Annotated in this window: 51 protein-coding genes and 2 tRNA genes (1 of these 53 running past the window's edge); 16 read left to right on the forward strand and 37 right to left on the reverse strand. The window is 62.9% G+C overall.

Features of this window, described 5'->3' with window-relative positions:
- Positions 1-51 precede the first annotated feature (51 nt).
- Together ACN9MW_RS00500 and ACN9MW_RS00505 are read left to right on the forward strand one after the other, a co-directional pair.
- The gene (locus tag ACN9MW_RS00500) at positions 52-876 is read left to right on the forward strand and encodes a substrate-binding periplasmic protein (protein WP_426166537.1); all 825 of its coding nucleotides are present in this window, start codon (positions 52-54) and stop codon (positions 874-876) included.
- Between the two features lie 83 nt (positions 877-959).
- Positions 960-2,837, forward strand: coding sequence for a methyl-accepting chemotaxis protein (locus ACN9MW_RS00505; protein WP_426166539.1), 1,878 nt, complete (start codon positions 960-962; stop codon positions 2,835-2,837).
- Here the strand turns inward: ACN9MW_RS00505 and ACN9MW_RS00510 are convergent.
- The 3 genes from ACN9MW_RS00510 to ACN9MW_RS00520 are packed head-to-tail and all read right to left on the reverse strand — an operon-like array spanning position 2,834 to position 4,868.
- Positions 2,834-3,643 (reverse strand): helix-turn-helix domain-containing protein, encoded by an 810-nt coding sequence (locus ACN9MW_RS00510; RefSeq protein ID WP_426166541.1) that lies wholly within the window; start codon positions 3,641-3,643, stop codon positions 2,834-2,836. The genes ACN9MW_RS00505 and ACN9MW_RS00510 overlap by 4 nt on opposite strands.
- A gap of 10 nt (positions 3,644-3,653) precedes the next feature.
- The gene (locus ACN9MW_RS00515; RefSeq protein WP_426166543.1) at positions 3,654-4,502 is read right to left on the reverse strand and encodes an alpha/beta fold hydrolase; all 849 of its coding nucleotides are present in this window, start codon (positions 4,500-4,502) and stop codon (positions 3,654-3,656) included.
- A 15-nt stretch (positions 4,503-4,517) separates the two neighbouring features.
- The gene (locus tag ACN9MW_RS00520; RefSeq protein WP_426166545.1) at positions 4,518-4,868 is read right to left on the reverse strand and encodes a nuclear transport factor 2 family protein; all 351 of its coding nucleotides are present in this window, start codon (positions 4,866-4,868) and stop codon (positions 4,518-4,520) included.
- Positions 4,869-4,959: 91 nt separating this feature from the next.
- Between ACN9MW_RS00520 and ACN9MW_RS00525 the strand changes: the two genes are divergently transcribed.
- Both ACN9MW_RS00525 and ACN9MW_RS00530 read left to right on the forward strand, forming a co-directional pair.
- Positions 4,960-5,784 (forward strand): hypothetical protein, encoded by an 825-nt coding sequence (locus ACN9MW_RS00525; protein WP_426166547.1) that lies wholly within the window; start codon positions 4,960-4,962, stop codon positions 5,782-5,784.
- 81 nt (positions 5,785-5,865) lie between these two features.
- Complete coding sequence (locus ACN9MW_RS00530; protein WP_426166549.1) at positions 5,866-6,501, forward strand: hypothetical protein; 636 nt, start codon at positions 5,866-5,868, stop codon at positions 6,499-6,501.
- Here the strand turns inward: ACN9MW_RS00530 and ACN9MW_RS00535 are convergent.
- Positions 6,494-7,780, reverse strand: a complete 1,287-nt coding sequence (locus ACN9MW_RS00535; protein WP_426166551.1) for a glycerate kinase type-2 family protein — start codon at positions 7,778-7,780, stop codon at positions 6,494-6,496. The genes ACN9MW_RS00530 and ACN9MW_RS00535 overlap by 8 nt on opposite strands.
- Complete coding sequence (locus tag ACN9MW_RS00540) at positions 7,750-9,021, reverse strand: MFS transporter (RefSeq protein ID WP_426166553.1); 1,272 nt, start codon at positions 9,019-9,021, stop codon at positions 7,750-7,752. Before ACN9MW_RS00540 ends, ACN9MW_RS00535 begins: the two co-directional genes overlap by 31 nt.
- Positions 9,022-9,088: 67 nt before the next feature.
- Here ACN9MW_RS00540 and ACN9MW_RS00545 point away from each other — a divergent pair, with 67 nt between their 5' ends.
- The 3 genes from ACN9MW_RS00545 (at position 9,089) to ACN9MW_RS00555 (ending at position 11,475) form a co-directional block, all read left to right on the forward strand.
- On the forward strand, positions 9,089-11,203 hold the full coding sequence (locus ACN9MW_RS00545) for a S9 family peptidase (RefSeq protein WP_426166555.1): 2,115 nt from the start codon (positions 9,089-9,091) through the stop codon (positions 11,201-11,203).
- 100 nt (positions 11,204-11,303) lie between these two features.
- A tRNA-Val gene (locus ACN9MW_RS00550) sits at positions 11,304-11,379 on the forward strand.
- A 19-nt stretch (positions 11,380-11,398) separates the two neighbouring features.
- Positions 11,399-11,475 (forward strand) — tRNA-Asp (locus ACN9MW_RS00555).
- 247 nt (positions 11,476-11,722) lie between these two features.
- Here the strand turns inward: ACN9MW_RS00555 and ahpF are convergent.
- The 10 genes from ahpF to ACN9MW_RS00605 all read right to left on the reverse strand — a co-directional run bounded on the left by ahpF (position 11,723) and on the right by ACN9MW_RS00605 (position 25,365).
- Positions 11,723-13,303, reverse strand: a complete 1,581-nt coding sequence (gene ahpF, locus ACN9MW_RS00560) for an alkyl hydroperoxide reductase subunit F (RefSeq protein ID WP_426166557.1) — start codon at positions 13,301-13,303, stop codon at positions 11,723-11,725.
- Between the two features lie 100 nt (positions 13,304-13,403).
- Entirely contained in the window at positions 13,404-13,967 is a 564-nt protein-coding gene (gene ahpC, locus ACN9MW_RS00565; RefSeq protein ID WP_057265746.1) for an alkyl hydroperoxide reductase subunit C, read from the reverse strand.
- Positions 13,968-14,131: 164 nt separating this feature from the next.
- The gene (locus ACN9MW_RS00570) at positions 14,132-14,500 is read right to left on the reverse strand and encodes a putative zinc-binding protein (protein ID WP_426166559.1); all 369 of its coding nucleotides are present in this window, start codon (positions 14,498-14,500) and stop codon (positions 14,132-14,134) included.
- Positions 14,493-14,957, reverse strand: a complete 465-nt coding sequence (ubiT, locus tag ACN9MW_RS00575) for a ubiquinone anaerobic biosynthesis accessory factor UbiT (protein WP_426166561.1) — start codon at positions 14,955-14,957, stop codon at positions 14,493-14,495. Before ubiT ends, ACN9MW_RS00570 begins: the two co-directional genes overlap by 8 nt.
- Positions 14,954-15,841 (reverse strand): U32 family peptidase, encoded by an 888-nt coding sequence (locus tag ACN9MW_RS00580; protein ID WP_426166563.1) that lies wholly within the window; start codon positions 15,839-15,841, stop codon positions 14,954-14,956. Before ACN9MW_RS00580 ends, ubiT begins: the two co-directional genes overlap by 4 nt.
- A gap of 2 nt (positions 15,842-15,843) precedes the next feature.
- Positions 15,844-16,842, reverse strand: a complete 999-nt coding sequence (gene ubiU, locus ACN9MW_RS00585; protein WP_426166565.1) for a ubiquinone anaerobic biosynthesis protein UbiU — start codon at positions 16,840-16,842, stop codon at positions 15,844-15,846.
- On the reverse strand, positions 16,839-18,473 hold the full coding sequence (ipdC, locus tag ACN9MW_RS00590; RefSeq protein ID WP_426166567.1) for an indolepyruvate/phenylpyruvate decarboxylase: 1,635 nt from the start codon (positions 18,471-18,473) through the stop codon (positions 16,839-16,841). Before ipdC ends, ubiU begins: the two co-directional genes overlap by 4 nt.
- Before the next feature lie 81 nt (positions 18,474-18,554).
- Positions 18,555-20,123, reverse strand: coding sequence for an oleate hydratase (locus tag ACN9MW_RS00595; protein WP_426166569.1), 1,569 nt, complete (start codon positions 20,121-20,123; stop codon positions 18,555-18,557).
- An 83-nt stretch (positions 20,124-20,206) separates the two neighbouring features.
- Positions 20,207-22,996, reverse strand: a complete 2,790-nt coding sequence (locus tag ACN9MW_RS00600) for an EAL domain-containing protein (RefSeq protein ID WP_426166571.1) — start codon at positions 22,994-22,996, stop codon at positions 20,207-20,209.
- Positions 22,997-23,130: 134 nt separating this feature from the next.
- On the reverse strand, positions 23,131-25,365 hold the full coding sequence (locus ACN9MW_RS00605) for a YgiQ family radical SAM protein (protein WP_426166573.1): 2,235 nt from the start codon (positions 25,363-25,365) through the stop codon (positions 23,131-23,133).
- Positions 25,366-25,607: 242 nt separating this feature from the next.
- Between ACN9MW_RS00605 and ACN9MW_RS00610 the strand changes: the two genes are divergently transcribed.
- Positions 25,608-26,120 carry a DUF1269 domain-containing protein gene (locus ACN9MW_RS00610; RefSeq protein WP_426166575.1) on the forward strand — a complete coding sequence of 171 codons (513 nt, stop codon included), beginning with the start codon at positions 25,608-25,610 and terminating at the stop codon, positions 26,118-26,120.
- 157 nt (positions 26,121-26,277) lie between these two features.
- Here ACN9MW_RS00610 and ACN9MW_RS00615 read toward each other — a convergent pair whose 3' ends face one another.
- From ACN9MW_RS00615 to ACN9MW_RS00640, 6 genes are all read right to left on the reverse strand, one after another.
- Complete coding sequence (locus ACN9MW_RS00615; RefSeq protein WP_130316465.1) at positions 26,278-26,550, reverse strand: DUF4404 family protein; 273 nt, start codon at positions 26,548-26,550, stop codon at positions 26,278-26,280.
- 167 nt (positions 26,551-26,717) lie between these two features.
- Positions 26,718-28,826: a M3 family metallopeptidase gene (locus ACN9MW_RS00620; RefSeq protein ID WP_426166577.1), complete on the reverse strand. Its 2,109-nt coding sequence runs from the start codon at positions 28,824-28,826 to the stop codon at positions 26,718-26,720.
- Between the two features lie 94 nt (positions 28,827-28,920).
- Positions 28,921-29,124, reverse strand: coding sequence for a SlyX family protein (locus ACN9MW_RS00625; protein ID WP_426166579.1), 204 nt, complete (start codon positions 29,122-29,124; stop codon positions 28,921-28,923).
- Positions 29,125-29,170: 46 nt separating this feature from the next.
- Entirely contained in the window at positions 29,171-29,590 is a 420-nt protein-coding gene (locus tag ACN9MW_RS00630; protein ID WP_426166581.1) for a hypothetical protein, read from the reverse strand.
- Positions 29,591-29,665: 75 nt separating this feature from the next.
- A complete protein-coding gene (locus ACN9MW_RS00635; RefSeq protein WP_426166583.1) occupies positions 29,666-30,118 on the reverse strand; it encodes a cache domain-containing protein in 453 nt (150 codons plus the stop codon).
- Positions 30,119-30,161: 43 nt separating this feature from the next.
- Positions 30,162-32,234 (reverse strand): UvrD-helicase domain-containing protein, encoded by a 2,073-nt coding sequence (locus ACN9MW_RS00640; protein WP_426166585.1) that lies wholly within the window; start codon positions 32,232-32,234, stop codon positions 30,162-30,164.
- Between the two features lie 58 nt (positions 32,235-32,292).
- Between ACN9MW_RS00640 and ACN9MW_RS00645 the strand changes: the two genes are divergently transcribed.
- Entirely contained in the window at positions 32,293-32,775 is a 483-nt protein-coding gene (locus ACN9MW_RS00645) for an AtaL-like protein (protein WP_426166587.1), read from the forward strand.
- 1 nt (position 32,776) lies between these two features.
- Here ACN9MW_RS00645 and ACN9MW_RS00650 read toward each other — a convergent pair whose 3' ends face one another.
- Positions 32,777-34,219 carry a dihydrolipoyl dehydrogenase gene (locus tag ACN9MW_RS00650; protein ID WP_426166589.1) on the reverse strand — a complete coding sequence of 481 codons (1,443 nt, stop codon included), beginning with the start codon at positions 34,217-34,219 and terminating at the stop codon, positions 32,777-32,779.
- Positions 34,220-34,285: 66 nt separating this feature from the next.
- Here ACN9MW_RS00650 and ACN9MW_RS00655 point away from each other — a divergent pair, with 66 nt between their 5' ends.
- Entirely contained in the window at positions 34,286-35,182 is an 897-nt protein-coding gene (locus ACN9MW_RS00655; RefSeq protein WP_426166591.1) for an ArgP/LysG family DNA-binding transcriptional regulator, read from the forward strand.
- A gap of 169 nt (positions 35,183-35,351) precedes the next feature.
- Here ACN9MW_RS00655 and ACN9MW_RS00660 read toward each other — a convergent pair whose 3' ends face one another.
- Positions 35,352-37,361 (reverse strand): primosomal protein N', encoded by a 2,010-nt coding sequence (locus tag ACN9MW_RS00660; RefSeq protein ID WP_426166593.1) that lies wholly within the window; start codon positions 37,359-37,361, stop codon positions 35,352-35,354.
- A 725-nt stretch (positions 37,362-38,086) separates the two neighbouring features.
- Positions 38,087-39,163, reverse strand: a complete 1,077-nt coding sequence (gene hemE, locus ACN9MW_RS00665) for a uroporphyrinogen decarboxylase (protein ID WP_426166595.1) — start codon at positions 39,161-39,163, stop codon at positions 38,087-38,089.
- 74 nt (positions 39,164-39,237) lie between these two features.
- Here hemE and ACN9MW_RS00670 point away from each other — a divergent pair, with 74 nt between their 5' ends.
- The 6 genes from ACN9MW_RS00670 (at position 39,238) to ACN9MW_RS00695 (ending at position 48,983) form a co-directional block, all read left to right on the forward strand.
- Positions 39,238-41,154: a prolyl oligopeptidase family serine peptidase gene (locus ACN9MW_RS00670; protein WP_426166597.1), complete on the forward strand. Its 1,917-nt coding sequence runs from the start codon at positions 39,238-39,240 to the stop codon at positions 41,152-41,154.
- Positions 41,151-45,314, forward strand: a complete 4,164-nt coding sequence (locus tag ACN9MW_RS00675; protein WP_426166599.1) for an SNF2-related protein — start codon at positions 41,151-41,153, stop codon at positions 45,312-45,314. The genes ACN9MW_RS00670 and ACN9MW_RS00675 overlap by 4 nt, the downstream gene beginning before the upstream one ends.
- Positions 45,315-45,325: 11 nt before the next feature.
- Positions 45,326-46,249 carry a DUF2785 domain-containing protein gene (locus ACN9MW_RS00680; protein WP_426166601.1) on the forward strand — a complete coding sequence of 308 codons (924 nt, stop codon included), beginning with the start codon at positions 45,326-45,328 and terminating at the stop codon, positions 46,247-46,249.
- Positions 46,246-46,671 carry a hypothetical protein gene (locus tag ACN9MW_RS00685; RefSeq protein WP_426166602.1) on the forward strand — a complete coding sequence of 142 codons (426 nt, stop codon included), beginning with the start codon at positions 46,246-46,248 and terminating at the stop codon, positions 46,669-46,671. The genes ACN9MW_RS00680 and ACN9MW_RS00685 overlap by 4 nt, the downstream gene beginning before the upstream one ends.
- 35 nt (positions 46,672-46,706) lie before the next feature.
- Positions 46,707-48,632: a DUF885 domain-containing protein gene (locus tag ACN9MW_RS00690; RefSeq protein ID WP_426166604.1), complete on the forward strand. Its 1,926-nt coding sequence runs from the start codon at positions 46,707-46,709 to the stop codon at positions 48,630-48,632.
- A gap of 72 nt (positions 48,633-48,704) precedes the next feature.
- Positions 48,705-48,983 (forward strand): hypothetical protein, encoded by a 279-nt coding sequence (locus ACN9MW_RS00695; RefSeq protein ID WP_426166606.1) that lies wholly within the window; start codon positions 48,705-48,707, stop codon positions 48,981-48,983.
- A gap of 3 nt (positions 48,984-48,986) precedes the next feature.
- Here the strand turns inward: ACN9MW_RS00695 and tatC are convergent, their stop codons facing one another.
- The 13 genes from tatC to hisD all read right to left on the reverse strand — a co-directional run.
- Positions 48,987-49,745: a twin-arginine translocase subunit TatC gene (tatC, locus tag ACN9MW_RS00700; protein WP_426166608.1), complete on the reverse strand. Its 759-nt coding sequence runs from the start codon at positions 49,743-49,745 to the stop codon at positions 48,987-48,989.
- Complete coding sequence (gene tatB / locus ACN9MW_RS00705; protein ID WP_426166609.1) at positions 49,746-50,246, reverse strand: Sec-independent protein translocase protein TatB; 501 nt, start codon at positions 50,244-50,246, stop codon at positions 49,746-49,748.
- Between the two features lie 6 nt (positions 50,247-50,252).
- Complete coding sequence (gene tatA / locus ACN9MW_RS00710; protein WP_426166610.1) at positions 50,253-50,486, reverse strand: Sec-independent protein translocase subunit TatA; 234 nt, start codon at positions 50,484-50,486, stop codon at positions 50,253-50,255.
- Between the two features lie 74 nt (positions 50,487-50,560).
- Positions 50,561-50,935, reverse strand: a complete 375-nt coding sequence (locus ACN9MW_RS00715) for a histidine triad nucleotide-binding protein (RefSeq protein ID WP_130316485.1) — start codon at positions 50,933-50,935, stop codon at positions 50,561-50,563.
- 2 nt (positions 50,936-50,937) lie between these two features.
- On the reverse strand, positions 50,938-51,267 hold the full coding sequence (locus ACN9MW_RS00720) for a phosphoribosyl-ATP diphosphatase (RefSeq protein WP_057265682.1): 330 nt from the start codon (positions 51,265-51,267) through the stop codon (positions 50,938-50,940).
- Entirely contained in the window at positions 51,264-51,689 is a 426-nt protein-coding gene (hisI, locus tag ACN9MW_RS00725) for a phosphoribosyl-AMP cyclohydrolase (RefSeq protein WP_426166611.1), read from the reverse strand. The genes ACN9MW_RS00720 and hisI overlap by 4 nt, the downstream gene beginning before the upstream one ends.
- A gap of 17 nt (positions 51,690-51,706) precedes the next feature.
- On the reverse strand, positions 51,707-52,468 hold the full coding sequence (gene hisF / locus ACN9MW_RS00730; protein WP_426166612.1) for an imidazole glycerol phosphate synthase subunit HisF: 762 nt from the start codon (positions 52,466-52,468) through the stop codon (positions 51,707-51,709).
- 5 nt (positions 52,469-52,473) lie between these two features.
- Entirely contained in the window at positions 52,474-53,238 is a 765-nt protein-coding gene (gene hisA / locus ACN9MW_RS00735; protein ID WP_426166613.1) for a 1-(5-phosphoribosyl)-5-[(5-phosphoribosylamino)methylideneamino]imidazole-4-carboxamide isomerase, read from the reverse strand.
- A gap of 16 nt (positions 53,239-53,254) precedes the next feature.
- Positions 53,255-53,896, reverse strand: a complete 642-nt coding sequence (hisH, locus tag ACN9MW_RS00740) for an imidazole glycerol phosphate synthase subunit HisH (protein WP_426166614.1) — start codon at positions 53,894-53,896, stop codon at positions 53,255-53,257.
- 21 nt (positions 53,897-53,917) lie between these two features.
- Positions 53,918-54,508, reverse strand: coding sequence for an imidazoleglycerol-phosphate dehydratase HisB (gene hisB / locus ACN9MW_RS00745; RefSeq protein WP_426166615.1), 591 nt, complete (start codon positions 54,506-54,508; stop codon positions 53,918-53,920).
- A gap of 21 nt (positions 54,509-54,529) precedes the next feature.
- Positions 54,530-55,630 carry a histidinol-phosphate transaminase gene (hisC, locus tag ACN9MW_RS00750; RefSeq protein WP_426166616.1) on the reverse strand — a complete coding sequence of 367 codons (1,101 nt, stop codon included), beginning with the start codon at positions 55,628-55,630 and terminating at the stop codon, positions 54,530-54,532.
- Positions 55,631-55,636: 6 nt separating this feature from the next.
- Entirely contained in the window at positions 55,637-56,497 is an 861-nt protein-coding gene (locus ACN9MW_RS00755; protein ID WP_426166617.1) for a DNA-methyltransferase, read from the reverse strand.
- A protein-coding gene (hisD, locus tag ACN9MW_RS00760) for a histidinol dehydrogenase (RefSeq protein ID WP_426166618.1) crosses the window boundary here: on the reverse strand, positions 56,494-57,040 show its 3' end. It continues 758 nt past the right edge of the window; only the last 547 of its 1,305 coding nucleotides appear in the window; its start codon lies beyond the right edge, outside the window; its stop codon occupies positions 56,494-56,496. Before hisD ends, ACN9MW_RS00755 begins: the two co-directional genes overlap by 4 nt.

Genomic DNA, 57,040 nt, shown 5'->3' on the forward strand with positions numbered 1-57,040 from the left:
TAATTATATACAGCATTTTGAGCAAGGTGCCCGGCGGATATACTGCTGGGCATGTACATCCTGCCCCTGCTGTTCGCCTTTGCCGCCACCCCAGCAATTGCCGCCCCTGCCTGCCCAGCACCACTGCATGCCGGCGCCAGCGACCTTGGCCAGGCCTCCTTTCGCGAGGACGACAGGGTTGGCGGGGCCGCCATCGACGTCGTGCGGGAACTGGCGCGCCGCACCAACTGTCCGCTCGATATCAGCTGGTACCCGCGGGCGCGGCTCTGGGCGGAATATGCCGGCGGCCGCATCAACGTAACCGCCAGCTCGGCCCGCAGCGCAGAGCGCGACCGCCTCGGCCAGTTCGTGCCCTTTGTCACCACGCGCTTCGACCTGGTGTTATCGCACCGCGTGACGGGCAGTTACAAATCGCTGGCCGAATTCGTGGAACATAGCAGCGCGCGCCTGAACCTGGTGCGTGGCATCCTGTACACGCCCGACGCCGAGGCCCAGGTCGCCCGCTTGCGCGAACAGGGCCGGGTCGAAGTGGTCAACGACTTTGATATCGCCTTCCGAAAAATAGCCTCGAAACGCGCCGAGGCGACACTGGCGCCGATGACGATCTATGCGCGCTACCTGCAAAGCGCCGGCCTGCAGGGGCACGTCAGCGTGATGCCGGTCACGGAATCGTTCCCCGTGCTGGCCGGCGCTTATCTCTCTCGCAGCGACCTCTCCCCGGCCGCGCGCAAGGTGTTTGCCGATGCCTTGCTCGGCATGGTGGCCGATGGCACTGTGGCGCGCATCTACGGCAAATATGTCGGCGAAGCGAACGGCCGCGCCCTGGTGCCGGACCATGGGCGTGGCATCATTTCAGCGTACCAGCAACTTCCCTGACTTTGCTGTGGCATTGAGCGCTGCGCCGCGTTACCATGCCTGTGCGATCATCGAAAAAAAACCACTTTCTGGCGAGGCTTGGCATGAGCTTTTCGAACATGAATATCGGTGTGAAGCTGGCGATCGGTTTTGCGCTGGCCATTGCGATCCAGCTGGCAATGTCGCTGACAGGGATCAGCCGCCTGAGCCACAACTCGACCCTGACCGAGCGCCTGATCAGCGATCGCTACCTGAAGGTGCAGCTGACCAACGAGATGCGCAGCTATTCCAACCGCTCGGCGCAAGCCTTGCGCAATGCCATGCTGGCGCCGGACAAGATCAGCAGCGACGCTTTCCTGGCCAGCATGGCGGAAGCTGATACGGCAGGCGCCGCGGCGGCGCAAAAGCTGCAGAAGATCCTGGTACTGGAAGAGGCCAAGAAACTGTTTGCCGAAGAAACGCAGGCGTTCGAAGCTTTCCGAGCCAAGCGCGATGAGGTGGTCAAGCTGTTCAAGGAAGGCGACCAGGACAGCGCGGTGCAAACGCTGTTCAAGCAGGCCATCCCGCTGCAAAACACCTATTTCGGCAAACTCGACGCCATCCTTGCCCTGCAAAACAAGCTGATGGGGCAGGATAGCGCGGAAGCAACCGAGTCCGCATCGAATGCAACCATGCTGATGATCGGCCTGCTGGTGCTGGCAACCGCGCTGTCGGTGGCGGCAGGCTACCTGATCACCCGTTCCGTGACCGGGCCCTTGCTGCAGGCGGTGGAGGTGGCCGAAACCGTGGCCCACGGCGACCTGACTGCCGACATCGACACCAGCCGCAAGGATGAAACCGGGCGCTTGCTGAATGCCCTGCAAGAAATGGTGGCCTCGCTGAAGCGCACCGTCGGCTCGGTACGCACGTCCACCGATACCATCAATACCGCCGCGGCGGAAATCGCGGCCGGCAATCTCGACCTGTCGCGCCGCACCGAGCAGCAGGCGGCCAGCCTGGAGGAAACCGCCTCCTCGATGGAGGAGTTGACCTCGACGGTCCGGCAGAACGCCGACAACGCGCGCCAGGCCAACCAGCTTGTGGTGTCGGCTGCCGGCCATGCCAGCGAAGGCGGGCAAGTGGTGGGCGAGGTGGTCGATACCATGGGCGGGATCAAGGCCAGTTCGGCGCGCATGGCGGACATCATCAGCGTGATTGACGGCATCGCCTTCCAGACCAATATCCTGGCCCTGAATGCCGCGGTGGAGGCGGCGCGCGCCGGCGAGCAGGGCCGCGGTTTCGCCGTCGTGGCGTCGGAGGTGCGCAACCTTGCGCAGCGCAGCGCGGCAGCGGCCAAGGAAATCAAGGAACTGATTGACGATTCGATCGCCAAGGTTGACGCGGGCGGTGCGCTGGTGGATCGCGCCGGTGCGACCATGAAGCAGATCGTGGCGTCGGTGCAGCAGGTGGCGGACATCATGAATGAGATCACCTCGGCCAGCCAGGAGCAGTCTTCCGGAATTGAACAGGTGAACACTGCCATCGCGGAAATGGATAACGCAACGCAGCAGAATGCGGCGCTGGTGGAACAGGCGGCCGCAGCGGCGCGTAGCATGCAGGAGCAATCCGAGCGGCTGGTGGAGGCAGTGGCGGTATTCCGGATGGAAGGCTCGGCAGGGCAATATTCGGCGCCGGTTGCGCGCGCCTCCACTGCGACCAGCGTCCCGGCGCAGGCCATAGTGCCTGCGCTGAGGGCGGCCCGCGCCCCTGCCGGCAGTGGTGCGGCCGGCAATGCGGTGAAAGGCGGGGCGGCAAGGCGCACGGCGCAGGCTGCAAAAGCAAATGGCGTCGGCGCTTCCGTGCCGGCAGTGAATGCTGTGGAGGATGAAGCTCCGGCCGCCCCTGCTGCACCGGCCAAGGCGGCGCGCGCTGGCGCGGCGGGCAAGCAGTCAGCGGCGCCGGCGCGCGCCACGCCGCCCGGCGACGACTGGGAAGAGTTTTAGGCCGGCAGCTTGCGGAACCACTGCGCCGTCGCTTCGTCGGCGGGGAAGAATGCCTCCACGCGCAACTCATGCACCGTGACGTCGTGCGGCGTGCCGAGCGTGGCGATGGTGGTGAACAGGTTGAGCTCCACGCCATCCTTTCGCACCGTGAACGGCAGGAAGGGCAGCGCGCGGCGGTCCAGGTTGGCAGTCTTCGACGCCGCACGGATGCCTGGAATCGCCAGCAGCTCCTCCAGCAACATGGTCGCTTCACTGCCCGGCCCGTCGCCCATGGCCTCCCGTTGAATCCATTGCAGCAGGTCGACGCTGACATCCTCCCAATTGACGATGTACTTGCGCAGGCCATTCGGCTCCAGGGTCAGCTTGATCACGTTGGAGGTAGTAGGCGGGCCATCGAGCAGCCACTCGATCATCTTGGCTGCCGGGCCGTTGCTCATGACCAGGTTCCACAAGCGGTCCACCACCAGTGCAGGATAGGGCGCCTGCTGTCGCAGCATGAAGTCCAGCGCCTGCTTCACCGCCTTCATTTCGGGATCGGACAAGTTGCGCTCCTGGTAGGCCGGCGCGTATCCGGCTGCCAGCAGCATCACATTGCGCTCCCGTAGCGGGATGTCGAGGACAATGCCCAGTTTCAGGATCATTTCGCGGCTGGGCTGCGAGCGTCCGCTTTCCAGGAAACTGATATGCCGCTGCGAGATGCCGCTCTCGGTCGACAGCCGCAACTGGCTGAAACCGCGCTTGCCGCGCCAATAGCGCATCGCCGCTGCGTAGTCGCTGAAATACTGCCCTGGTGCCGCCGCTCCCATATCGCTCCCCTCAAGACCGTATGAAGTCCAGCAAGTCGCTGTTCACTCTTGCCATGTGGGTGAGGAACATACCATGCGGCGCGCCTTCGTACACTTGAAGTTTCGCATTGGGTAGCAGTGCGGCGCTCGGCCTGGCGGTCAGCTCGAACGGCGCGCTGGCGTCATTGGTGCCGGCAAACAGCAGAACCGGCAGCGTAACGTTCGGCAGCTCGGCACGGAAATCTTCGCGCTGCAGCGAGCGGTTGCATTCGTACAATGCCTGCAGCGAGGCTTGCAGCGGCATGGCGCGCAGCCAGTCACGCATGCCTGGTGGCGTATGTTCGGCCACGAACGGCGGCAGGTTTTCATCGATCCATTTCGGCAGGTCCTTCATCAGCTGCTCCTTGCGGAAGTATTCCAGCAGCGCCGGATCGATGCCGTCCGGGTTGTCGGCAGACCTGGCGATGCAAGGCGTCATGGTCCCCAGCAAGGCGACGCGCCTGATGCGGCGCTGCCCGTGGCGGGTCAGGTAGCGCACCACTTCATTGCAGCCCATCGAATGGGCCACCAGGGTGACTTCATCCAGGTCAAGCGCTTCCAGCACGGCACCCAGGTCGTCGGCCAGGGTGTTGAAGTCATAGCCGCGGCCAGGATCGCTGGAGCGGCCGTGGCCGCGCCGGTCGAAGGCAATCACGCGCATGCCCTGCTCCGCCAGCGCCAGCATCTGGTAGCACCAGGAATCGGCACCCAGCGACCAGCCACCCACGAACAGAACCGGTTCGCCATCGCCCCAGTCGCGGTAGAACAGGTTGACGCCGTCGGCAGTACGCACGGTGTTCGGTTCGATCACGCGGGCGCCCGAGATCTTGTATGCGGTCATGATTGCCTCCCTTCCTTACTGTGCGAAGTAGTCGATAAAGCCGGTCACGCTGGCCAGGCGCCCGTCCGCCGCGAGAACTGCGAAGTCGGTGCCTTTGGCAACCGGATCGCTGCCAGGCGCGCCCAGCGTCCACGAGAAGCGCAGCACGTCGCCATGGCTGTCCGGGGTGCCGGCCAGTTCAAAACGGTGGCCGGGGAAGTGCCCCTGCGCGCCGGCGATCATGGCGTCGATCGCACCATGGCCGGCGCCCTGCATCAGCGGGTCCTTGTAGTTGGCTTCCGGAGTGAAAGCCGCTGCCACACGGGCACGGCGCTCATCGGCGCTGCGCTCGTTCCAGGCTGCCAGGTATTTGTCGACGATTTGCATGGTGTTTCTCCTTTCGTTGGTTGGTGAAGCCATTGTCAACAAATCCATGCCATGCGACGATTACCTCCCAGGTAATCAAACAGGAATCCATGTGACACTCCATCACCGATTTGCCCTCATTTCCCTGCTGGCTGGCTGCGCCGTTGCGCAAGCAGGCTGCCCAACGACACTGCCGCTGAAAGGCGTGCTCAATATCGATAACTGCTATCCGATGCGCGAGGAATGCGTGCCCGCATCGGATGCCTTGTATCAGTACGCGGAGGCCGTACCGGACGGCGGGGATGAGGGGATGACCATCGCCCTCCATGGCAGCCCCTGGCACTTGTATGGTCCCGACTCCCGCATCATGACGATCGACAAACTGGCGGAGGTCCTCCGGCAGGAAAGCAAAAAGAAGAAGAAGCTCAGCCATGTCGTGCTGATGTCTTCGTGGAGCGGCACAGCGCCCGACAAGCATCATCTTCCGCTGGCGCGGCAACTGTCCAACAAGCTGGGCGACGTCAAGGTAAGCGGTGCCGACGGCTTCCTGTGGTACAGCAAGGACGGCAAGCTCACCACCACGCAGCAAGCTTTTACAGCTTTCGTTACTGGCCCGTATGCCGTCAAAAAAGGGGAGCCGGTCATGGCATCGCTGGTGACAGGCTGGCCAGCACAGTTTGAAGAGACGTTTGCCAGGCAAGGCGACGCCGATGGCTTGCTGCGCGCCGGCGTCGGTCATGAAACGTTCAGCCTTTGCCCCGAGCGCGCATGGAAGGCGTTTGATGCCGCTGCGGCGCTGGGCAATCCAGTCGCCGCCTACAACGCTGCCGTCCTGAGACTGGAGCGGGGCGCTCGTGGCGACCGGGAAGCAGCGCAGGACCTGCTCAGGAAAGCCGTAGCGGCCGGCGACCAGCCAGCCAGCCGCTGCCCTGCTTGAACAAACAACATTGCACCGCAAAGGGAAGCCGTGAGAGGATTAGCCTTCCCCGAAAGCAGAGATGAAAAACAGGAGTTCCAGTTGAAATCGATTTTATTTGTGGCCGGCCTGGCCATCAGCACCACGGCTGCAGTGGCGAATGCCGCACCGGCGGCATCGGCATCGGCGAAGGCGTCCAAGCCTGCGGCTTCTGCTGCGGCCCCGGCGCCAGTGGCTGTGCAGACGCGCGACGTTCCCGTCAATGACTTCATGCAGGGCCGCCTGCCGTACCAGATCGCCCTGAACGTGCCGGTACCGGCGGAATTCCAGCAGTCCAAGGTCAAGAAAATCGGCTATTCGTACTGGATGCGCCCGGAAGATGCCGCGACGGCGACCGCCGCCAGCCTGCCGACCCGCAATGGCTATATGTACGGTTCAACCGCCACCAACGTCACTTACGACGCGGCCCACCATGTGTTCTACGGGATCAGTGATCCCGGTTCGCTGAACAAACTGCGCGGTGCAGCCACCAATATCCAGGTCCAGGAATTCAAAGATGCCAGGCACCCGGCCGTGATGGTTTCCATGATCAGCGGCACCACTGGACAGCCGGCCTACTTCATGTACATGGCAACCGGAAAAAAAAACGAGACGTTCTTCCTGTCCTACCGCGCGCCGGACGGCCGCAAGGACATTGGCGATGCGGTGTGGGCCAAGCTGGCCGCCGCCATCAAATAAGCAGGATCGCCCGGAAGTCGTTCACATTGGTGCGGGTGGGGCCGGTGACCACCAGGTCGCCCAGCGCTGAGAAGAAGCTGTAGCCGTCGTTGTTGTCGAGCAGGGCGCGGGCGTCCAGGCCCTGGGCGGCGGCGCGCTGCAGCGTGTCCGGCCCCAGCACGGCGCCGGCATTGTCCTCGGTGCCGTCGATGCCGTCGGTGTCGCAGGCGATGGCGTGCACGCCGGGCGCTCCCTGCAGCGCGACAGCCAGCGCCAGCAGGTATTCCGCATTGCGCCCGCCGCGGCCCGTGCCGCGCACCGTGACGCTGGTTTCCCCGCCTGACAGGATGACGCAGGGCGGCCGCAATGGGCTGCCATGCTCGATCACGCCTTGCGCCAGGGCGGCATGCGACACGGCCACCGTGCGCGATTCGCCTTCCAGCCTGTCGCTCAATATCAGCGGGCGCAGGCCTTCGGCGCGGGCCATGTCGGCCGCCGCCTGCAAGGCGTGCCTGGCGGAGGCAATCACCGCCACGCTATTGCGCTCCAGGCGTGAATCGCCGGGCTTTGGCGTCTCCTGCGCCGGGTCTTCCAGCACTGCGCGCACGGCGGGCGCCAGCTCGATGCCATATTGCTGCAGGATGCGCAGGGCGTCCTGCGCGGTCGACGGATCGGCCAGGGTCGGGCCGCTGGCCACCACGGCCGGATCGTCGCCCGGCACGTCCGACAGCACTAGCGTGACCACGCGCGCCTGGCCGCAAGCCAGCGCCAGGCGGCCCCCCTTGATCGCCGACAGGTGCTTGCGCACGATATTGATGTCGCCAATCGGCGCGCCGCTGCGCAGCAAAGCCTTGTTGATGTCGCGCTTCTGCTCCAGCGTGATGCCGGGCGCCGGCAGCGACATCAGCGCCGAGCCGCCGCCGGACATCAGGCACAGCACCATATCGTCCGGCCCCAGGCCCCGCACTGCCGCCAGCATGCGGCGCGCTGCGGCCTGGCTGGCGTCGTCCGGCACCGGGTGGCCGGCCTCGATCACTTCCACCTGCTGCGTGGGCGCGCCATGTCCGTAGCGCGTCACCACGACGCCGCTCAGGGGGCCCTGCCAGCGCCGCTCCACGCCCTGCGCCATGCGCGCGGACGCCTTGCCGGCGCCGATGATGACGGTACGGCCTTTCGGCGGCGGCGGCAGGTGGGCCGCAATGGTTTCCAGCGGGTCGGCCGCGCGCAGGGCGGCGTTGAACAGTTCGGACAGCAGTTCGCGGCCAGTCTTCACAGCATTTCTCCTTTGCTGCCGACGCATAGCAGCACCAGGGCGCCGCCCGCCGCCAGGCAGGCCGCCACCAGCAGCATGCCGTTGGCTGTACTGTGCGTGGCGTCCTTGATCGCGCCGACCAGGTAGGGGCTGACAAAACCGGCCAGGTTGCCGAGCGAATTGATCATGGCGATGCCTGCCGCTGCCGCAGAGCCGCCCAGCATGGCGGTCGGAATGCTCCAGAACACCGGGAAGGTGCTGAGGATGCCGGCCGTCGCCACGCTCAAGGCCGCCAGCGCCAGCACCGGGTTGTTTGCATAATGCGTCGACGCCAGCAAGGCTGCTGCGCCAATGAAGGCAGCCAGCGCAACGTGCCAGCGCCGTTCGCCGCTGCGGTCGGAATGGCGCGCAATCAGGATCATCGCCACTGCTGCGATGCCATACGGGATGGCGGTCAGCAGCCCGATGTCGAGCACGTCCTGCACGCCGCTGTTGCGTATCAGTTGCGGCAGCCAGAAGCCGACGCCGTACAGCCCCATCACCAGCAGGAAGTACACCAGCGCCAGGATCCACACCCGGCTGCTGCCGAACACGTGGCGCAGGCCCCATTGCGCGCGCGGTGCGCCGTCGCGCGCCAGCTCGTGCTTCAACAGCGCCTTTTCCTCGTCGTTAAGCCAGTTGGCATCGTCGATGCCATCGTCCAGCAGCGCCAGCGTCAGCACGCCCAGCGCCACTGCCGGCAAGCCCTCCAGCAGGAACAGCCACTGCCAGCCGGCCAGCCCGCCGCTGCCGCCAAAGTGCGACATGATCCAGCCCGACAGCGGGCCGCCCACCACGCCCGCCACCGCGACGCCGCTCATGAAAACGGCGACGATGCGGGCGCGCCGCTGCGCCGGATACCAGTAGGTGAGGTACAGGATCACGCCGGGGAAGAAGCCCGCCTCCGCCACGCCAAGCAGGAAGCGCATCACATAGAAGCTCACCGGGCTGCTGGTGAACAGCATGGCCGCCGACAGCAGGCCCCAGCTGGCCATGATGCGCGCAATCCAGCGCCGCGCGCCGACGCGCAGCATCAGCAGGTTGGAAGGCACCTCGCACAGGAAGTAGCCTACGAAGAAGATCCCGGCGCCCAGCCCATACACGGTGTCGGAAAACTGCAGGTCCGCCTGCATCTGCAGCTTGGCAAAACCGACGTTCACCCGGTCCAGGTATGCCACCACGTAGCACAGGAAGAGGAAGGGCAGCAGGCGCCAGGTGACGCGCGCATACAGCGTTTCGGTAGTGATCATTCTTGTTGTATTTCTAAGTATCGCACCCTAGAATCATTGCACATTTTCCCCCCTTGGAGCTGAAGAAGTGAGCAAACGACTGATCACCAGCCTGTTGCTGCCCCTGCTGGCTGCACAGGCTCTTGCTGCGGACCTGCCGCAGCCGCCTGTCGCCGAAAAAACGCAGTGGATGGAAACCCGCCATGGCGAGCAGGTCACCGACGATTACCGCTGGCTGCAGGACAAGACCAATCCGGCCGTCATCGAATACCTGAACGCGGAAAACAGCTACACCGCCGCCATGACCGAGAGTATCAAGCCGTTCGCCGACACGCTGTACAAGGAGTTCAAGGACCGCACCCAACCGGTCGACCTGTCGGTGCCGGCGCGCCGCGGCGGTTACTACTATTACACCCGCATTGAAGCGGGCAAGCAGTACCAGCTCAATTGCCGCCGCAAGGCTGCGGCAGACGGCAGCTACGACGCCGCCGCGCCGGAAGAAATCATGCTGGACCAGAATGCCATGGCCGAAGGCCTGAAATACTTCGCCCTCGGCATGGTGCTGCCCAGCCCGGACGGCAAGCTGCTGGCCTACACCACCGACAACAACGGCTTCCGTCAGTACGAGCTGCATGTGAAAGACCTTGGCACCGGCAAGGTGCTGTCGACCACCATGTCGCGCACGACCACGATCGCGTGGGCCGCCGACAACAAGACCCTGTTCGTGGTGCAGGAAGACCCGACCACCAAGCGTTCCGACCGCTTGTTCCGCCTTGCGCTGGACGGCCAGCCGGAGCAGGTATTCCACGAGCCGGTCGAGCAATTCGCCCTGCAGGTTTTTGCCGGTTCGGACAACAAGCATGTTTTCCTGCTGTCGGGTGCGACCGATACCACCGAAGTTTTCATGCTGCCGGCCGACCAGCCAAAGGGCAGTTTCAAGACTGTGCTGGGGCGCAGCAAGGGCCATCGCTATTACGTCATGGGCCATCGCGAAGGCAAGCTATACATCCGCACCAATAGGGCGGCCAAGAATTTCCGCCTGGTGGCTGCGCCCGTATCCGATCCGAAGAAGTGGACCGAGATCGTCCCGCACGACAAGGACACCCTGCTGCAAGGCGTCACCGTGTTCAAGGGCTTCCTGGCCGTGCAGGAAAAGTCGCGGGCGTTGGGCCACACCCGCATCTACGACTTCGCCAGCAAGAAGTGGCTGATTGTGAAGTTTGACGACGAAGTATATGTGTCGATGCCGTCCACCAACCTGGAATACGGCTTGACCAAGTACCGCATCAGCTACCAGTCGCCCTTGTCGCCGCCGACCATCATCGACGTCGACATGAAGACCGGCGAGCGCACCGTGCTGAAAAAGCAGGAGGTGGCGGGTGGTTTCGATTTCAGCCAATATGAGACCAGGCGCCTGTGGGCGACCGCGCGCGACGGCGTGAAGGTGCCCCTGTGGGTGGCCTACAAGAAGGGCGTGAAGCTGGATGGCTCGGCGCCGCTGGTGCTGTATTCCTATGGCTCCTACGGCGTTCCGCAGGAAGCGACGTTCTCGCTGACCCGCCTGAGCATGCTGGAGCGCGGCGTGATCTACGCGGCGGCGCATATCCGGGGCGGCAATGACATGGGTGAGAAATGGCATGACGACGGTATGCTGATGAAGAAGATGAACACCTTCACCGACTTCATCGACAGCGCGGAATACCTGGTCAAGGAGAAATGGACCTCGCGCGACCGCCTGGCGATCCAGGGCGGCAGCGCCGGCGGCCTGCTGATGGGGGCCGTGGTGAATATGCGTTCGGACCTGTTCAAGGCGGTGCACGCGGCGGTGCCGTTTGTGGACGTCATGAACACCATGATGGACGCCAGCCTGCCGCTGACCACCGGCGAGTACCTGGAGTGGGGCAATCCGAACGAGAAGGCGGCCTACGACTACATGCGCAGCTATTCCCCGTACGACAACATCTTGTTGAAAGATTATCCGGCCATGCTGGTTACCACCAGCCTGAATGACAGCCAGGTGATGTACTGGGAGCCGGCCAAGTACGTGGCCAAGCTGCGCCGCAACAAGACCGACAGCAACCCGCTGCTGTTGAAGGTGAACATGGGCGCCGGCCATGGCGGCTCGTCCGGGCGCTATAACGCGTTGGGCGAGAGGGCATTCGAGATGGCCTGGCTGCTGTCGCAAATCGGGGTTTCCAAATAATTTTGAGGTTTTTTGGAAAAAGGCTTGCGCGGCTTTCAAAATCCATCCTATAATGCGGCCTCTTCTGAACGTTGTGACAAACGTTCGACAGTGAAGGCAGGGGCGTTTAGCTCAGTTGGTAGAGCGGATCCCTTACAAGGATTAGGTCGGGAGTTCGACCCTCTCAACGCCCACCAGTCACGCTGATGAAGAATTGGAGCGGTAGTTCAGTTGGTTAGAATACCGGCCTGTCACGCCGGGGGTCGCGGGTTCGAGCCCCGTCCGCTCCGCCAATATTCAGAGAAAAGCCCCGTCAGCCAGAACGCGCTCTAGATCGCGCTCTGTGCAGACGGGGCTTTTTTCATTTCTGAAACCGGTAAACCTGTGTCTGACCCACAGGGTCAGACACAGTCAGATCATCTGACTCGGGTTAGGTTGTGCGATGTTGATCTTCGTCGAAAGTCAAAGGCCTAGAACCAACACCAACAGCTGTTGCGCAGAATGGGTCAGGCACTTGTGCCTGACCCGGATTTACCGGTTTTAGGCTGCAATCGCCGCCGGCTCATCATCCGCCGAAGAGCGGATCAAATAGTCGAAGGACCCCAGCGCCGCCTTTGCGCCTTCGCCCACCGCAATCACGATCTGCTTGTACGGCACAGTGGTCACGTCGCCCGCGGCGAACACGCCGGTCTCCGAAGTCTGCCCCTTGGCATCCACCTCGATCTCGCCATGCTTGGACAGCTCGATGGTGCCCTTCAGCCATTCGGTGTTAGGCACCAGGCCGATCTGGACGAACACGCCTTCCAGGTCGACACGATGCGACTGCCCGGTCTCGCGGTCGGTGTAGCTCAAACCGTTCACTTTCTTGCCATCGCCATGGATCTCGGAAGTCTGGGCCGACTTGATCACCTTCACATTGCGCAGGGTGGCCAGCTTGCGCTGCAACACCGCATCCGCGCGCAGTTCGGCGCCGAATTCGATCAGGGTCACATGCTCCACGATGCCGGCCAGGTCGATCGCCGCTTCCACGCCGGAATTGCCTCCACCGATCACCGCTACGCGCTTGCCCTTGAACAGCGGGCCATCGCAGTGCGGGCAGTAGGCCACGCCGTGGTTACGGTATTCCTTCTCGCCCGGCACGTTGATCTCGCGCCAGCGGGCGCCGGTCGAAATGATCACGGACCTGGCTTTCAGCACAGCGCCGCTCTCGGTATGGACTTCCTTGATCTTGCCCGGCACGATCTTCGATGCGCGCTGGGTGTTCATGATGTCCACGTCGTATTCCTTGACGTGCTGCTCCAGGGCGACCGCGAACTTCTGGCCGTCGGTTTCCTTCACCGAGATGAAGTTCTCGATCGACAGGGTATCCAGCACCTGGCCGCCGAAACGGTCGGCGATCACGCCGGTGCGGATGCCTTTGCGCGCCGTGTAGATGGCCGCAGCAGCGCCTGCAGGGCCGCCGCCGACGATCAGCACGTCGAACACGTCTTTCTTGCTCAGTTCAGCCGCAGCGCGGGCCGAGGCGCCGGTATCCAGCTTGGCGAGGATCTCCTCGACGTTGGTGCGGCCCTGGCCGAAGTGCTGGCCATTCAGGTACATCATCGGCACGGCCATCACCTGGCGTTCCTCGACTTCTTTCGGGAACACGCCGCCGTCCACCGCCACCACCTTGATGCGCGGGTTGATCACGGACATGGCGTTGAGCGCCTGCACCACTTCCGGGCAGTTATGGCAGCTCAGGGAGATGAAGGTTTCGAAGACGTAATCGCCGTCCAGGTTGCGGATCTGCTCGACGACTTTTTCGTCCAGCTTGATCGGGTGGCCGCCCACTTGCAGCAGCGCCAGCACCAGGGAGGTGAATTCGTGGCCCATCGGGATGCCGGCGAAACTCACGCCGATATCGGTGCCTTTGCGGTTGATGTCGAAGGAAGGCTTGCGGGCCTTGTCGTCAGTGCCTGCGACGACGGTGATCTTGCCGTGGCCGGCCGATACGATGTCCTGCAGCAGGGCCGACATTTCCTGCGATTTGGCGGAGGCGTCGGTGTGCGCCACGATTTCGATCGGGTGGACAACGCGCTCCAGGTAGGAGGAGAGTTGGGCTTTCAGGTCTGCGTCCAGCATGGCTATTCCTTTCTGATTAGTCGCTTGCGGTAGGTACCGCTTCAACGCCCCAAGGCGACCCCGTGGGGTCGCCTGTTCAAGCCATTAGCAGACTAGATGCTTAGATCTTGCCGACCAGGTCCAGCGATGGCTTCAGGGTTGCTGCGCCTTCGGTCCACTTGGCTGGGCACACTTCGCCTGGGTGGGAAGCCACGTACTGGGCTGCCTTCACTTTGCGCAGCAGTTCAGCAGCGTCGCGGCCGATGCCGTTGTCGTGCACTTCCATCACTTTGATGAAGCCTTCCGGATTGATCACGAAGGTGCCGCGCAGTGCCAGGCCTTCTTCTTCGATCATCACTTCGAAGTTGCGGGACAGGGTGCCGGTTGGGTCGCCGATCAGCGCGTACTGCACTTTCTTGATGGCGTCGGAAGTGTCGTGCCATGCCTTGTGGGCGAAGTGGGTGTCGGTCGAGATGCCGTACACGTCCACGCCCAGCTTGGCGAATTCTGCGTGGTGGTCTGCCAGGTCTTCCAGCTCGGTTGGGCACACGAAGGTGAAGTCGGCTGGGTAGAACACGAATACGGACCACTTGCCTTTCAGGGATTCTTCGCTCAGGTCAACGAATTTGCCGTTGTGGTATGCGGTGGCCTTGAATGGTTTTACTTGGGTGTTAATCAGGGACATTGTGGTTTCCTCGTGGGTTTGTGAATCAATGAGACGCCAGTTTAAGGCCTTCCCGGAGATTTGGAAATTTGATTGTTCAAATAGACTCAATAGTCTTTGCCTATTAGAACCGCGAAACGCGATCGTTATTATCGCCTTTTGGCGGGAAAACGGTTGTCGCCCCGTCAGGGTTGTGATTTCGACAGGAGGCGGGTAACGTGGCCGGACAGATAGCCGACATCGGCAGGATCGAAGTCGGCGTGCATTTTCTTGCGCACGCCTAGTTCGTTGAGGAGGAGGTGGTGGCCGGGAGTAACGCCCTGCTTCGCCAGGCATTCGCGGGCGCAGGCCAAGGGGCAGCCGTCGATGGCGATGATGGTGCGGCCGGACTGGGCCAGCTTGACCAGCGGGGCGACGCCGCCGCCAACCCCGGCGATACAGGACATCTCCGCGGTGCCGTCGCGGTCAAGCTTGAGTGCGACGGCGTTGGCCAGTTGGGCCGCGCTGCTGCAGCCGGAGCATGAATACACCAGCGGCAGCGTCCTGTCAGCCATGGCGGGCGCCGGGCGGCGTCGGGATTTTCGGCAGCAGCTTGCGCCAGTCGAAGGCGCTGGCGTCCAGGCCGTCCAGCGTGTTCTTGAACAGCAGGCCCAGTTCCGTGTCGCCTTCCAGGATCAGGCGGCGGCAGAAGAACAGCGTGTCCGGATCTTCCTGGCGGCGCGCCATCAGCACCAGATCGTGCGCGCAGGCGCCGATGGTGAGGTCGGGCTGCTCGCCATGGCGGGCCATTTCAAAGCCCTTGCCCTGCCAGCTGAAGTCGATCGCGAGGCCGGCGTCTTCCACCCGCAGGCGCAGGCGGCGGGCAAATAGGGCCTGGCGCACGTCTTCAGGCAATTGCGGCGCCAGGATTCGGTTCAGCCCTTGCACGAACAGCCAGGCGGGCGGCTGCGGCGGCAGGCGGCCCAGCAGGCGGCCGATGGCGGGCGGGATGCGGAACGGTGCTGTCGTCATGCCACGCGCTCCATGCCGGGTTGGCCGTACCAGAAACCATCGCAACTGCCACCGGGGGCCAGCGGCTCCAGCACGACGGCGGCATGCGGCGCCTGCCATTCGCCGCGGCGCACCTTGTCGAAGGCTGCCAACACTTCCAGTGTGTCACGCGACTGCGGCGAGATGCGCAGCACATTGATGCCCATGTCGGCCATCTCCGGCATGACGCGCACCAGGTTGCAGCACAATGCGGATTGGGTCTGTATGCCGTTCAGCACCAGGAAGGCTTTCTGCTCGCGTGTGTCCATGATCAGGCCGTCCGGGTAATCGATGCAGCTGAACTGGCAATCGTCCTTCGGCAGGTTGCGGTTGCGGGCGGTCATGCAGCGGGCGGAGAAGGCCAGCGGCATGCGGCCCCACGCGAAGACCTCACTCTCCATGCCGGCCGGTTGCGTCTTCAGCAGGGTGGCGATGGCGGTTCGGTCCATTTCCAGCGGCGCCACCCAGCGGCGCGCGCCCTGGCGAGCCAGCACGGCCAGCGTCGGCTCGCTGTAGATATTCAGGTGCGGGCCGGCGATAAAGCCAGCGCCTTCCAGGTTGCGCACGGCGCCGAAGTCGTTGGCCTCCACCAGGAAGTCGCGGTGTTCGCACAACTTGCGCATGGTGGTCAGTTCGGCGCCCGATTCGATCAGCGCCTGGGTGGACAACACCGCTTCCTTGCCCGCATCGCGCAGCAGGGCGGCGATATCAAGCCAGTCCGGCAGGCGCAGTTCATGGCGGCGCGAACATACGACTTCGCCGAGGTAGACGATATCGACCGGACTTTCGGCTACCTGCTGGTAGAACTCGAACATGGTCAGGCGCGGCCAGTAATACAGCACCGGGCCGAGGGCTAGTTTCAACATACTCATTTCCATTTGCGGTGATAGGCGCCCAGGGTGTGCTGCTGGCCTTCCGCCACGCGGTCCAGCGCGGCACTCCAGCTCGGGTGGATGGCGAAGCGCCGCTTGCCGTCGCCGCAGGCATCGATCGCCGAGCGCCAGGCTTGCGTCACTTGCGCCACGTAGGCGGGACTGCGCTGGCGGCCTTCGATCTTGATCGCCTTGACGCCCATCTGCACCAGTTGCGGCAGCAGCTCCATGGTATTCAGGCTGGCCGGTTCCTCGATCGCGTAATAGGTTTCGCCTTCCACTTCGAAGCGTCCCTTGCACAGCGTGGGGTAGCTGGCGTTTTCGTCCGGCTGGTAGCGGTCGATCAGGACGCCGTTCAGGCGCGATTCCAGGCCTTTCGGTGTCTGCTGCCAGCGTACTGCCTTGGCGGGCGAGCAAACGCCGGCCGTATTGGGCGATTCGCCGGTGGCGTAGGACGACAAGGCGCAGCGGCCTTCCACCATCACACACAGGCTGCCGAAACCGAAGACCTCGATCTCGGTTTTCACGTGGCGGATCAGGTGCTCGACCTGCTGCATCGACAGCACGCGCGGCAGCACGGCGCGCGAAATGCCGAACTGCTCGTGGTAGAAGTTGATCGCCTCGTAGTTGGTGGCGGAGCCTTGCACTGACAAGTGCAGGCGCAAGCCAGGATGCTTGTTGCGGGCGTATTCCATCAAGCCCGGGTCGGCCAGGATGATGGCGTCGATCCCGGCGCCGGCGGCGCGGTCGACTGCTTCGCGCCACAGCTGCCAGTTGGCCGCTTGCGGATAAGTGTTCAGCGCCAGCAGTACTTTGCGGCCACGCTGGTGCGCATAACGGATGCCTTCAGCAATCGCGGCTTCATCGAAATTCAAGCCGGCGAAATTGCGGGCATTGGTGGCGTCGCGGAAGCCGAGGTAGACGCTATCGGCGCCGTTATCGACAGCAGCTTTCAATGCCGGCAAGCTGCCGGCGGGACAAACGAGTTCGATCATGCTTTGTTTCCCTGCAGGCGGCGTACGCCGTTGACGAAGCGGGCCAGGGTGTCGGACTGGCCGCCGCGCGGCAGCATCACTTCCACCAGCTGGAAGCGTCCGCGCTGCTGCACGGCGCTTTCCAGTGCCGCCGCCAGTTCGGCGCGCGTGGTGACGCGGTAACCGTCGCCGCCCAAGGCTTGCGCCATGTCGGCAAAGCGCCAGTCGCTCAAGTCGCAGAAGCCGGATTGCGGCTGGAAGGCGCGCAGCATCTCCCAGCTGCAGTTGTTGAAGATAACCACGATCGGGTCCAGGCCGTAGCGCTGGCAGTTGCCCAGCTCCCAGCCGGTCATCTGGAAGGCGCCGTCGCCGACCAGCACCAGCGGGCGCTCACCACCGGCTGCCTGCAAGCCAAAGGCGGCCGGCACGCCGTAACCCATGGTGGCGTAGTAGCCGGGCGCCAGCAGGTCGGTGTTCTCGATATCCAGCGCGGTGAACAGGCAATCGCCGATGTCGGAGGCGATTGTCATGCGGCCGTGCTTGCGCATCATGTCGTTGATGGCGCTCGCCACGTCGCGCGGCACCAGCGGGTTGTCGTCCGCAGGCAGGTCGCATGGATAGGCGGTGCGCTCACCGCGCAGGGCAGCATCGGCGCGCAAGGGCTTGGCATGGGCCAGCAGGCCGTCCACCAGTGCTTCCAGCGGGATGTCGTGGTAGGTGTGATAGCCGAGGGTGACGTCGCCGTCCAGCGCCAGCATGCACTTGCGCAGGTCGATGCGTTCGCGCTGCACGCCGAAATTGGTGTCGGAGAGGATCACGCCCAGCATCAACAGGGCGTCCGAACCTTCCACGGCTTCGGTGACTTCCGGTGCGCCGGCGACGCCGAGGTAGGTGCCGAGCAGCGGTGCTTCCGGCTCGCTGGCCAGCAGTCCTCGGCCCATGAAGCAGGTCACGACCGGCACCTGCAGCTTGGCAGCCAGCTGCGCGACCTTGCTCTCCAGGCCGAAGCGGCGGATCTCGATGTCGACCATCAGCACGGGGCGCGCGGCGCGCTCCAGGCGGGCCAACACTTCTTCCACGCAGGCTGCCAGGGCATCCGCATCATGCACAGGCGCCGGCAGGGCGTGCACCCGCGCGCAAGGCGCATGCACCAGGTCGCGCGGCAGCTCGATGTAGACCGGACGCGAATGCGTGATCGCACTGCGCAGCACCCGGGCGATATCTTCCGGCGCGCGCTGGGGGTCGTCCAGCACGCACTGGTCGCAGGTGATCTCGCGGAAGATCGCCATTTGCGAGTCCAGGTGCTTGACCTGGTGGTGCAGCAGGAATCCATTGCGGCGTTCATTGGTGCCCGGCGCGCCGGAGATCACCACCATTGGCACCTTTTCTGCGTAAGCGCCCGCGACGGCGTTGACCATATTGAGTGCCCCCGCACCATAGGTCACCGCCGCCACGCTTATGCGCCCGTGGTAGCGTGCCGCCCCATCGGCTGCAAAACCCACGCCCGGCTCGTGGCTCAGCGTGTAGAGGGGCAGGACGCCAGATTTCTCAATTTGTTCGAAGAAGGCAAGGACGAAGTCTCCGGGGATGCCAAAGACTTCACGCGCGCCGTGATCAGCCAGCGCGTGCAAGAGTGAGTTTGCGAGATTCATAGCCGGCATCTTGCGCGGGCGCGACTGAAAAATCCTTGAGCCAGGTCAAGGATTCCCCAATCCGCCGCCCGCTTGTCGTTATCAGGCTGCCTTGACCAGCGCGGCCAGCATCACTTCCAGCGTCTTGTCGTGGCGCTTGATCGGCGGGATCTCGCGCTCGATACCAAGCAGCTGGTATACCGCCATTTGTGCTGCGCGCACCGAGTACTCGACCGTGAACACCACGTCGTCCGGTACTTCGACGAACTGGCTGACCAGGGCGAGATTGCGCGAGCCGATTGGCACCGGCAATGGCCGGTCGCTGTAATGGCGCGGCATGAACATGCTGGTGATGTAGGGCATGCGGCAAGGAATGCAATTGGCCTGGGCGAAGACTTCAGGTTCGAAGTTCAGGTGTCCCGCCAGTTCGCGCAAAATCTCTTCGCCGGTGCAGCCGGCCATCGGCTTGGCGACGAAATTGCCGACGCGGTCCGGATGCAAGGCGTAGCCCCAGAAGACTTTTATGTCGGCCGGTTGATCGGCGAAGTGCGGCTGGTGCGCCAGCACGACGGACATCAACCAGTTGGAATCCTTGAAGGTCACCAGGCCGCCAGTACCGGCGACGTTGCCGCTGAAGGCCTGCATCTGGTCGAAGAAGATGGAATCATGCAGCGTGACCGTGAACGATTCCCACCACGATTGCTGGATATTGCGGTTGAACGCAGCTGGATTGCCAAGCTCCGGCCTGCCTTCCGCCAGGCGCTCCCACAGCTTCCAGCCGCCACTCTGGTAGCGGTCAAGACGCGGCGGCGCAGAGTCCATGCTGCCGAAACTGGAGGCGTCCGTCATCGAGCCGTTCTGGAAGAACACCAGGTCGTCAGGGGTAACCGGTAGCAGTTCGCGCTGGCCGTCCCGTTCGAGCTCGATTGCATGCACCACCAATGCGTCCTTGCCGTCTTCCAGCTTGATGTCGGTGACGGTGCAACCGGTTTCAATACGCACGCCCTGCTGCGCCAGCCATGCCTGCAATGGACGGACCAGCGAGTCGTACTGGTTGTACACGGTGCGTTTGACCCCGGCCAGCGTTTCGATGCGTGAGAACTCCTTCATGAAGCGATGCAGGTAGCGCTTGAATTCCACCGCACTGTGCCAAGGCTGGAAGGCGAAGGTGGTGGCCCACATGTACCAGAACGGCGTTTCGAAAAATGCCGGCGACAGGTGATCGGTGATGGGGGAATTGCCCAACGCCGCTTCATCCGCTTCGTGCAGCTTGAGCAGCTCCATCCTGTCGCGCAGGCTGAAGCCCATCGATGTCACATCCACTTTATGGCGGTTGCGGTCAACCAGGCGCGCTTGCGAGTGCGACTGATGCAGTTCGTTGAATGCCAGCGTCTCATCGAGCACCGACTGTCCAGGGTGGACCAGCGACGGAATCGAGGCGAACAGGTCCCAGGTGCATTCGTAGTTATCGGTCGTCAGCATGCGGCCGCCGCGCAGGCGGTAACCATCCTTCGCGTTGCCCGCGCCATCCAGGCTGCCGCCTGCCACGCCCAGCGATTCGTAAATATGAATCTGGTCACCGCGCATTTTTCCATCGCGGAGCATGAAAGCCGCCGCCGCCAGGTTGCCGATGCCGGCGCCGGCCATATACACCTGTTTTTCTTTTCCCATTTCGTTACTCCTTGGTTGGTTCGGAAGTAACTATAGGTTTTCGTGATATGGCTTGGCTTTGACTTGAGTCAAGTACGGCCCAATCAAGCGGCAGTGGCGTGCGGGGTTGCGGCGGTGGGGATCGATTGCTGGTGCAGCATGGCGTCGAAGTCTGCGGCGGGTAGGGGACGGGCGAACAGGTAGCCCTGGCCGTAGTCGCAGCCGGCGCCGGCCAGCAGGTCGCGCTGTTCGGTGGTTTCCACCCCTTCGGCGATCACGTTCAGTCCAAGCTTGTGAGCCATAACGATGATCGCGTCGGACAACGCCATGTCGCTTGAATCGGGCGCCAGGTTGCGGGTGAAGCTGCGGTCGATCTTGAGATAGTCGATGTCAAACTTCTTCAGGTAGGACAGCGAGGAATAGCCGGTACCGAAATCGTCCAGTGCGACCTGGATGCCGGCGTCGCGCAGTTGCAGCAGCTTGTCGGTGACGCTGGTGTTGGCGTCCAGCAGCAGGCCTTCCGTGATTTCCACCACGATGCTTTCACCCGGCACGCCGAGCTGCTGCAGGTAGGCCAGCCAATCGGCGTAGGTGGCCCGTTCGCGCTGGAATTCCATCGGCGACTGGTTCAGGCTGACCTGGAAGCCGGGGTGCACTTCCTCGCGCCAGCGCTTGACCCATTGCGCCGACTCGCGGAACACCCATTCACCGATATCGACGATCAGGCCGCTTGATTCAGCCAGCGGGATGAACTCCAGCGGGCTGACCATGCCACGCTGCGGATGCTCCCAGCGGATCAGCGCTTCGGCCTTGTGGATCTTGCCGGTCTGGAGATGCACGATGGGCTGGAAGTACAGCTTGAGCTGGTTGCCTTTCAGCGCGCCGCGCAAGTCGTTGGTCAGGCGCATGCGGTTCAGCGCGGCCACCTGCAAGGCCGGCGTGAAGTAGCTGAAGCGGTTGCGGCCCGCGCCCTTGGCGGCGTACATGGCCTGGTCGGCATGCTTCAGCAAGTCGTCCATATTGCCGGCATCGTCCGGGTAAATGGTGATGCCGATCGAGGCCGAGACAAAGGCTTGCTCCTGCCCCAGCTGGAACGGCATGCGCAGGCTGTCGATGATGTGCTGGGCAATGTCCTCCACCCGGTCGACTTCCGACAGCTCCGGCAGGATCACGGTGAACTCGTCGCCGCCCAGGCGCGACACGGTATCCGACTGGCGCACGCAGGCGCCGATGCGGCGCGCCGCCTCCACCAGCAGCACGTCGCCCTGGTGGTGGCCCAGGGTGTCGTTGACTTCCTTGAAGTGGTCAAGGTCGATGAACAGGATGGCGATGCGGGTGCCGTCGCGGCGCGATTTCAGAATATCGTGCTGCAGCCGGTCGAGGAACATGCGCCGGTTCGGCAACTGCGTCAGCGTGTCGAAGTTGGCCTGCTGCCAGATCAGCGCTTCAGTTTCCTTCTTGTCAGTAATGTCTTCGATCATGCACAGGTGGTGCGGCTGGCTCTCCGTCCCCACCGCGTTGATCGAGGCTTCCACCCACACGATGCGGCCGTCGGGACGCACCAGGCGCGTCTCCATCTTGAAGCCGGCAATCTGCTGCGCGGCCAGCTGCGCCATCTTTTCCTGTTCCGGAGCCACATCGTCCGGATGGCAGATTTCCAGCCAGCGGCTATGGCGCATCTCTTGCGCCGAGCGTCCCGCAATCTCGGCGAAGCGCGGATTGACGTCGCGGAACTGGCCGCCGCTCGAATCGATCAGGGCAATGCCCATCGGAGCCGCCTCGAACATGGTGCGGAAACGCTGCTCGCCCTTGCGGATGGTTTCCTCGGCGCGCGTGCGCTCGCGCGCCAGCAGCGAGAAGTGAATCATGGCGCCCAGCACCAGCAAGCCTGCAGCCACACCGAGCACACGGTACAGCCAGGTCAGGTCCGAACCGGGATCGGCGTTATACATGAAGCCGGCCCAGGTGGCGCCTTTGGGCAGCATGCCCAGTTCCGTGTAGACGTCGGCGATGTGCTGCCAGCGGTCCGGGTTCATGTAGCCGATTTCCACCAGCACCGGCTGCACCAGCGGCACCATCTGGCGCGCCTCGTACAGCAAGTGCATGCGGTCGTGCTGGCGCGAATACTTGTTGAGGATCAGGTCGACGATTTCTTCCTGGTGGCTCATGGCGTACTGCCAGCCGCGCATGCTGGCGGCGCGGAAGGCGCGCACGCGGTCAGGATGGTTCTTGATTTCCTCTTCACTGGTGAACAGGTTGTCGCCGTAAAAATCAATGCCGGCTGCACGCGGGCTATAGATGTCGTATGGGAAGCCAAGGCGGTCAAGATAGTCCGGCTCATTGGTCACATAAATCGACATGGCGTCGACCCTGCCCTTCACCAGGTCGTCCGGATTGAAGCTGTGCTCCACCCGCACCAGCTGGTTGTTGGCGATGCCTTCCTTGCGCAGGTAGGCCATGACTTCGTCGGCCTGGGTCAGTTCATCGGTCAGGGAGCCGATCATCACGCGCTTGCCGATGATGCTGCGGATATCCGGCGCCGGGCCGGTCTGCCGCATCGCCAGCGCATAAGGAGAATGCTGGAAAACGACCGCCAGCACCACCAGCGGCTTGCCGGACAGCCGCGCCAGCAGCAGGCTGCTGCTGGCAACGCCGTACTGGGCACGGCCGTCGAGCACGGCGCGTTCCGGTTCATTGCCGTCGCTGCCTTCCAGCAGTTGCACATCGAGGCCGGCATCGCGGTAATAGCCTTTTTCCAGCGCGGCGTAATAGCCGGCAAACTGGAACTGGTGGCTGTGCTTCAGTTGCAGCGTGACGCGCTCCTGCGCCTGCACCCATGGCGCAGGTGTCGACAGCAACAGAAATATGAACAGGCCGGCCAGGAATTGGGGCACGTTATCGTCCGGATACAAAGTTGGCAGAGTCTACCAGCCGATTGTATCCGCTTCGCCGTACACAGCGCGCCGAAGTGTGGCTTTCCTGCTGCAAAGTCCTATGGAATTGCAGCAGGTGATAGCACGTTAGCGTTTTACTTACGGCCCGGGCGGCCGCCAGTCTTGGTCGGGGCGGCCTTGGGTTTGACCTTGATAGTGTCGAGGATGGATGGACGGGCCTTGGTTTCCACCGTGGCGCGGGCCGTCATCGAACCGGTCAGGGCATTCGGCTTGCCGCCGCGGCCGATATGGGCCGGAGGAGGCAGGCCGGCGCCGCGCTTCTGCTGGCCAGGAGCCAGCATCGGCATGGCGCGCTTGCCGGACGAGGCCTTGAAGTTCTCTTCGCCGACGCGGTATGGCGGGATCAGGTGGCGTTCGCCATCGCCGATCAGGTCGCCACGTCCCATGCGGCGCAGGGTCTCGCGCAGGATCGGCCAGTTCTTCGGATCGTAGTAGCGCAGGAAGGCCTTGTGCGCCTGGCGCTGCTTCAGCGTGCGCGGGGTTTCCACGTTTTCCGAATTCTCGGTGACCTTGTGCAGCGGGTTCTTGCGCGAGTGGTACATGGCCGATGCCATCGCCATCGGGGTCGGCATGAAGGTCTGCACCTGGTCCAGGCGGAAGTTGTTCTTCTTCAGCCACAGGGCCAGGTTCAGCATGTCCTCGTCCGTCGTGCCCGGGTGGGCGGCGATGAAGTAAGGGATCAGGTACTGCTTCTTGCCCGCTTCCAGCGAGTACTTCTCGAACATCGCCTTGAATTCGTCGTAGGCGCCGATGCCCGGCTTCATCATCTTGCTCAGAACATTGGTTTCCGTGTGCTCAGGCGCGATCTTCAGCAGGCCGCCCACGTGGTGCGTCACCAGTTCCTTCACATATTCCGGTGAGCGCACGGCCAGGTCGTAGCGCAGGCCGGACTGGATCAGGATCTTCTTCACGCCCTTGATCTCGCGCGCCTTGCGGTACAGCTGGATCAGCTTGCTGTGGTCGGTGCCCAGGTTGACGCAGATCGACGGGTAGACGCAGGACAGGCGGCGGCAGGTTTCCTCGATCGACTTGTCCTTGCACGACAGGCGATACATGTTCGCGGTCGGGCCGCCCAGGTCGGAGATGATGCCGGTAAAGCCCTTGGTCTTGTCGCGGATATGCTCGATCTCGCGCAGGATGGACGGCTCGGAGCGGCTCTGGATGATGCGGCCTTCGTGCTCGGTGATCGAGCAGAAGGTGCAGCCGCCGAAGCAGCCGCGCATGATGTTGACCGAGAAGCGGATCATTTCCCAGGCCGGGATATTGGCGTTGCCGTAGCTTGGGTGCGGGGCGCGCGAGTATTCCATGTCGTACACGCCATCCATTTCGTCCATGGCCAGCGGCAGCGGCGGAGGGTTCATCCACACGTCGCGGTCGCCGTGCTGCTGCACCAGCGCGCGCGCATTGCCCGGGTTGGATTCGAGGTGGAACACGCGCGAGGCGTGGGCGTACATGACCGGGTCTTCCTTCACCACCTCGTAGGATGGCAGGCGCACCACGGTCTTGTTGTGCTTTTCCTTGGCTGCTGCCAGGCGTTCTTCGCGGGTCATGATGATGACCGGCTTGACGACAGGTTCGGGCGCGGCGTTCTCGGTGGCGCACTCCTTCTTGTCTTCCTTCGCCATGGCGTAAGGATCGGGATGCGGGTCGACGCGGCCCGGCACGTCGACACGATTCGAGTTATGCACCGCCCACTCGTCGGACGGCAGCCAGCCGTGCGGCACCAGGAAGGCAGTTCCGCGCAGGTCCTTGATCTCCTTGATCTTTTCGCCCATGTCGAGGCGGCGGGTCAGGTCGACCAGCGCGCGTTCGGCGTTACCGAAGATGAGCAGGTCGGCCTTGGACTCGGTCAGCACCGACTTGCGCACCTTGTCCGACCAGTAGTCGTAATGGGCGATGCGGCGCAGCGAGGCTTCGATGGAGCCGATGACGATCGGCGTGCCGGGGAAGGCTTCGCGGGACTTCTGGGCGTACACGGTCACGGCGCGGTCAGGACGCTTGTTCGGCTCGGCGTTCGGGGTGTAGGCGTCGTCGGAGCGGATCTTGCGGTCGGCCGTATAGCGGTTGACCATGGAGTCCATATTGCCGGCGGTAATGCCGAAGTACAGGCGCGGCTTGCCCAGCACGCGGAACGATTCCACGTTGTGCCAGTCCGGCTGGGCGATGATGCCAACGCGGTAGCCTTGCGATTCCAGCAGGCGGCCGACCAGGGCCATGCCGAAGCTCGGGTGGTCGATATACGCGTCGCCGGTCACCAGGATGACGTCGCACTGGTCCCAGCCCAGGGCGTCCATTTCGGCGCGGGACATGGGAAGGAAAGGCGCAGCAGAAGCACGCGCAGACCGCTTGGCGACGGCCGCGAAAAGATTGGTTGGGGGATTCATCCCGGCATTGTACCGGAAATCACCGGCCAGCGCCCGCCTAGGCGTGCAAAAATCCTTTAAATTTCAGTAACTTGTGACGTTCCGGCAAGGCGGTTTGGGTAATACACATTGAACATCGTGACATTTTTGCTATAACGGGTATACAACGTCTTCCATGGAGCGACATCATGCGACGCAGACTGTACTACATGCTTCCCAATGTAAAAGCCGCCCGCGCAGAACTGGACGAACTGCTGCTGGCACGCATCGAAGAACGGCATATCCACTTCATGGCAAAAGAGGGCACCCTGCCCGATGACATGCCAGATTGCAATTTCCTGCTCAGAACGGACCTGATCCACGGCGCCAAGCTGGGGATAGGCATCGGCGGGATTGTGGGGCTGTGCGCCGGCATCTTCCTGGTCGTTTTCCCACCCGAAGGGCTGACCCTGCGCACCATGACCATCTTGCTGGTCACGCTGGGCGGTGCACTGTTCGGCGGCTGGGCGAGCGGCATGAATGCAGCGGCCGTCCCCAACAAGAAGCTGGAGCAGTATTCAGAGCGTATTGAACAAGGTCAGGTTTTGATGATGGTAGACGTGCCAGTGCGGCGCATGAAGGAGATCGAGGAAATGATCGCCAAACGTCATCCTGACTTCAACTTTGGCGGTGAAGAACCGCCCATGCTGGCCTTCCCATAAGGCTAGCCTCCCGGGGGCCGGCCGGACAGCCGGTAAAACCCCGGGTTCCATACCAAAGGCGGGCTGCGGCCCGCCTTTATCTTTAGTCAGTGGCGCGTCAGGGCCGAACACGCAACACGCTGCGCGTGGCGCATATCCGGAGCTGCCCCCATTGATTCTAAATTCCCATATTCCCCAGGATGCGCGTCAGTTCGCGCAAAGTAGGCTCCAATGCCGGGTGTTTGGCAGCAAATTTGGCGGTGATTTCCTGGGTCCGTTCGGCCAGGCCGTAGGTGGCGGTGCCGCCTTCGGGCTCCGGCGGCTGGTCGAGGATCAGTTTGATGTCGCCATCGAGCTGGCGCAACAGGCTTTGCAATTCCTCATCGACCGGGCCGTGGTGGGCCAGCGTGGCGTGCAATTGGCGCAGAGTCTCCTTCAGCTTGGTGTCCATGATCCCTTTCCCCGTTGAAGTGGCTATCCCTCTTTATACACCCATCCGGCACGACCAGCTACGGACGTGCTCAATTTCGGGCACGGACAAGCGCCAGCTTGCCAGCGGTGGCAGGGCCCAGCACGCACACGCTGCGCATGTCGCATGCCAGGACCTGACCCCAAAAGTTACTTCAGGCCGCGGCGTTCCAGCAACGGGTCGATCTTCGCGTCGCGGCCGCGGAACTCGCGGTACATCTGCATCGCATCCATCGTGCCGCCCTTGGACAGCAGGGCCTTGCGGAAGTGGTCGCCGTTCTTGCGCTGCATGCCGCCGTTCTCGGTGAACCATTCAACCGTGTCGGCGTCCAGCTTCTCCGACCACAGGTAGCCGTAGTAGCCTGCCGAATAGCCGCCCGCGAACACGTGCGAGAAGTAGGTGGTGCGGTAGCGCGGCGGCACCGGTGCGAAATCAACACCCGCATCCTTCAGCACCGACGATTCGAAGCCCAGCACGTCGGTCGGGATCTTGTCCGCAGGGAGTTGGTGCCAGCGCTGGTCCAGGATCGAAGCCGCCAGGTATTCGGTGGTGCGGAAGCCCTCGTTGAACTTGGCCGACGCCTGCACCTTGTCCAGCAGTTCCTTCGGCATTGGCGCGCCAGTCTGGTAATGCTTGGCGTAGTTGTTCAGGATTTCCGGCCAGGTCATCCACATTTCATTGACCTGCGACGGGAATTCCACGAAGTCGCGCGGCACGCGGGTACCGGCGAAGCGCGGGTACTTTACATCCGAGAACATGCCGTGCAGCGCGTGGCCGAATTCATGGAACAGGGTGCGCGCTTCGTCGTAAGTCAGCAAGGTAGGCTCGCCGGCCGCCGGCTTGGGAATGTTCAGGTGGTTGGCCACCACCGGCTTGGTGCCCAGCAGCTTGGACTGCGACACGTAGGCATTCATCCAGGCGCCGCCGCGTTTGTTGCTGCGTGCGTAGAAGTCGCCCAGGAAGATCGCCAGTTGCTTGCCGTCGGCATCGAACACGTCGAACACGCGCACGTCAGGCTGGTACACCGGCAGGTCCTTGCGCTCCTTGAAGGTGATGCCGTACACCTTGGTCGCTGCGTAAAACACGCCATTCTGCAGCACGTTATCCAGTTCGAAGTAAGGCTTGAGCTGGTTCTGGTCGAACGCGTAGCGCGCCTGGCGCACCTTGTCGGTGTAGAAGGCCCAGTCCTGCGCCGCGTTGGCAAAGCCGCCCTTTTCCGCATCGATCACGGCCTGGATGTCGGCCGATTCCTTGCGGGCGTTGTTTACGGCCGGCTTGGACAGTTCGCCCAGCAGCTTGTTGACGGCGTCGGTGTCGTGCGCGGTCTGGTCTTCCAACTGGTAGGCAGCGTGCGAGGAATAGCCCAGCAGCGCAGCGCGTTCGGCGCGCAGCTTGGCGATCTTCAGCACGACTTCGCGGTTGTCGAAATCGCCGCCATGGCTGCCGCGCGCCAGCGAGGTAGCCAGCAGGCGTTCACGGGTGGTGCGATTGGTCAGCACTTCCAGCGGCGCCTGGCCGGTGGTGTTGGCGATGGCGATCAGGAATTTGCCGTCCATGCCTTTGGCCTTGGCGGCTGCAGCAGCGGCGTCGATGGCCTTGTCGGACATGCCAGCCAGTTCTTCGCGGGTGTCGACCACCAGGGCGGAGGCGTTGGCTTCCTTCAGCACGTTCTGGCTGAAAGTGGTGGACAGGGCGGCCAGTTGCGAGTTGTAGGCCTTCAGTTTTTCCTTGTCGGCGGCGGTCAGCTTGGCGCCGGCGCGCACGAAATCGGTGTGATAGCGTTCCAGCAGGCGCTTCGATTCTGGATCGAGCTTCAGCTTGTCGCGCTTGTCGTACAGGGTCTTGATGCGGGCGTACAGTTTTTCGTTCAGGCGAATTGCGTCGCTGTGCGCCGACAGCTTCGGCGCCAGATCGCGATTCAGCGCTTCGAAGGCGTCATTGGTGTTGGCGCCGGACAGGTTGCCGAAAACGGCGCTCACGCGGTCCAGCAGGCGGCCGGAACGTTCCATCGCCACGATCGTGTTGTCAAAAGTCGGCGCGGCCTTGTTGTTGGCAATCTTGGCAATTTCCGCGGCCTGCTGCTTCATGCCTTCTTCGTAGGCAGGACCGTAGTCTTCATTCTTGATCTTGTCGAAGGCCGGGTAGTTCAGCGGCAGGGTGGATTCAGCTGCAAAAGGATTCGACGCTGGCAGGGCGGCATTGGCAAGGCCGGCAACAGCCAGGCTGGCAGCGATCACCAGCAATTTCGGACGGAACATTCTCTCTCCTGTTTTGTAATGTTTCGAAGCGCACGATAATAGCAACCCGGCAGTGCAAAGTCATGCTGCACTGCGTATCGTAAAGTGTCAGGGATCAGTAGTGCGGTGGCGGTTCGTTGATCGGCGTCTGGTTGGATTGCGAGGTCGTGCGCACACGCTCAGCCAAGGCCACCAGCATCGCTTCGAGCTGGTCGATCTGCTTCTGCTGCTCGTAGACGCGCTGGTTCAGCGACTCAACCAGGTCTTCCTGGTGCGCCAATTTGATTTCAATGTCGATGAATCGGTCTTCGGTGCTCACGGCCTGCTCCTGCCTAAGAAAAAGCAGGTATTTTACTGGAGCGACATCAGGCCAGCCATCGCATCGCCATCACAATGGCCGCCCCTTGCAAGGTACCGACGGAGACGGCAATGCCGAACATCCAGCGTACACACGACCATTTCGATTTCTGGATCTCCGCCATCAGCTCCTTCCTGAGATCGGAGATCAGGCGATCCATCCGGGCTTCAAGTTCAGCTTTGGTGCGATCGATTTTGATATTCAGCTCGGCCAGCCCGCTATCGATCTTGGTGTTCAACTCGGCCAACCCGTTATCGATCTTGTTGTTCAGCTCAGCCAGCCCCTTGTCGACTTTGGACTCCAGGCGGTCTATTGCCATGGAAGCCAAGACTTCCCTAATGATTTCGGCATGAATTTGCGCCTGCTCGGCAGGCACGCCGGCAGCGGTCAGGCGTTGGGCATAGATGAGCGGATCAACGGCATTCATATTGCTATCTCCGGTTGGTCATTATGCAACCAGAATGCCGTAACCGACCACACCGCAGCTTGACGCTGCTCAGCGCTACTTCAGGTAGACCCCGCCGCAGAGAATCAGGTCTTCTTCCGGAACGCAGTACATGGTTTTGGGTTCGATCTTGCCGCTGACAGGATTGTTGAACTTGTAATCCTGCCAGAACGGCACTTTTTTCTTCGCCATTTCGACGCGCTCTTTCACGAACGCCTTGCCGTCGACGTCCTTCAACTCCATCAGGTTCTTGCCGATCATTTTGGCGTTGGCGCCGTGTGCGCGGACTACGCCGTCGGTGCCGTAAACCGTCAGGTACAGGTCGCGGTCCACAAACTGGCCGTCCTTCTTGTCGATTTCGGCGAAGGTCTTTTCGCGGCCGTTCGCTTTGAGGTAGGTGATGGCTTTTTTGACCATCGCCTCGGCTTCCGGTTTGGTCACCACATCCGCAGCGCTTGCGAGAGGCGCAGCACCCGTCAGGATGGCGAGCAGGAAAATGCGTGAAAACATGGGAACCTCCTTTCAAAAGGAAGAGTACCCATGCTAGCACTAATCAAGCCGGATTAATGTCGCGCGGAGCCGACAGCAATTCCTTCATGCGCGCGAGGCGTTCGCGCGGCGACAGTACTTCCGATTCCGTCGGCGGGGCGGTGCCGACATCCAGCGCCATCTCCGCGATGAAGCGCGAAATGTCGCATTGCACATGTTCGCCGCCGCGCTTGCGCTTCTTGCACCAGGTGAGCTGCAAGGTGCGCTGCGCGCGCGTGATCCCCACGTACATCAGGCGCCGTTCTTCCTCGATGCGCTGGGCCAGCAATTCCACCGGCGCGTCCGGGTCGCCCTTGTGCGGCAGAATGCCTTCTTCGACGCCGACCAGGAACACGTGCGGATACTCCAGGCCCTTCGACGCGTGCAGCGTCGACATGCGGATCGCGTCGGGCTCTTCGTCCTTGCCATCCAGCATGGACATGAGCGCCACCATCTGGGTCAGCTCCAGCACGTTCTTCTCTTCGCCATCGCGGTCCTTGCCACCGCGGCCGCGATCCTTCAGCCAGTTGACGAAGTCCGTCACGTTGTCCCACTTGCCTTGCGCCGCGCGTTCCTCGAAGGTGTCATACAGGTAGTGCTCGTAGTGCATGCCTTCCATCAGGTCGTCCAGCACTTGCGCCGCGTTGTCGCCGCTGCCCGATGGACCGGGACGCGTGGCGCGCGATTCCAGTTCCAGGATGAAGTTGCAGAAGTCCTGCAGCGGACGCAATTGGCGTTCGTTCAGCACCGCCTCGATGCCGCCCTTGAACACGGCCTCGAACAGCGAGCATTGCCACTTGCCCGAGAAGGAGCCCAGGGCTTCCAGCGTGGACTGGCCGATGCCGCGGCGCGGCGTGGTCGCCGCGCGAATGAAGGCAGGATCGTCGTCCGGATTCGCCATCAGGCGCAGGTAGGCCATGATGTCCTTGATTTCCGCCTTGTCGAAGAAACTCTGGCCGCCGGAAATCGTGTACGGAATACGCTGCGTGCGCAACGCCTGTTCGATCACGCGCGCCTGGTGGTTGCCGCGATACAGGATCGCGTAATCGGCCCACTTGTTCTTGCGCTCGAAGTGGTCGGCCGAAATCATGATCGCCACCTGCTCCGCTTCCTGCTCCTCGTTCGGCATCGAATGCACCTTGATCGGCTCACCGATACCCAGTTCCGACCACAGCGATTTCTCGAACAGCTTGGGATTGTTCTGGATCACCGCATTGGCCGCCTGCAGGATGCGCGTGGTGGAGCGGTAATTCTGTTCCAGCTTGATCAGGCGCAGGTCGGGGAAATCGACCTGCAGCAGCGCCAGGTTTTCCATGGTCGCGCCGCGCCAGCCGTAGATCGCCTGGTCGTCGTCGCCCACGGCGGTGAACATCGGCTTCTTGCCCAGGCCTGTAACCATCAGTTTCACCAGCTCGTACTGGCAGGTATTGGTGTCCTGGTATTCGTCGATCATCAGGTAGCGCAGGCGGCGCTGCCATTTGTCACGCACCGTGTCGTGGTTGCGGAACAGTTCCACCGGCAGGCGGATCAAGTCATCGAAGTCCACTGCCTGGTAGGCAGCCAGCGTGGCGATATAGCTGCCGTAGATGCGCGCCGACTGCGCCTCATCCTCGGTCTGCGCCTGCTTCAGTGCTTCCTCGGGCGTCACCAGGCCGTTCTTCCACAGCGAGATGTCGTTCTGGATGCTGCGGATCAGGTTCTTGTCGGTCGTGATGGCCAAGTCCTGGACCAGCGAGTAGCAATCGTCGCTGTCCATGATTGAAAAACGGTCTTTCAGCCCCAGATGGTTGCATTCCTGGCGCAGGATGCGCACACCGAGGGAATGAAAGGTACAGACGGTCAGCAGCTTGGCCTGGCGCGGCTGCTTGAGCATCTTGCCGACGCGCTCCTGCATTTCCAGCGCCGCCTTGTTGGTAAAGGTAAGCGCGGCGATCGTGCGCGGGTCATAGCCGCGATCCTCGATCATATGGGTAATTTTTTGCGTAATGACGCGCGTCTTGCCCGAGCCGGCCCCCGCCAGTACGAGGGCAGGGCCGTCGAGATAGAGCACGGCTTCGCTCTGTGGGCCGTTAAGGCCGAACTGGGGTGCATTGGACATCCCGGCATTGTACAGAATATAGTGGTACCAATCCCCGAAATAAGCAGGCAGAAGTGTTATGAAATTTGAACATTTGATAGAAGTGAACGACCTCCTCAACCCGCTGATGGACACCATCACCCACCAGCAGTTGTGGCGCGGCCTGGTGCTGCGCGCGGAGTCGCCCAAGCTGTTCGTTCCGCACCTGGACGAAGCGGAAATCTCGGATCGCACCACGGCAGGATTCAGCCGCCGCCTGCGCTATGGCGATGTGGTCATTGAAGACAACGTGGTGCTGCACGAGCCTTATGTGGTGCGCTATGACGTGCCGGCGCAGAAGGACATCAGCGCCTCCAGCCTGACGATGACGATCGAGATGCCGCAACCGGAACGCCTGTACGTGCGCTTCCAGTACGACGACGGCCATGACGCGGCGACCGATGCCGCCAACGCCATGTACGACGACTTCCGCCGCTCCGCTTACCAGGAGTCGGACCTCGACACCATCCGCGTGCTGCGCGAACTGGCCAGCCAGGGCCGCCTGGATTCGAGCCTGAACTGATCTAGCAGCCGGGCGTGCAATCGTTCGGCATCGGCTTGGGCGGGGGCGGCGGTTTTTGCAGCTCTTTCGACAAGTCGCGCAGGGCGGTGCGCAGGCCTTCCTCCACTACCGGATGGTAGAAAGGCATGTCCAGCATACGATCCACGGTCAGCCCGGCCTGGTGTGCCCAGGCCAGCAGGTGGCCGATGTGCTCCGCACGCGGCCCCACCATCTCGGCGCCGAGGAAGCGCCCGCTCCCATACTCCGCATACACCCGCAGCATGCCTTTGTTCTGGCGCATGACGCGGCTGCGTCCCTGGTCGTCGAAGCTGACGGCGCCGATCGCGAAGTGCTCGCGGCCGTTCGACAACTCCTTGTAGCCTTCACCCACGGTGGCGATCTGCGGTTCGCTGAATGTGATGGCAAGCGGCGTGCGGCGCAGTCCCGGCTTCACCTCGGGATAGCTGGCGGCATTGGCGCCGGCTATCTTGCCCTGGTCGGCCGCCTCGGGCAACAACGGGATCTCCGCGCTGGCATCGCCGGCGATGAAGATGCAGCTGTCGCCGCACTGCATGGTGCAACGGTCGAATTTCGGCACGCCGTTCTTGTCCAGCGCCAGCCCGGTGTGGTCGAGGCCAAGGCCGGAAACGTTCGGCGTGCGGCCGGTGGTCACCAGCACGTAGTCGAAACGCTCGATACGCTCTTCGCCTTCGGTATTGCGCGTGCGCAGTTCCAGCCCGTCGCCGGCGCGCGCGATGCCTGCCACTTCGGTGCGGAAGCGAAGGTCCATTTCTTCGCCCAGCGCTTGCGAGGCGGCTGCCAGCACATGCGGGTCCTTCAATTGGGCCACGCTGCTGCCGCGCGCGATGATCGCCACGCGCACGCCGAGCCGGTGCAGGGCCTGGCCCAGCTCCAGGCCAATCACGCCGGCGCCGATCACCGCCACGGAGCGCGGCAAGTCGGTCCATTCGAATACCGCATCGCTGTTGATCACGCGCGGTCCGGCTGCGGCCCATTCCGACGGGATGTCGGGCCGCGAGCCGGTGGCGATGACGACCGCCTGGGCGGCGACCTCCAGGTTGGCGCCGATCTGCAGGCGATTCGGCGCAGTGAATCGCGCACGCCCATGCAGCTTGTCACCGGCCGGCATGGCCGCCACATTCTCCAGCACGAAGCCGACAAAGCGGTCGCGCTCACTGCGTACGCGCTGCATGACGGCCTTGCCGTCGACTTTCAGGCCGCCGGGCTGGACGCCGAAGCCCGGCGCCTCGCGCACCGCATGCGCCGCCTCGGCCGCAGCAATCAGCAGCTTGCTCGGCATGCAGCCGACACGGGCGCAGGTGGTGCCATGCGGGCCGTCCTCGATCAATACCGCATGCTTGCCGGCGTTGCGCGCCGCCCGGTAGGCGCTCAGCCCAGCCGTACCGGCGCCGATCACCGCCACATCGCACTGGATGGTTTCCATCTTGCCTCCGTCATTGGTAATGCATTAGTATGACTTATCTTTTCGCGCTTTGATTAAGCACATCTTATGGAAAATCTGGACTACCGCGCGCTGGCGGTGCTGGATGCCGTTGCCAGCCATGGCAGCTTCGAAAAGGCGGCCAATGCGCTCGGCATCAGCCAGCCGGCCGTATCCCAGCGTATCAAAGCGCTCGAGGATGCGGTAGGCAGGCTGCTGATCGTGCGCGGCTCCCCCGCCGAAGCGACTGGCCTGGGCCAACGCCTCATCTCGCATTACCGCAACGTCAAGCTGATGGAAGCGGCACTCGACATCGACCTTGGCCACGAGACCAGCATGCCTGAAATTGCGATGGCCGTCGATGCCGCCAGCCTGGCGACCTGGCTGCCCCTGGCCCTGCGCCCGCTGCTGTCGCCGCCGCGCTGCCAGCTCGACGTCGAATGTGCCGAGCGCGAGGTAGCGCTGCATTTGCTGCGCGAAGGCGCAGTGTTCGGCTGCGTGGCTGCGCGTGCCGAGGTGCCTGCGCCTGCGGCTGCCGGCTCATCCTCGACGCCCCTGGGCGCCATGCGGCATGTATGCGTAGCCGCGCCTTCTTTTGCGGCGCATTGGTTCGGTGATGGATTCGGCGTTGAGGCCCTGGCGCTGGCGCCGGCCGTGGTGCATGACCGCGACCTGATGGCGCGATTCCTGGCGCGCGAGGCCGGGTATGTGCGGCCGTTCCCGCATCACACCTTGCCGCTGTCGACGGCCTTGAACGATACCGTGTTCGGCGGGATGGCTTACGGCCTGCTGCCGTATCTGCAGGCGGCGCAGGGCTTGTCGCAGGGCGCGCTGGTGGACCTGCTGCCAGGGCGTTTCATCGATGTGGAACTGGACTGGCATGCGTGGGAGCTGGACACGCCGTTCACGCATGCGCTTACCGAGCAGATTGTCAGTACTGCGCGGCAGTATCTTGTGCAGCCCTGAAAACCAGTAAACCTGGGTCAGACCCAAGGGTCTGACCCAATCTGATCATCTGCCGCGGGTTTGTTCGTACGCCGTTGATCTTCTCAAAAAAATCAGGAACGTTTAACCCTGCCTCCAGGCCTTAGCGCTGACAGGGTCAGACCCTTTGGGTCTGACCCTGGTTTACCGGTTAAATATCGACCGGGTCAACCTCGAGCGACCATTTGACGCGCGTCTTCTGCTCGCGCAGCGCCTGCATCCACTCTTTCAGGAATGCCTGCAGCGCAGGGCGCGACGGCGACTCCACCAGCAACTGCGCGCGCTCCATATTGTGCACGCGCGCCATGCTCATCGGAATCGGGTCGTTGATCGTGATTCCCCCATGCTGCACCAGGTCGCGCGCACCACGCAGGAATTCCAGCGCCAGCTCAAGCTCGCGCGCCTCCGCCCGCAGGATGGCCTGGTACAGGTATGGCGGCAAACCGGCCACTTCACGCTCGCCAAGCAGCGAGTTGGCGAAGTAGTCGTAGTCATGCGCCACCAGCGCCGAGAATAGCGGGTGCTCCGGATAGCTGGTCTGCACCAGCACCTCGCTTTCGCTGCCGCCCTGGCGTCCCGCTCGTCCCGCCACCTGCATCAGCTGCGCAAACAGCCGCTCGCTGGCGCGATAGTCCTGCGAAAACAGCGAGCTGTCGGGATTCATGATCCCTACCAGCGTCAGGTTCTTGAAGTCGTGCCCCTTGGCGACCATCTGCGTGCCGACGAGGATATCCACCTCCTGCCGGTGCACGCTGTCGAAAGCTTCCTGCGCACTGCCCTTGCGCCGCGTACTGTCGGCATCGATGCGCAGCACCCGCGCCTGCGGGAACAGCTGCTGCAGGCTCTCCTCGATGCGCTGCGTGCCGCGTCCCAGCGGCTGCAAGTCGATATTGCCGCAGGTCGGACAATGGCGCGGGATGCGCATCTCCAGGCTGCAGTGATGGCAGCGCAGGCGGTAATCCGACTTGTGCAGCACCATCGACGCCGTGCAGCGTTTGCACTCGCTGACCCAGCCGCACGATTCGCAGGTAATCACCGGCGAATATCCGCGCCGGTTCAGGAACAGCAAGGACTGTTCGCCGCGCTCCATGCGCAGCCTGATCGCGTCGACCAGCTGCTCGGTCAACCCTTCCTGCCCGCGCCGGCGCGAGGTATCGATCAGCTTCACGGAAGGCAGCACCGCATGCTGCACCGCGCGTTCGCGCAATTCCAGCTTGCGGTAGCGGCCCTTCAGGGCATGGTGCCAGCTCTCCAGCGACGGCGTCGCAGAACCCATCACGACGGGAATCTGCAACTGGTGCGCGCGCCATACGGCAAGGTCGCGCGCCGAATAGCGCAAGCCTTCCTGCTGCTTGTACGACGGATCGTGCTCCTCGTCGATCACGATCATCTTCAGGTTCGGCATCGAAGCGAGGATGGACAGGCGCGTGCCCAGCACGATGCGCGCCTTGCCTTCGTGCGCCGCCAGCCAGTGCAGCATGCGCTCGCCCTCCGACAAGCGGCTGTGCAGGGTGGACAGCATCACGCCCGGGAAACGGTTACGGATATTGGTTTCCAGTTGCGGCGTCAGGTTGATCTCGGGGACCAGCACCAGCACCTGGCCCTGCGGCTCGCGCGCCAGCACCTGTGCACAGGCTTGCAGGTAGACCTCGGTCTTGCCGCTGCCTGTCACGCCATACAGCAGGAAGGGCGCAAAACCCTGGGCGCCGACGATGGCAGCCGCCGCCGCCTGCTGGCCTGCATTCAGCGCGGGCACGTTGGCTGGCGCCGGATCGTGCGGTTCTTCCAGCTTGGCCAGTTTCTTGATGGCGCGGTCCAGCGCGACAGTGCTGCTCACGCGCAGGTTCTTGGGCAGGCCGGGCAAGGCCACTTCGCCGAGCGGGCGCTGGTAATACTCAGCGGCAAAGCCGGCCAGCGCCAGCCATTGCGGCGACACGGGCGCTAACTGCGTGCGCACGGCCAGCGCAGCTTTCAGCTTTTCCTCGGGGACATCCGTTTCTTCAAGGATATCCACAATGAGGCCGACGACCTCACGCGGGCCGAAGGGCACCATTGCCAATTGTCCTACACGCGGCCGCTCTGATATTTCGCAATCCCAGCGGTAATCAAAGACCGCGTTCAGCGGCGTATCCAGGGCAATTCGGAGAATGCAGTGCGCCATCCAGGGCTATCGATCGAGGGTTTTTCAACTATCCACAGAATCTGGGGATAACTTTGTGAACAAAGGGGCTGGAATCCTGAGCAAGCACTAACCTCCAGCTTGCAATCCGGGGAAACCCGGCAAATGACGCCGATTTTTTTCCTTATATTTCAACTACTTACAGCAGGCGCCCTAGGAGAGCCAGAAAGCGCATATTTTTCCGCGCTCTGTGTATAAGTGCACCATTTAAGGAGCAGCTTTTCCCCGAAATCAAGCAGTTTTTACAGCTTTTTTAGCGGAAAACGTGCCTGGTGCGCCACAACATCAAGCCAAGCATTGTACACAGGCAGGCACCGCACAGTTTGAGTTTCCGCAAGCGTTTTCGCCACCGAAAGTCTTGGCGAAATATCATGCAATGCAACATGACGCTAAGACAATTCCTACAAATTCCTACTAAGTGCCGGTTTACAAAGTACTTTTGACTTTTTTCCACAGTTTTTGTGGATAACTTTGTGGAGAATGACCCAACAAGCTCGCTTTCACCTTGGGATAAGGTTTACAAAAGCCGAAACATTGCCTAAAGCAGTAAAAAATAAGCCTTTAAAAATCAATCACTTGCGAATGCGCTGAGAGGAGGGCATTTGCTGCTGCCTCTTATTTCCGCAGTAAAAATTTTTGTGTATAAGTCGCTTCTGCACGAAATAAAAAAGGGCGCCGTAGCGCCCTTTGAACCGGGACTACAGCGATCAGCCGCCACGCAGCTTGCGGCTATGGCTGTGGACAGTATCCACCAGCACCGTCACCGACTCCGGCGGGGTGAACTGGGAAATGCCGTGGCCCAGGTTGAAGACGTGGCCGCTGTCATGCGGTCCATAGGAATCGAGCACGCGGCGCACTTCGGCCGCGATCTGCTCCGGGTTGGCGAACAGGATGGCCGGATCGATATTGCCCTGGAGGGCCATCTTGTGCCCCACCAGCTCGCGAACCTTTCCGATGTTGGCGGTCCAGTCCAGCCCCATGGCGTCGGCGCCGATAGCGGCGATCTCCTCGGCCCAGTGGCCGCCACCCTTGGTGAACACGATGGCGGGGATCTTCACGCCATCCTTTTCGCGCTTCAGCAGGCTCACGACCTGCTGCATGTATTGCAGGGAGAACTGCTGGTAGGCGCCATCGGCCAGCGCACCACCCCACGAGTCGAAGATCATCACGGCCTGGGCGCCGGCGTCGATCTGGGCGTTCAGGTATTCGGCGACTGCGCGGGCGTTGACGTCCAGGATGTGGTGCATCAGGTCCGGGCGCGAGTACATCATCTTCTTGATGGTGTGAAATTCGCGCGAGCCCTGGCCTTCCACCATATAGCAGGCCAGGGTCCATGGGCTGCCCGAGAAGCCGATCAGCGGCACGCGGCCATTCAACTCGGTGCGGATCTGGGTGACTGCCTTGAATACATAGTCCAGCGAGCCCGCTGGCGGCAGTTGCAGCGCCTTGACGTCTTCCTCGGTCTTCAGCGGACGCTCGAACTTCGGACCCTCGCCTTCCACGAAGTACAGGCCCAGGCCCATGGCGTCCGGCACCGTCAGGATGTCGGAGAACAGGATTGCCGCATCGAGCGGATAGCGGTCGATCGGCTGCAAGGTGACTTCGGTCGCCAGGTCCGGATTGGTCGCCAGGCCCATGAAGGAGCCCGCCTTCTGGCGCGTCGCGCGGTATTCAGGCAGGTAGCGGCCTGCCTGGCGCATCAGCCACACCGGGGTGTACTCGGTCGGCTGGCGCAGCAGCGCACGCAGGAAGGTGTCGTTCTTCAGCGGGGCAAATTGTGGCATGAAAGACAATCTAAAGCGGATAGAAAGGGGGTATTATCGCATCCCTGCCCTGTTTTTACGCGTTTGGAGCGCCCATGACTTCCACTTCCACCGCGCCTTTTGGCACCTGGCCATCGCCGATCAGCGCCGAAATGGTCGCTGCGGGCGCTACGCCGCTGTCTTCGGTCGTCCTGGACGGGGAGGACATCTACTGGCTGGCTGGCCGCGCGTCCGAAGCGGGGCGCACCACCATGATGCGCCGCCAGGGCGCTGCCGACGCCACCGAAATCACCCCAATGCCGTTCAACGTGCGCAATCGCGTTCATGAATATGGCGGCGGCGCTTATGCCGTGGCGGGCGGCGTGGTGGTGTTCTCGCACCATGCCGACAACCGGCTGTACCGGCTCGCGCCAGGCGGCGCCGCGGAAGCGTTCACCTCGCCCGGCCGCCAGCGCTTTGCCGATTTCGTGTTTGACCAAGCGCACGCGCGCCTGATCGCAGTGCGCGAGCAGCATCCTGAGGATGATGGCTCGCATGCGCAACCGGTGAATACTATCTGCGCAGTTGGCTTTGATGGCGGCGAGCGCGTACTCGTGATGGGCAATGACTTCTATTCTTCGCCCAGGCTGTCGCCGGATGGCCGTCGCCTGGCGTGGCTGTCGTGGGACCATCCGCGCATGCCGTGGCAGGGCACCGAGCTTTGGGTAGCGGATGTGGAGGCCGATGGTCGTCTCGGCACGCCTTCGCGCGTGGCCGGCGGGCCCCAGGAATCGGTCTGCCAGCCGGAATGGTCGCCTGCCGGCGTGCTGCACTTCGTCTCGGACCGCAGCGGTTGGTGGAACCTGTACTGCCTGCGCGAAGGCGCGGGCGGCACGGCCAGCGCAGTCGAAGCGCTGTGCCCGATGGCGGCGGAGTTTGCGACGCCGCACTGGACCTTCGGCAATTCGCTGTACGGCTTTGGGGCGAACGGCGACATCGTGTGCAGCTATATCGAGCACGGCGTCAGCAAGCTGGCATGCCTGCACGCTGGCAGCACGGTGCTGGCCCCCATCGCCACGCCGTACCAGGAGATCCGCGAACTGCGCGTGGGCGACGGCTATGTGGTCGTGCTGGCAGGCAGCCCGACCATCGCCAGCGAGATCGCCCGCATCGACCTGGCAAGCGGCGCGCGCGAAGTGCTGGAACGCTCGATCGCCGGACTGCCGGCGCTGGGCTACCTGTCCGTCCCCGAAAGCATCAGCTACCCGAGCGCCGGCGCCCGCACCGCTTACGCCTTCTTCTATCCGCCGGCCAACCAGGACGTGCACGCGCCGCAAGGCGAGAAGCCGCCGGTCATCGTCATCAGCCACGGCGGCCCGACCGGCATGGCAGCCAGCACCCTGAGCCTGAAAACGCAATTCTGGACCAGCCGCGGTTTCGGCGTCCTGGACGTGAACTACGGCGGCAGCACGGGCTTTGGCCGCGCCTTCCGCGATGCGCTGAAGGGGCAGTGGGGCATTGTCGACGTCGAGGACTGCATCGCCGGCGCACGCCACCTGGTGGCGCAGGGCTTGGCGGATGGCGAACGCCTGATCATCCGCGGCAGCAGCGCGGGCGGCCTGACGACCTTGTGTGCGCTGACCTTCCACGATGTATTCAAGCTGGGCGCCAGCTACTACGGCGTATCCGACCTGAAGGGGCTGGATGACGATTCGCACAAATTCGAATCGCACTACAACGAATACCTGATCGCGCCGAAGGAACAGGCCGAGGCGGTGTACGCCGAGCGCTCCCCGATCAATCATACAGGCCGCCTGTCGCGCCCGATGATCTTCTTCCAGGGGCTGGACGACAAGGTGGTGCCGCCGCCGCAGTCGGAAGCCATGGTCAACGCGCTGCGCCAGCGCGGCATTCCGGTCGAATACGTGGAGCTGGAAGGCGAGGGCCACGGCTTCCGCAAAGCCGACACCATCGTGCGCACGCTGCAGGCGGAGCTGGACTTCTACCAACGCATGTTTGGCTTGACCGGATGAGCGACACCCTGCTGGCGGAATTCGAGGCCCTCGAACAGCCTGAAAAAGCCATTCTCGCCTTGCTGGCACTGGTGGGCGACCCGATCGGCCGCACCGCCATCCTGGACCTCATGGTGGCGGCCGGCATCCGCGATGTGAACGACCAGCCCTTCACCACCCTGACACTGGACGATCCGCTGCTCAAGCTGGAACGCCTGGCCTTCACCACCGCGGTGATGGGGCGCGGCTATGTCTGCAACGCCCGCCTGCGCTGGCCGGCCATTCGCGCCGCCATCGGCGCCCACCTGCTGGACGATATCTGCAAGGCTTACGAGACGCTCAATCCCATGCGCCAGAACTGGAATGGCGCCTACGAGCCGCGCAGCTACCGCCACGGCGTGGCGCGCCTGCGCATGACCATGCTGCGCGGACGCCCGCCGCAGGATGTGCTGCCGCTGCTGTCCGCCTGCATGGTGTGCTACGAGGCGGCGCAACTGCATCCGATCGTCGACATCTTCTCGCGCCCCTTCGAAGCCGGGATGCTGTTGCTGGTGCATCCGGCCTTGCAGGATGACGTGCTGATGCTGCTGGTCCAGCACACCCAGCGCGAACCCGGCCTGGCGCCGCTGGTGCGCGGCTATGCGGAACGCCACCTGCAGCGCCGCCAGGCAGCCGGACAGGAGGCCAGCCCCGCGTTGCGGCTGGCGATGGCGGAACACGCCATCCTGTGCGGCAAGCTGGCCGACGCCATGCGCTTCCTGGAAGGGATGGACGGCGCACTGGCGCAGTGCTTCTCGAGCGCTGTGATGCTGCTGCGCGGCGATGTGGCCGGCGCGATCAACGGCTTTGAAGCCGCGCTGAAATCGATCCGCCGTGAATCCGGCAAGCGCAAACACCTGTTCCAGGGGATCGCCGGCCACCTGTACGTGCTGGCCCTGCTGCGCAGCGGCGACGCCAAACACCTGAAATCGGCGGAGAGCTACCTCGACGTCGCCGTGCACGCCCAGCATAACGCCGACAGCGCCGTCTACCAGCAACTGAGCATGCTGCGCCAGATCCGCGCCGGCACCATGCAGGCCGACCTGGTCACCCAGCGTGCCTGGGAAGCGCCGCTGCAGGCGCAGATGTTCCAATGCATGCTGTATTACTGGCTCGCGCTGCCACAACTGAAGCAGCGCCGCGCCGAGTTGCAGGACCTGTCGCAAGCTGCCGAGGCGGCGGGCTTCATGCTGCTGGCAGCAGGCGCAGAGAGCTTGCTTGGCCACCTGGGCGACGAGGCGGCCGCGGGACGCGCAGCTGCCTTGCGCGAGCAGCTTGGCTTTGGCGACATGGCCGCCTGGTTCGAACGCCAGGAAGCGTGGCAACGCCAACTGGCAGCCCTGATCAACCTGCAGCAGGGCGGCACCGAGACCGGCGGCGAAATGCGCCTGGTCTGGGCAATCAGTTACGGCGAGCGCCAGGGCATCGCGGAAATTGAACCGCGCGAGCAGAAACGCGACGTGCGCGGCGCCTGGGGCAAGGCGCGCCCGGTCGCGCTCAAGCGCCTGCGCGACGATGCTGCGCAGATGGAATTCCTGACGCCGCAGGACATGCGGGTCGGCAGCGCCATCATGCCATCGCGCCAGGCCTATTCTTCCGGCCTGCGCTACGACATCGACATCGACCAGGCGGTATTGGCACTGGTCGGCCACCCGCTGGTGTTCTGGATGGACGCGCCGGATACCCGCGTCGAACTGCTGGCCGGCGCACCCGAATTGCTGATCCGTACTCAGAAAGGCCAGCTGCACCTCGCACTGCACCCTGCCATTGAAAACCTGAACGCCAATGTGATCGTGCTGCGCGAGGCGCCGAACCGCTTGCGCGTGGTCAGCGTGCAGGACGAGCATCGCCGCATCGCGGCCATTGTCGGTGACGGCCTGACAGTGCCGGAGCATGCCAAGGACCAGGTGCTGAAGGCCATCGGCGCCGTGTCGTCGATGGTGACCGTGCAATCCGATATCGGCGGCGGCGCGGCCAGCGTCGAGCAGTGCGATGCCGACTCGCGCCTGCACATCCACCTGCTGCCTTACCAGCAAGGCCTGAAGATGCAGATCCAGGTGCGTCCACTGCGCGATGCGGGGCCGTATTACGCGCCGGGCGCCGGCGCCGAAAACGTGATCGCCGACGTCAATGGCCGCTCGATGCAGGCACGCCGCAGCCTGGCGGGCGAACGCGATGCGGAGCGCCAGCTGGTGCTCAAGTGCGAAGTGCTGGAACAGGCCACCGAGGAGCATGGCGAATGGCTGCTGGGAGAGCCCGCGCTCTGCCTGCAGCTGCTGGCCGAGTTGCAGGAGCAGGGCGCCGACAAGGTGGTGCTGGCGTGGCCGGAGGGCGAAACCTTCCGCCTTACCAAGCCCGTATACACCAAGCAGCTGCGCCTGAACATCAAGAGCAAGAAGGACTGGTTCGCCGCCAGCGGCCAGTTGGTGGTCGACGAAGACCGCGTGCTGGACCTGCGCTCGCTGCTGGACATGATCCGGGCCAGCAAGAGCCGCTTCATCGCGCTGGGCGACAAGGAGTTCCTCGCTCTTTCGGAAGAACTGCACCGCCGCCTGTCCGAACTGGCCGCCTATGGCGAAGACGACGACGCCGGCATGAAAGTGCACCGCCTGGCCGCCTTCGTGCTGGAAGAACTTGCCAACGATGTCGGCATGGTGGAAGCAGATGCGATGTGGCGCGAACACCTGCAGCGCATCGAGGCCAGTGCCAGCTACACGCCGCAACTGCCAAGCACCCTGCAGGCGGAGTTGCGCGACTACCAGCTGGCTGGCTTCGAATGGCTGGCGCGCCTTGCGCATTGGGGCGTCGGCGCCTGCCTGGCCGACGATATGGGCCTGGGCAAGACCTTGCAGTCGCTGGCCCTGGTGCTGCTGCGCGCGCCGCAGGGACCGACGCTGGTGGTGGCACCGACCTCGGTCTGCCTGAACTGGGCCAGTGAAGCGGCACGCTTTGCGCCGACACTGAATGTGAAGATGTATGCGACCGGCGACCGCGACGATATCGTCACCAATGCCGGGCCGTTCGACCTGGTGATCACCAGCTACGGCCTGCTGCAACTGGAGTCGGAACGGTTCACCAAGCCGAAGTGGCACACCATCGTGCTGGACGAGGCACAGAACATCAAGAATGCCGCCACCAAGCGTTCGCAGGCCGTCATGGCGCTGAAAGGCGACTTCAAGATGGTGGCTACAGGCACCCCGCTGGAAAACCACCTGGGCGAGCTGTGGAACCTGTTCCGCTTCATCAATCCTGGCCTGCTGGGCAGCCACGAACAGTTCAACCTGCGCTTTGCCGGCCCGATCGAGCGCCAGCAGGACCACCGGGCGGAAGTCGGCGCGCGCAATCGCCTGCGCCGCCTGATCGGGCCTTTCGTGCTGCGCCGGACCAAGGCGCAAGTGCTGACCGAACTGCCGGCCCGCACCGAGATCGTGCTGGAAGTCGACCTGTCGCCGGAAGAAACCGCGCTGTACGAGTCGCTGCGCCGCGAGGCGCTGGAAAACCTCGCCTCCATCGAAGGTCCCGCGGACCGGAAGTCGATGCAGATCCTGGCGGAGATCATGAAACTGCGCCGTGCCTGCTGCAACCCGAACCTCGTGGCGCCTTCGCTGCGCCTCGAGTCGAGCAAGCTGGCAGCCTTCGCGCGCCTGCTGGAAGGATTGCTGGAGAACCGCCACAAGGTGCTGGTATTCAGCCAGTTCGTCGATCACCTGTCCCTGATCCGCGCCCATCTCGACCGCAACGGCATTCAGTACCAGTACCTCGACGGCAGCACGCCGATGGCGGCCCGCAAGCAGTCGGTAGACGCCTTCCAGGCCGGCGAAGGCGACGTGTTCCTGATCAGCCTCAAGGCCGGCGGCGTCGGCATCAACCTGACGGCAGCCGACTACGTGATCCACATGGACCCGTGGTGGAATCCCGCCGTGGAAGACCAGGCTTCCGACCGCGCTCACCGCATGGGGCAACCGCGACCGGTCACCATCTACCGCCTGGTGGCACGCAATACAATCGAGGAAGGCATCGTCGAGCTGCACGGCCACAAGCGCGAACTGGCCGACAGCCTGCTCGATGGCAGCGACACCGCCGCTCGCATGACGGCGGAGGACATGCTTGCGATGTTGCACGAGAGCTTGCGCCGCTTCTGACAGGAGATGCTATGCAACTGACATCCATCGCCGCATGCGCCAAGACGCGCCAGCTCGCGACGACCGCTGCGCTGGCCGCAATCTGCCTGGCCGGGGCGCCGGTTTCCGGTTCCGCCGCCACCGCCAACTGTCCGGCCGCCGGGCTGCGCGAAGCGAAAGCCGCAAACTGGGACGTCGCCGGCGACGCCCAGCGACAGGCGCTGGCACTGCAAGCGGTCTCCTGCCTGTCGTCGCCCGATCCCATCGAGCGCGATGAACTGGCCTTCGAAGCGCTGCAAGCCTGGATGCGCGCCGACAAGCTCGATACCGCCACAGTGCAGGAGCTGCGCACCCGCCTGGCCGCGCAACTGCAGGCGCCGGATCCGCAAGGTTTCGCGCGCCCTTTCGCCGCCCTGGTGCTGGCCGACGTGGCGCGGGTGGACCGCATCAAGCCTTACCTCTCCACCGACCAGCGCGCGCAACTGGTGCGCGCCGCGACGGAATACCTGCGCGGCGTGAACGACTACCGCGGTTTCGACGAAAAGCAAGGCTGGCGCCACGGCGTTGCCCATGCCGCCGACGTCATGCTGCAGCTCTCGCTCAATCCAGCTTTGACCCGCGCCGAACATGAGCAAATGCTGGCAGCCATCGCCAGCCAGGTTACGCCGCCAGGCGAGCATTTCTATCACTATGGCGAAGGCGAACGCCTGATGGCTCCCATCTTCTACCTGTCGCGCGCCAAATCGCTGCAATGCAGCGACTGGGACGCCTGGTTTGCGCGCCTGGCCGCGGCACCGGCATCCAGCGGCACGCAGCAGGCCAGGCTGGCCCGCAAGCACAACCTGAACGGCTTCCTGCAGCCGCTTTACATCAACATCAGCGAAAGCAAGGACGAAGCGCAGCGCAACTGCCTGAAGCCACTGCTTCTGCGCGCATTGAAGCAGGCCGCCGAATGAACGTGCAACAAGCCCTGGCCTTTGTCGAACACCACGGTGTCGTGCTGGCCTCGGCGCGCGGCAACGTGCCAACGTTGACCGAAGCCATCGCTGGCGCCCCGATCAAGGGGAGCTGGTGGGGCCATCCTGAAGGCAAGCGCATTTTCGCGGTGCTCAGCGAAGTGCAGGAGCACGACGACGTTCTGGTCTGCCGCCTGCTGGCGGGAAAACTGACGCTGGTACACCGCCGCCTGTGGCCCGCCCTGGCGGCGTTGGCGGGCGAACTGCCTGCCGACGCGCTGGCGCGGGTACGGCAGGTGCATACCGCCACCGGCAAGCATGTCAACGAGGAGATCCCTTTTCCACAATGGCTCCCGCCCGATGCAGCCGCGGAAGCCGCAAGCATGGCCCCCGACAAGGCGCGGACGGCACTCAGCTTGTGATAATCTCCCACGCTGCACTAGCAAGAGGTTGAATTATGATGAAGACCAAAATCGCCCTCGCCGCGATGATGTTGAGCCTGGCCCTGTCGCCAGCCGACGCTGCGACGAAGGCCAAGAAATCCAATGCACCGGCGAAAACCGCCGTCAGCAAGAAGTCCGGCAGCAGCAAGGGCAAAACGAGCAAATCGTCGTCCAGGTCAAGCAAGGGCAGCAAATCCGGCGGCAAGTCCGCCAGCAAATCCAGGGCGGATAAGGCCAAACCGGCCGTCGCCAGCAAGCCGCTGCCGGCTGAACGCCGCCAGGACAAGGCTTTCGACAGCCAGGCCAACCAGTTCCTGGGCGCGCTGTGGCGCATCGATCCGGAGACTGCGATCTCCGTCGGCAAGTACGACACTGCTGCGCAGCTAAGCGTTCCCGACCAGGCTTTCCGCGACCAGCAACTCGCCTTCATTGACGAATGGCTGGATAAATTCGGCAAGATCGACGCCAGACAGCTCTCACCGAAACAGCGCAGCGACCTTGGCCTGCTGCAGAACAAGCTGAATTCGGACCGCTGGTACCTGACGACTTTCCGCGAGTGGGAATGGAACCCCGCGCTCTACAACATCGCCAGCCCGATCGACTTCGTGCTGAACACCGAGTATGCCGCACGGCCGCAGCGCCTGCGCACCCTGCTGCGCCGCATCGCCAGCGTACCGGCGTATTACGAAGCCGCACGCAACAACATCAAGAACCCAACGCGCGAACACGTGAAGCTGGCCATCGACCAGGCGCCTGGCGTGCTGGCCGTGCTGGCCGACCTGGACAAGCAGGCACAGGACTCGATCCTCAATGCCAACGAAAAGAACCTGTACGCGCAGCGTATCGCCGCCGCCAAGGTAGCCGTGGAGGCTTATGCAGCCTGGCTCGGTGAGCTGGACAAGTCGCTGGCTGTCAGCGGCGCGCGCTCCTTCCGCATCGGCAAGGAGATGTACGAAGCGAAGTTCGGCTACGACATCCAGTCCGGCAGCAATGCCGAACAGACATACCAGAAGGCGCTGGCGGCCCGCGAACAACTGCTGTCGAACATGGACCGCATTTCGGACGACCTGTGGCCGAAATACCTGGCGGACAAGGCCAAGCCGTCCGACCGCTTCGCGAAGATCGGCATGATGATCGACACGCTGTCGTCAAGGCACGTGGCGCGCGAAGAATTCTTCCCCGAGATCCGCCGTCAGATTCCTGTGCTGCAGGACTGGGTGGTCAAGAACGACCTGCTGACGCTCGATCCGAACAAGCCGCTGGTGGTGCGCGAGACGCCGGCCTACCAGCGCGGCGTGGCCGGCGCCAGCATCGAAGCTCCAGGCCCTTACCGCCCGCAGGACCGCACCTACTACAACGTGACGCCTCTGGACGACGCCACGCCGGAACAGGCCGAATCCACGCTGCGCGAATACAACCACTGGATCCTGCAGATCCTGAACATGCACGAGGCGATCCCTGGCCACTATGCGCAGCTGGTGTATGCCAACAAATCGCCGTCGATCGTGAAGTCGATCTTCGGCAACGGCGCCATGGTGGAAGGCTGGGCGGTGTACAGCGAACGCATGATGCTGGAATCGGGCTACGGCAACAACGAGCCTGAAATGTGGCTGATGTACTCGAAGTGGAACCTGCGCAGCGTGACCAACACCATCCTCGATTACAGCGTGCACGTGCAGGGCATGACGGAGCCGGAGGCGATCGACCTGCTGACCCGCCAGGCCTTCCAGACTGCCGCCGAAGCGAAAGAGAAATGGCGCCGCGCGCAGCTCACCTCGGTGCAGCTCACTAGCTATTTCTCGGGCTACTCGGAAATCATGGAATTGCGCGAGCAGCGCCGCGCCGCCCTGGGCAGCAAGTTCTCGCTGAAAGACTTCCATGAAGACTTCCTGAGCTACGGCAGCGCACCTGTGCGCGTGATCAAAGAGCTGATGCAGTAATCAGTCTAGGCTGCTCCCATGCCCCGCGCACGCCGCGGGATGATTCTGCTAACATGAATCGAGGGAGTGGCCATGACCATGCCGATCCAGTTTGATACAGCTCAATTCGTTAAAACACTGGTTGATGCTGGCGTGCTGCGTGAGCATGCCGAGGCGCACGCCGACGCTTTGAAACTTGCGCTGAGTCAACCGGTGGCGAATGATGCAGATCTAGCCATATCACGTGCAGAAATGCGTACTTTGCTTGCTGAACTTGAGTTGCGGCTGACGAAGAAGATGCGGCCGCTCTGGGTCTTGAATATCATTACCCTGATACTCGTCAGCGCAAATACGGTAAAGATCTTCTTCTGATCCTTAGTCCGCTTTTTCTTCCGGTGCAGTGGTCGCCTTGACGAACATCGGCGACAGGATCACGCCAATTTCAAACAGCAGCCACATCGGGATAGCCAGCGAGAACTGGCTGACGATATCCGGCGGGGTCACGATCGCTGCGATCACGAAGGCCGCCACGATCACATAGCCGCGCCATTCCCTCAGCTTGGCGACGGACACCAGGCCCATGCGCACCAGCACCACCACCACCACCGGCACTTCGAAAGCGCAGCCGAAAGCCAGGCACATTGACATCACGAAGTCGAGGTAGTTCTCGATATCCGGCATCACCGCAATCGAAGTCGGCGACACCTGGTTGATGAAGGCGAACACCTTGCCGAACACCAGGAAATAACAGAACGCCACACCCGCCATGAACAGGGCGGAGGAGGCAATCACCAGCGGCGCGACCAGCTTCTTTTCATGCGCGTACAGGCCGGGGGCAACGAAAGCCCACATCTGGTACAGCACCCACGGCAGCGACAGGATGAAGCCGAACAGCAGCGTCACCTTCATCGGCACCAGGAAGGGCGAGATCACGCTGGTGGCGATCATTTTCGAGCCCACCGGCATGGCGGCAATCATCGGCGCGGCGATCAAGTCATAGATCTTGGAGGGGCCGATACCGAAGCCGATCAGCGCCGTCATCACCACGATGCCGATGCTGGCCTTGACCAGGCGATCGCGCAGCTCAACCAGATGGCTGATGAAGGTCTCTTCGACGGGTTCTTGTTGACTCATTTAGAAAAACGATGCGTTCTTGCGGCTGCCGGGGCGGTGGCGCTTCATGCGCGCCGCGCCGGAGATGACGTGGGTGCGGACGCCGGCCTGCTGCTTGTACCACAACGGCACGGCAGAACTGCGCACCACGCGCTTGCGGCGGAAATCCTTGGCCTTGCGCGCCATGTCTTCGCTGGTCGGGGTGTACAGGTCCAGCGAAGGCGTCGTGACCGGGTCTTCATTGCGAAACGCCGCCTCCACTTCCCGCATATCCTTGCCGATGGAGTTTTCCATCTCGTCCTTGAAGGTGCTGGCGGCTTCTTCGGCCTGCTTGCGCAGGTTCTTCAGCTCGTCCAGCTCCATTTCACGGGAGACTTCGGATTTGACGTCGTTCAGGTAACGCTGGGCGCGGCCGTACAGCGTCCCGGCCATGCGCGCCACCTTGGGCAGCTTTTCAGGACCGATGACGACCAGGGCCACTACCCCGATGACGGCGATTTTGGTAAGACCGAGGTCGATCATTGCTGGTTACTGCTTATTCTTTTCCTTGGCTTCGACTTCGATGGTGCCCTTGTCGGTCACCTGCGCTGCCGGAGGAGCTGGCTGTGCCGGCTTCTCTTCATCCGCGCCCTTGACGCCATCCTTGAAGCCCTTGACGGCCTTGCCCAGGTCGGAGCCGATATTGCCCAGTTTCTTGGTGCCGAAGACCAGCATGACAATCACCAGAACGATCAGCCAGTGCCAAATGCTAAAAGAACCCATTACAAAACCCCTAAAAAAATCATTCGTTGGGACAGTATACGCGAAGCGCACCCTGTCATGTGCTTGTCATAATCTCAAGTCCGCATGCCGCGCCATGGACGCGGGCCGCCGTACAGGTGCATATGCAGGTGGTACACCTCCTGGCCGCCATCGGGACCGCTGTTGATCAGGGTCTTGTAGCCGCGTGTCGGCGTGCCATCTGCCTCGTAGGCAACGGCAATATCATGCTGCTCAGCCAGTTGCGGCACCAGCGCCAGCATCTTGCCCAGCAGGGGCGCGTGCTCCGGCTTGCAGTCAGACAGGGTCGACAAGTGCTGTTTCGGGATGATCAGCAAGTGTACCGGCGCGGCCGGGTGGATGTCCTTAAACACCATCAAGTCGTCGTCTTCATGCACCACGGTCGACGGGATCTGTTTCGCTGCAATCTTGCAGAACAAGCAATTTTCCACTTTTATTCCTTACGGGATGCTTTTTCTTCCAGGCCGGACAGGCCTTCGCGGCGCGCCAGCTCATCGAGTACCTGCTGCGGCGACAGATCGAATTGCGCCAGCAGCACCAGCGAATGGAACCACAGGTCGGCGCATTCGTACAGCACTTTCGAAGCATCGCCGCTGACGCGGGCGTCTTTTGCCGCCATCACGGTCTCGGTGGCTTCCTCGCCGATCTTTTTCAGGATCGCATCGTCGCCTTTGGAAAACAGCTTGGCGACGTACGATGACGACGGGTCGCCGCCCTTGCGCGATTCGATGGTGGCCGCCACGCGGTCCAGTACATTGCTCATTTCTTAGCTTCCGCGTAAATCTCTTCAGGATCTTTCAAGACCGGCTCGGTGTTCTGCCAGTCGCCATTCTCGAACTTGTTGAAGAAGCAGGAGTGGCGGCCGGTGTGGCAGGCGATATCGCCTTCCTGTTCGATCTTCAGCAGCACCACGTCTTCGTCGCAATCAAGGCGGATTTCCAGCACTTTCTGCACGTGGCCGGACTCTTCGCCCTTGTGCCACAGCTTCTTGCGCGAGCGGCTCCAGTAGACGGCCTCGCCCAGCTCCACAGTCTTGTAGAGCGCATCCCGGTTCATCCACGCGAACATCAGCACATCGTTGCTGCCGGCTTCCTGTGCGATGACAGGCACCAGGCCATGTTCGTCCCACTTCACCTTGTTCAGCCATTTGGCTTTGGCGACATTAGCTGCAATTGCGGTAGCCATTGTGTGTTCCCCGAAGTTTAAGAAAGGCGCATGGGAATCCCCTGCGCCGCCATGAATTGCTTGGCTTCCTGTACGGTGTGCTGGCCGTAGTGGAAGATGCTCGCCGCCAGCACCGCATCGGCGTGGCCCAGCTTGACGCCGTCGGCCAGGTCTTGCAGGCCGCCTACGCCGCCGGAGGCGATCACCGGGATGCTGACCGCATCGCTCACGGCGCGCGTCAGGCCCAGGTCAAAGCCGGACTTGGTGCCGTCGCGATCCATGCTGGTCAGCAGCAGTTCACCGGCGCCCAGCTCGGCCATCTTGCGCGCCCATTCCACGGCATCCAGGCCGGTCGCGTTGCGGCCGCCGTGGGTGAACACTTCCCACTTGCCGGGAGCGACGTTCTTGGCGTCGATCGCCACCACGATACACTGGCTGCCGTGCTTTTGCGAAGCCTCGTACACCAGCTGCGGATTGGTCACGGCGGAGGTGTTCATGCTCACCTTGTCCGCGCCGGCGTTCAGCAGGCGGCGCACATCTTCGACCTTGCGCACGCCGCCACCCACCGTCAGGGGGATGAAGACTTGCGAGGCCACGGCTTCGATGATGTGCAGGATCAAGTCGCGGTTGTCGCTCGAAGCAGTAATGTCGAGGAAGGTCAGTTCGTCCGCACCCTGCTCGTCGTATCGGCGTGCGATTTCCACCGGATCGCCGGCGTCGCGCAGCTCGGTGAAGTTGACCCCTTTCACGACGCGGCCATCGGTCACGTCGAGGCAGGGGATGATGCGTTTAGCCAGCATATTCTTTACTCTGAAAGTTCGTCGGCACGTTCCTGCGCCGAAGCCAGGTCCAGCGTGCCTTCATAGATCGAACGGCCGCAGATCACGCCTTCGACGCCTTCGTCCTGCACAGCGCACAGGGCTTCCACGTCGGCCAGGTTGTGCAGGCCGCCGGAGGCGATGATCGGGATGCGCACCGCCTGCGCCAGGCGCACGGTGGCTTCGATGTTCACGCCGCCCATCATGCCGTCGCGGCCGATGTCGGTGTAGATGATCGATTCAACACCGTAGCCTTCGAATTTCTGCGCCAGGTCGATTACTTCGTGGCCGGACAGCTTGCTCCAGCCATCGGTCGCCACCTTGCCGTCCTTGGCGTCCAGGCCGACGATGATGTGGCCGGGGAAGGCGCCGCAGGCATCCTGCAGGAAGCCCGGGCTCTTCACGGCGGCCGTGCCGATGATGATGTAGCTGATACCGTCGTCGAGGTAGCGCTCGATGGTGTCGAGGTCGCGGATGCCGCCGCCCAGTTGCACCGGGATTTCAGGCAGGTCAAACTCCTCGGCATAGTCTTGCACGGCCTGGATGATCGATTTCACCGCACCTTCGTTCTTTGGCTTGCCGGCAAAGGCGCCGTTCAGGTCCACCAGGTGCAGGCGGCGCGCGCCTTGCTCGAGCCAATGGCGGGCCATCTTGCCCGGGTCGTCGGAAAAGACGGTTGCAAGTTCCATATCGCCCTGTTTCAGGCGAACGCAGTGACCATCCTTGAGGTCGATAGCAGGAATGAGCAGCATGATGTTGTTCTTGAGGTTAAGGATTCCAGTGGATGAAATTTTTGTACAGTTGCAGGCCGGTGGCGGCACTCTTTTCAGGGTGGAACTGTGTGGCAAAAATATTGTCGCGGGCGACGGCGCAGCAGAACGGCTGGCCGTACACGGTTTCCGCCGCGCTGTGCTGCGCCTGGGCGGGTTGCGCGAAGTAGCTGTGCACGAAATAGAACCACGCGTTGTCGGGAATACCGTCCCACATCGCGTGCGGCGCGCGCTGGCGCACCTGGTTCCAGCCCATCTGCGGCACCTTGAAGCGCGAACCGTCTTCCTGCAGCATGCCGTCGAGCTGGAAGCGCACCACCTTGCCGGGCAACAGGCCCAGGCCCGGGGTATTGCCGCCTTCTTCGCTCATGTCAAACAGCATCTGCTCGCCCACGCACACGCCCATCATCGGCTTCGACGCGGCAGCGCGCAGCAGCGCATCTTTCACGCCGGATTCATTCAGGCTGCGCATGCAGTCGCGCATGGCGCCCTGGCCGGGCAGCACGATGCGGTCGGCGGCATCAATGGCGGCGGGCTCGCCGGAAATCAGTACTTCGGCTTCGGGTGCAACGGCGCGCAATGCCTGCGCTACGGAACGCAGGTTACCCATGCCGTAATCGACTACTACGATTTTTTTCATATCAGTCAGCCGTAGTTGTCGTTACAGGCTTCCTTTGGTGGACGGGATGGCGCCAGCAGCGCGCGGATCAAGTTCGCTGGCCATGCGCAGGGCGCGGCCGAAAGCCTTGAACACGGTTTCGCACTGGTGGTGTGCATTGGTGCCGCGCAGGTTGTCGATGTGCAGCGTGACGCCCGCATGGTTGACGAAGCCGCGGAAGAATTCCAGCGTCAGGTCGACATCGAACGCGCCGATCATCGCGCGGGTGAATGGAATGTGGTACTCGATGCCCGGGCGGCCGGAAAAGTCGATGACCACGCGCGACAGCGCTTCGTCCAGCGGCACATAGGCGTGGCCGTAGCGGCGGATGCCCTTCTTGTCGCCAATGGCCTTGGCAACTGCCATGCCGAGCGTGATGCCCACGTCTTCCACCGTGTGATGGTTGTCGATGTGGGTGTCGCCGGTGGCTTCAATATCGAGGTCGATCAGCCCGTGGCGGGCGATCTGGTCCAGCATATGGTCGAGGAATGGCACGCCCGTGTTCAGCTTCTGGACGCCGGTACCATCAAGGTTGATGGCAACGCGGACCTGGGTCTCGCTGGTGTTGCGAGTGATTTCTGCGGTGCGGTTCATGAAAAGCTCTTGGTTTTCGCTTCAGGATGCCAGGGCGGCTTTCAGGCCGTCCAGCATGATTGCGTTTTCCTCGGGCGTACTGACCGTGATGCGCAGGCAGTTGGCCAGTACATTATGCATTCTACCCACATTTTTGATCAAAACCTTGCGCTCGAGCAGTTTGGCATGCGCCTGGTCGGCATTCGGTACACGAATGAGGATAAAGTTTGCCGCCGAGGGGAAAACGTTGACACCCGGCAATTTCGCCAGTGCCGCCGACAGCTCGCCGCGCTGTTGGCGCAGCAGGGCCGCCTGCTCGTTCAGCACCTCGAGGTGGTCGAGGCAGAATTCGGCGGCGGCCTGGGTCAGGACGTTGACGTTGTAGGGTGGGCGGATCTTGTCGAATTGTTCCAGCAGGGCTGGCGCGCACGACATGTAGCCGAGACGGATGCCCGCCAGGCCAAGTTTCGACAGCGTGCGCATGACGATCAGGTTGGGGAATTCAGGCAGGCGGCCCATGAAGCTCTGTTGCGCAAAAGGCTCGTACGCTTCATCGACCACGCACAGGCCCTTGTCGCCCAGCGCCTTGATGACTTGCTCGATATCGCCGGCATCGAACAGATTGCCGGTCGGGTTGTTCGGATAGGCCAGGAAGACCAGGGCCGGCTGGTGCTGCGCGATCGCCGCCAGCATGGCCGGCAGGTCGAGCGTCAGGTCGGCCTTCAACGGCACGCCGACGAAGTCCATGCCGGCCACCATGGCCGAGCGCTGGAACATGACAAAGGAAGGCGCAGGCGCCATCATCACGGCGCGCCTGCCCTCGGCAGGCTGCAAGGCGCAGGCCTGGGCCATGATGGCGATCAGCTCGTCCGAGCCGTTGCCCAGCATGACGTCATAGCCCGCTGGCACGCCCAGCCTGGCGCGAATACGCTGCTTGATGGTTTCGTAGCTGGCGACCGGGTAGCGGTTCAGCGCGACGCTGGCGATGCGGTTGGCCAGCTCATGATGCAGGTGGCTCGGCAGCACATAAGGATTCTCCATCGCATCCAGCTTGATAAATCCGCTGGCATCCGGCACATGGTAGATGTGGTCGGAACGCACATCCTGGCGGATCGTATTGGCGATAAGGCTGTCGAGGGACATTCTGCATTACTCCTGTTCTAAAACCTCGCTAAGCGCCGGCGATTGCTTTGCCTTGCGCCCTCTGCGTGGCGGAGGTGTCTGACCCTGCGGGTCAGACATCGGTTTACCGGTTTCGGCAAGCGCTTCAAGGCGCTTCCGAGCTATGTCGCAATACTCGGGATTCAATTCAAAGCCAACGAAATCACGGCCGCAGCGACGCGCGGCAACAGCGGTGGTCCCGCTGCCCATGAACAAATCCATCACCACGCCATCCGGCGGGCAACTGGCCTTGACCATGCGTTCAATGATCTCCAAAGGCTTTTGCGTCGGGTGGTCGACCCTTTCCGCATGCTCCCGGTGCAAGCGCGATACGCTCCACAGGTCCTTGGGGTTGTAGCCCACTTCCAGCCATTTCGCACCGACGAAGATCGAACGCGAACGGGCTTTCTTGGTTTCGGCGTCGTACGGGATACGCACGGCGTCGAGGTCAAAGTAATAATCCTTGCGGCGCACGAAGAAACCAATGGTGTCGTGCACAGACGAAAAACTGCGGGTACTGCCGCCCATGGAAGGCACGCGGCGGTCCCAGATAATCTCATTCATCATCGTCATGCGCTTTTTCAGCATGACGAAAATCTCCGGCGAGTAGCGCCAGGTCAGGAAGATGTACAGGCTACCGTTCGGCTTCAGCTTGGGCAGGGCGGCGTCGATCCACGCTTCCGTCCAGGCCAGGTAATCTTCCATCGACTGCTGGTCGGAAGTGTTGCCGTAATCCTTGCCCAGGTTGTAGGGTGGATCGGTCAGGATCAGGTCAACGGAACCATCCGGCACGCGGGCCAATCCGGCCAGCGCGTCCTCACAGTAGACCTGGTTCTTCCAGTCGGTCATTTCAGGCGCAGCTCCGCGCTGCGGGCGTGGGCCTGCAAGCCTTCGCCGTAAGCCAGTTCCGCTGCGATCTTGCCCAGCGTTTGCGCGCCCGCTTCACTGACGTGTATCACCGACGAACGCTTCTGGAAGTCGTAGACGCCGAGCGGCGACGAGAAGCGCGCAGTGCGCGAGGTCGGCAGCACGTGGTTCGGGCCGCAGCAATAGTCGCCCAGCGATTCGGAGGAGAAGCGGCCCAGGAACATGGCGCCTGCGTGGCGGATCTGGTCGGCCCACTGCTGCGGGTTCTCGGCCGAGATCTCCAGGTGTTCGGCGGCAATGCTGTTGGCGATGGCGCAGGCTTCCGCCATGTCGCGCACTTTCACCAGCGCGCCGCGATCGCGCAGCGATGTTTCGATGACGGCCTTGCGCGGCATGGCAGGCAGCAGCTTGGCGATGCTTGCCTCGACCTTCGCGATGTACTCCGCGTCAGGGCACAGCAGGATCGCTTGCGCCAGTTCATCGTGTTCGGCCTGCGAGAACAGGTCCATCGCGACCCAGTCAGGA

The organism is Pseudoduganella sp. R-34 (assembly GCF_049904655.1).
Lineage (GTDB): Bacteria > Pseudomonadota > Gammaproteobacteria > Burkholderiales > Burkholderiaceae_D > Rugamonas.

Excerpts from the sequence above, each read along its gene's own strand:
- ACN9MW_RS00610 (WP_426166575.1), top strand. The coding sequence starts at position 25,608 with ATGCGACGCAGACTGTACTACATGCTTCCCAATGTAAAAGCCGCCCGC.
- ACN9MW_RS00680 (WP_426166601.1), top strand. The coding sequence starts at position 45,326 with ATGCAACTGACATCCATCGCCGCATGCGCCAAGACGCGCCAGCTCGCG.
- ACN9MW_RS00510 (WP_426166541.1), bottom strand. The coding sequence starts at position 3,643 with ATGGGAGCGGCGGCACCAGGGCAGTATTTCAGCGACTACGCAGCGGCG.
- hisI (WP_426166611.1), bottom strand. The coding sequence starts at position 51,689 with ATGGCTACCGCAATTGCAGCTAATGTCGCCAAAGCCAAATGGCTGAAC.
- hemE (WP_426166595.1), bottom strand. The coding sequence starts at position 39,163 with ATGCCACAATTTGCCCCGCTGAAGAACGACACCTTCCTGCGTGCGCTG.
- ACN9MW_RS00630 (WP_426166581.1), bottom strand. The coding sequence starts at position 29,590 with ATGAATGCCGTTGATCCGCTCATCTATGCCCAACGCCTGACCGCTGCC.
- ACN9MW_RS00505 (WP_426166539.1), top strand. The coding sequence starts at position 960 with ATGAGCTTTTCGAACATGAATATCGGTGTGAAGCTGGCGATCGGTTTT.
- ACN9MW_RS00520 (WP_426166545.1), bottom strand. The coding sequence starts at position 4,868 with ATGCAAATCGTCGACAAATACCTGGCAGCCTGGAACGAGCGCAGCGCC.
- tatC (WP_426166608.1), bottom strand. The coding sequence starts at position 49,745 with ATGAGTCAACAAGAACCCGTCGAAGAGACCTTCATCAGCCATCTGGTT.
- ACN9MW_RS00645 (WP_426166587.1), top strand. The coding sequence starts at position 32,293 with ATGAAATTTGAACATTTGATAGAAGTGAACGACCTCCTCAACCCGCTG.
- ACN9MW_RS00690 (WP_426166604.1), top strand. The coding sequence starts at position 46,707 with ATGATGAAGACCAAAATCGCCCTCGCCGCGATGATGTTGAGCCTGGCC.
- ACN9MW_RS00660 (WP_426166593.1), bottom strand. The coding sequence starts at position 37,361 with ATGGCGCACTGCATTCTCCGAATTGCCCTGGATACGCCGCTGAACGCG.
- ipdC (WP_426166567.1), bottom strand. The coding sequence starts at position 18,473 with ATGAATCTCGCAAACTCACTCTTGCACGCGCTGGCTGATCACGGCGCG.
- ACN9MW_RS00605 (WP_426166573.1), bottom strand. The coding sequence starts at position 25,365 with ATGTCCCGCGCCGAAATGGACGCCCTGGGCTGGGACCAGTGCGACGTC.
- ubiT (WP_426166561.1), bottom strand. The coding sequence starts at position 14,957 with ATGACGACAGCACCGTTCCGCATCCCGCCCGCCATCGGCCGCCTGCTG.
- ACN9MW_RS00570 (WP_426166559.1), bottom strand. The coding sequence starts at position 14,500 with ATGGCTGACAGGACGCTGCCGCTGGTGTATTCATGCTCCGGCTGCAGC.
- ACN9MW_RS00675 (WP_426166599.1), top strand. The coding sequence starts at position 41,151 with ATGAGCGACACCCTGCTGGCGGAATTCGAGGCCCTCGAACAGCCTGAA.
- ACN9MW_RS00540 (WP_426166553.1), bottom strand. The coding sequence starts at position 9,021 with ATGATCACTACCGAAACGCTGTATGCGCGCGTCACCTGGCGCCTGCTG.
- ACN9MW_RS00515 (WP_426166543.1), bottom strand. The coding sequence starts at position 4,502 with ATGACCGCATACAAGATCTCGGGCGCCCGCGTGATCGAACCGAACACC.
- ACN9MW_RS00640 (WP_426166585.1), bottom strand. The coding sequence starts at position 32,234 with ATGTCCAATGCACCCCAGTTCGGCCTTAACGGCCCACAGAGCGAAGCC.
- ACN9MW_RS00650 (WP_426166589.1), bottom strand. The coding sequence starts at position 34,219 with ATGGAAACCATCCAGTGCGATGTGGCGGTGATCGGCGCCGGTACGGCT.
- ahpC (WP_057265746.1), bottom strand. The coding sequence starts at position 13,967 with ATGTCCCTGATTAACACCCAAGTAAAACCATTCAAGGCCACCGCATAC.
- tatA (WP_426166610.1), bottom strand. The coding sequence starts at position 50,486 with ATGGGTTCTTTTAGCATTTGGCACTGGCTGATCGTTCTGGTGATTGTC.
- tatB (WP_426166609.1), bottom strand. The coding sequence starts at position 50,246 with ATGATCGACCTCGGTCTTACCAAAATCGCCGTCATCGGGGTAGTGGCC.
- ACN9MW_RS00720 (WP_057265682.1), bottom strand. The coding sequence starts at position 51,267 with ATGAGCAATGTACTGGACCGCGTGGCGGCCACCATCGAATCGCGCAAG.
- hisC (WP_426166616.1), bottom strand. The coding sequence starts at position 55,630 with ATGTCCCTCGACAGCCTTATCGCCAATACGATCCGCCAGGATGTGCGT.
- ahpF (WP_426166557.1), bottom strand. The coding sequence starts at position 13,303 with ATGCTGGACGCAGACCTGAAAGCCCAACTCTCCTCCTACCTGGAGCGC.
- ACN9MW_RS00620 (WP_426166577.1), bottom strand. The coding sequence starts at position 28,826 with ATGTTCCGTCCGAAATTGCTGGTGATCGCTGCCAGCCTGGCTGTTGCC.
- hisB (WP_426166615.1), bottom strand. The coding sequence starts at position 54,508 with ATGAACCGCACCGCAGAAATCACTCGCAACACCAGCGAGACCCAGGTC.
- ubiU (WP_426166565.1), bottom strand. The coding sequence starts at position 16,842 with ATGATCGAACTCGTTTGTCCCGCCGGCAGCTTGCCGGCATTGAAAGCT.
- ACN9MW_RS00655 (WP_426166591.1), top strand. The coding sequence starts at position 34,286 with ATGGAAAATCTGGACTACCGCGCGCTGGCGGTGCTGGATGCCGTTGCC.
- ACN9MW_RS00685 (WP_426166602.1), top strand. The coding sequence starts at position 46,246 with ATGAACGTGCAACAAGCCCTGGCCTTTGTCGAACACCACGGTGTCGTG.
- ACN9MW_RS00595 (WP_426166569.1), bottom strand. The coding sequence starts at position 20,123 with ATGGGAAAAGAAAAACAGGTGTATATGGCCGGCGCCGGCATCGGCAAC.
- ACN9MW_RS00635 (WP_426166583.1), bottom strand. The coding sequence starts at position 30,118 with ATGTTTTCACGCATTTTCCTGCTCGCCATCCTGACGGGTGCTGCGCCT.
- ACN9MW_RS00695 (WP_426166606.1), top strand. The coding sequence starts at position 48,705 with ATGACCATGCCGATCCAGTTTGATACAGCTCAATTCGTTAAAACACTG.
- hisA (WP_426166613.1), bottom strand. The coding sequence starts at position 53,238 with ATGCTGCTCATTCCTGCTATCGACCTCAAGGATGGTCACTGCGTTCGC.
- ACN9MW_RS00615 (WP_130316465.1), bottom strand. The coding sequence starts at position 26,550 with ATGGACACCAAGCTGAAGGAGACTCTGCGCCAATTGCACGCCACGCTG.
- ACN9MW_RS00580 (WP_426166563.1), bottom strand. The coding sequence starts at position 15,841 with ATGTTGAAACTAGCCCTCGGCCCGGTGCTGTATTACTGGCCGCGCCTG.
- ACN9MW_RS00535 (WP_426166551.1), bottom strand. The coding sequence starts at position 7,780 with ATGCGTCGGCAGCAAAGGAGAAATGCTGTGAAGACTGGCCGCGAACTG.
- ACN9MW_RS00670 (WP_426166597.1), top strand. The coding sequence starts at position 39,238 with ATGACTTCCACTTCCACCGCGCCTTTTGGCACCTGGCCATCGCCGATC.
- hisF (WP_426166612.1), bottom strand. The coding sequence starts at position 52,468 with ATGCTGGCTAAACGCATCATCCCCTGCCTCGACGTGACCGATGGCCGC.
- ACN9MW_RS00755 (WP_426166617.1), bottom strand. The coding sequence starts at position 56,497 with ATGACCGACTGGAAGAACCAGGTCTACTGTGAGGACGCGCTGGCCGGA.
- hisH (WP_426166614.1), bottom strand. The coding sequence starts at position 53,896 with ATGAAAAAAATCGTAGTAGTCGATTACGGCATGGGTAACCTGCGTTCC.
- ACN9MW_RS00500 (WP_426166537.1), top strand. The coding sequence starts at position 52 with ATGTACATCCTGCCCCTGCTGTTCGCCTTTGCCGCCACCCCAGCAATT.